Below are 55,029 nucleotides of genomic sequence, written 5' to 3'. Positions count from 1 at the left end.
GGGCGCGCGAGGCGCTGCCGTCGGGGCGGGCCTCCGCCAACGCCGTCTTCCTCGCCGCGACCGCCGGAGCGCTGCGGGCCTCGGGGCTGCTCGGCCGAAGACCGCTGCCGGGTGCGTGGGCGATGGTGCCGGTGGACGTGCGCACCGGCGACGAGGCGGCGCTGCTGGGCAACCACTACGCGACGGTCAGGGTGCCGCTGCCGGGATCCGCGGACCCCGTGCGGCGGCTCGCCGCGGTCGACGGTTTCACCCGGCGGGCTGTGCTCAAGCAGCGGGCCCGGGCCCAGGCGCTCCTGGTGGCCTCACGGCCGAGGCGCTACGGGGCGCTCACCGAGGCGCTCGGCCGGTACGCGGACTCCCCCTACTACTCCTCGGTGTTGTGCAGCAGCGTGGCGACGCATGCCGGCCCGCTGGCCCTGGGCGGCGCGCGGCTCACGGCCCTCACCGCGCTGCCCTCGCTCAGCCCGGGGCACCCGCTGGCGCTGACCATGACCCTGCACGACGCGCACGTCGTGGTGACCGCCGTGACGGACCACGGTCACCGCCATCTGGCCGCGCGGACGGCCGCGCTCATCGGGCGTGAGATCCGCGCCCTCCGGCCGTGAACGGGCCCGCCGTCGCCCGCGCCGTGCCGGACCCGGGGGCAGTAACGTCACGCCACTGCTCTCGTTCCCCTGGTGTAGCCCCCCACGAACGGAGACCGGACGTGCCGACGCGTATCGCACTCTCGGAAGAGGTCATCCCGCTCACCCTCGACGGTTACGCGTACAGCGGCCGGATCATCCACCAGCCCAACGCCAGGCTGGCCCCCATCGTCTTCGTCGGAGGGGCGTTCCAGTACCAGAACGCCTGGGGCCGCCTGGAGCAGGGATGCCGGGAGGCGGCGAGCGTGATCACGGTGGACCTGCCGGGCTGGGGCGGCGCGGACCGCCTGCCCGCCCACTACGGCTTCGACTTCCTCACCGAGGCCCTGGACCAGCTGCTCGCCAAGGTGGCGCCCAGCCCGGTGAACGTCCTCGGCGCCTCCTACGGCAGCGCGGTGGCCTATCAGTGGGCGCGTGACCATCCGGACCGGGCCGAGCGGGTCGCCCTCTTCGGCACCATGTCGCACCTGACCGCCTCCGCCCGCGCCCGTGTGCAGCTCACGCTCGACCTGGCGGAGCAGGAACGGCACGCGGAGTTCGTCGAGTGCGTGCTGGAGGGCATGATGTGCACCTCGCCGCGGGTGACGGTCGCGCGCCGGGCCACCGTCGCCAGGTGCCTCACCCGGGCCCTGCGCGAGATGAGCCCGGACGACCTCGCGAAGTACCGGGACAACTCCCTGCGGCTGCTGGCCAACGCACGGCTGCCGGCCGGTCCGCCCGTGCGCGTCCCGGTGCTGGTGGCCACGGGCGAGCACGACCCGCTCAGCACTCCGGCCCTGAGCCGGGAGGCCGCGGCGCAGTGCGCCGACGCCCGGTTCGTGGCGTTCCGCAACGCGGACCACCTCCTGCACCTGGAGTGCCCGGCCGAGGTGGTGGACCTGCTGACGCGCTTCTTCTCCGGGGACTCCCTCAGCGGTCTCGACTACTGCCACCCGGTCGAGCACATCCGTCACCGGATGCGCAACGCCCTTCCGTCGCCCCGCCCTTCCACCGGGCACTGAGCCGCGGGCGGTCCGGCCCGGGGAGCTCGGCTCCGCGTGACCGGACCGCCGGGGCGTCAGTCCTCGTGCGCTCCGCTGGGCAGGCGGCGCAGCGTGAGCGGGGTCCTGACGTGGTAGGCGTAGTCCAGCATCCTCGCCGCGTCCGGGTAGCGGCCGGCGGGGTCGTTGAGGATCACGCCCACCACCGTCCGGCCCTCGCGCTGTGCCGCGAACACCAGGCACGGGCCGGCGGAAGAGGTCGAACCGGTCTTGACACCGATCACCCCGCGGTACGAGCCGAGGAGCTTGTTGGTGTTGTACCAGCTGTAGAGCCGGTTGACGTTCGCGGCCTTCTGCTGGGTGCTCGTGGACTTCACGACCTTGAGGAGTTCGTTCTTCCGCAGCGCGTGCTTGGCGAGCTCTGCCAGGTCCCGGGGCGTGGTGTAGTTGGCGCCCCGGGCGGAATTGCCGTCGAACGAATCGTAGTGCGTGTTGTTCAGGCCGAGTTCACGGGCCTTGTCGTTCATCTTGTCGATGAAGGACCCGGTGCGTTCCTGCTCCGTCTCCCCGTCGCCGAAGGTGTCGGCGAGCGCGTAGGCCGCGTCGCAGCCGGAGGGGAGCATCAGCGCGTAGAGCAACTGCCGCACGGTGAGCTGGTCGCCCGTGCGCAGGTCGGCGGTGCTCGCCTGCTTGCGCGTGACCCAGTCGCGGTAGGACTGCTTGACGGTGACGCGCGTGTTCAGGTCGTCCGCGTGCTCGTCGAGGACCACGACGGCCGTCATGATCTTGGTGGTGCTGGCCATCGGGCGCTTGGTCTGGGCGTCCTTCTGCCACAGCGTGCGGTCCGCCCCGCCGTCGAGCAGGTAGGCGCCCTTGGCCGTGATGCCCGCCGGACCGGCCGCGGCCTCGGCGGTGGTCGTCGGGAGAGCGGCCGCGACGGCGGCGGCCGAGGCGGTCAGCGCCGCTCCCCAACGGCGGGCCGCCGCCCGGCTGGACCGCGTCTCGACGCTTCCCCCACAGTGCTCCATGAAGTCTCCAGAATTCCTCGCTGATCGGTTGAGGCGAGCGCATGGTCGCACCCGATACGACGCGAGATGAAATCCGTTCACTCATGAGTGAAGACAGTCGGATAATCCCTCGAAATTCGAACTTGTTTATCTCGAACTCGCTGGTGGGGGAAAGGAGAAGTGCCCGCACCCCTGCGGTGCGGGCACTTCGGCCGGGACGGCCGGGTCAGACCGAGCAGACGCCCCGTGCGTGGTCGACCGTGGCGGTCGCCTGCGAGTACTGCCACTCGGGCTCCAGCAGCTTGGCGCGCAGCTGGGCGGCGGCCTCCGGGCTCTCGACGATGTAGCCGAAGTCCTGGAGCCACGAGGGGTAGAGGTTCTTGGAGCCGATGTAGAAGGCGGAGTCGTCGACGGAGACGAGCTTGTGGTGCAGCGGGTAGGCGTGCCCGTCGGCCCAGTTCGCGTTCGCGGAGCTGCGGAAGGAGGCGAGCTGGAGGTTGGAGCACATGGCCGCGCGCGCCTTCTGCTGGTCACCGGTGACCAGGGCGAGACGGCCCCGCAGGGCGTCGCTGATCTCGGACAGCGACTTGATCTGCGAGTAGCCGCCGCTGCCGACCGTGCCGCGGTTGGCGGGGTCGCTGACCACGATGCGGACCTTCACACCGGCGGCGATCTTGGCGGCCAGGAGGTCGTAGAGCCGGACGTCGTAGCGGGCGATCGGCGGACAGGTGGCGTTGAGGTCCTGCTGCGAGATCTCGATGTGCTTGCCGGCGCTGGCGACCAGCGCCCGCAGGGCGCTCTCCTCGGGGTTGACCGTGTCGTAGTCGCGGTCGGCGTTGGTCTTGTCCGGCAGCCCCACCACGCACCGGGTGTCCGGGGCGGTCGGCAGCTGGGGACGGAAGGAGGAGGCGGGGTCGACGTCCTTGATGCCCACGCCCAGGCCGCCGACGGCGATCACGGGGACGTTGCCCGTGGGCCCGGAGGGCTTGGGGTTGGCGTCCTTCTCCATCGTCGGCATGCAGTCACCGCCCGACGAGGCGAACCAGACACTGGCGATGTTGCCCTTGTTCTGGCACGTCCACGTCCAGAGGGTGTCCAGATACCGCCCCGCGGAGTTCGCGGCGGGACCGGTCAGCACGAGGTCGACGTCGGTCACCGGGTGGGCGGTGTCGACGTAGTCGCCCTTCCAGCTGTTGATGCCGCCGGTGATCGCCGACTCGCCGTCCACCACGAGGAGCTTGGAGTGGTTCCACGAGAAGCTGGTCTTGGACGTGGTCATCGAGGCGACGTTGAGCGTGACGTCGTCGGCGGCCTTGCCCAGCCGGGCCTTCAGGTCGTCACGGTACTTCGAGGGCAGCACGTTCATGTGGTACACGGGCGCCGCGCCGACGAGGACCCGCACGCGGAGCTTGTTCCCGGCCTCCGCCGAGGACTTCAGGCCCGCGGCGATCGCGTCCTGGAACGCTCCGTCGGGGAACGGTGCGAGGGTGGATATGTCGACCGTGCGCTTCGCCTTGGAGATGTTCTCCGTCATCTTGGCGAGGAGCCGCTTGGTGCCCGCGCGGTCGGCGCACTTGTCGTCGCCCCAGCAGCCGGGGGTCTGCAGGAGCCAGTCGGACGGGTCCGCGCCGGAGGCGTCGAGCTTGTTGCCGGCGGTGCGCTGCCAGACCTCGCCTTCGAGCCCTGGGGACACCTCGCGCAGCGCCTTCTCCACGGCGTCGAGGTGCGGGGTGTCGGACGGGCTCGCGAGGGCGGGGGTCGCGGGGAACACGGCGAGAACGACTGCCGTGATCGCCGCGCAGCGCGCGAGACGGCGGGGGCGGTAGCGGACCAATGCGCATCCTTCGGGGTGAACGGAAGATCAACGCGCAGAAGCTACCAGCTGACGGACCGTCGGATGGCACGGGTCACCGAGGCTCCGACAAGATCAGGACACCGCCGGCGCCTCCGGCTGCCGCCCTGTGGCCTCGTCCTCGGCGCTCTCCCGCGGTGGCTCCTCCCCGCCCGTGGAGCGGGACCGCCGCGACCGGTCCATGGCCTTCCACTCCGGCCGCAGCCCGGACAAGCTGATCGTCACGGCGTGGGCCGCGCCGCCGGCCACCAGCGCCGGAACCAGTCCGGCCGTCGTCACCGCCGCCCCCGCGAGCAGCCCGCCGAAGGGGATGCCCGCCCAGGCCAGCGCGGAGCCCAGCGCCTTGACGCGGCCGAGCAGGCCGCGGGGCACCCGCTCGTAGAGGACCGCGCCGAGTATGGGGTTGAGGAAGCCGCCACCGAAGCCGCTCACGGCGAACACGGCCGCCACCGCCCACATGGGGGCCCCGCAGGCGAGGATCAGGAACCGCGGTGCGCCGTCCAGCAGGAAGCCGGCGAAGAACACCAGCCGGCGCCGCAGCCGGTGGGCGACCGCGGCGGCTATGAGGCTGCCGCAGACGGCGGCGACGCCGGCCACGCTGCCGGTCAGCCCGATGACGGCCGGACCGCCCCCGGACTCCTTGGCCCACACGGGCAGGAGGACCGAGGAGAAGGCGGTGTTCAGGAGGTTGGTGACGCCGACGGTGACGGTGATGCCGAGCAGCAAGCGGTCACCCCGCAGGAAGGAGAACCCCTCGCCGAGACGCCGCCAGTAGCCGGCCGGCTCCCGCGTCTGCCGCGTGCCGTCGCCGGTCTCGGTCGCGCGCCCCACGTCACGCGGCATGAGCACTCCGACGACCAGCGAACCCAGCGCGAAGCAGGCGGCGTTGACGGCCAGCCCGGCCAGCGGTCCGACGAGCGCCACCAGTGCCCCGGCCACCGCCGGCCCGACCGTGGACGCCAGCCGCTCGGTCACTCCGGCGAGCCCCGTGGCCCGTTCCACCGGCAACCCGCCGCGCTCGGCGGCCTCCGGCACCATGACCGTCTTGGCCAGGTCGCCCGGCCCCCGCACCACCCCGATCACCGCGACCAGGCCGAGCAGCAGCCAGAACGGCAGCAGTCCCAGGACGTGGAGCGCGGGGACGAACGCCGCGGCGACCGCGCTGAGCAGGTCGGCGTTCCAGGAGACACGGCGCGGGCCCGCCTTGTCGACGAGCGGCCCGCTGAGGGCCTGGACCACTACGTAGGGTGCCATCTCGCAGAAGGCGACGAGCCCGGTCCGCGTGGCGCTGCCCGTGCTGACCAGGACGAACCACGGCAGGGCGACCGCCGATACGCGGGTGCCGGTCAGGGAGACCGCCATGCCCGCGAGCACGCCGGCCAGCGGACCAAAGCCCCGGCCGGCGGGTCCGCGCGCGCTCATCGCGGCCGGTTCTCGACGGCGGCGTCGGGATCGGCCGGTTCGGGCAGCATGTGGAGGACGAGCATGACGCGCTCGGCCCCCTCGGGGCCGGGGTCCGCGTCCAGGGGGGCCAGCTGTTCCTGCCGGTAGCGGGAGAGGACCGACCGCAGCTCGTCCCCGAGCTCGCGGGCCTCCTCGGGGGTGAGCCGCAGGACCCAGTCGCTCAGACCGAGCCGGTCGCGCCACGGCCGGGGCATCGAGGGGAACTGGCCCAGCGCCAGCCGGGTGCGCAGGGTGTGGGTGTCGGCGACGGACCGCAGATAGGCGAGCACGGCCTCGGGCTCGCTGTCGGCCAGGTCCTTGTCGGTGAACCACGTCGCCCGGTGCACGGCGCGCCACCAGCGTTCCCGGGCGTTGCCGCGCTCGGTGTCCTCCTCGACGAAGCCGGCCGCCGCGAGCTGGCGGAGGTGATAGCTCGTCACCCCCGAGGCCAGCGACAGCCGTTCGGCCAGCCGGGTGGCCGTGGAGGGGCCGTGCAGGCGCAGCAGTCCGACCAGTTGCACGCGGACGGGATGGGCGAGGGCGCGCAGGCCCTTGGCGTCCAGGACGACATCGGTGGCCGGGTCCGGCCCGGGGGGCCGGGCGGTCCGCTCGGAGGGGTCGGTCATGGCGCCACCGTAGACTGCCAAGAGTTCTTCGCAAAGAGGTTTTCGCAAAGGAACCTTGGCAGTTGGGCGTGCGGGGCGGTCCGCTAGTGAACGGCGTCGTACCGACCCAGCGCGATCCGGGCGAAGTTGTGCAGCGACCGGGTCTCGGGGGCGAAGTAGCCGCTGTGGCCGTGGGCACCGTCCGAGGCGACCGGCCGGGCGCCGAACGACGCGGACGTGGGGTCCGTGCCGTGGCCGAGGCCCAGGAGCCGGACGTGGGGGACCCGCCCGATCCAGTCGGCGCCGTTGCGGCGCACCGCCCAGACGCGGGCCCCGGTGCGCAGGGCGGCGGCGGAGCCGGCACGGACGCCGGGGCTGGCCAGGACGACGAGGTCGGCGGCCTCGGCGGAGCCCAGCTCGGGGGCGGCGAGCCCGCAGACGACCGAGCCGTAGCTGTGGCAGAAGACCGCGGGCGGGGCGGAGGTGCCCGCGGCGGCGAGGCCGGCGAGGAAGCGGTCCAGGCGCGGCGCGCCGGCCTGGGCGAGGCGTCCGGTGGCGGCGTCGAGTCCGACCCCGACCGGGGTGGTGTAACCGGCCCAGGCGATCACGGCGGCGGGGGTGTCCGGGGCCTGCCGGGCCATCTCCTCGCGCAGGGCGCGGGCCATCCCGGCGGGGGTGTCGGGGCGCCCGTCCCGGTCGAAGGAGGCGAGGTCGGTGTCCGAGCCGGGCACGACGACCGCCGTGCGGCGGGCGGTCGCCCAGTCGCCGTACACCTCGGCCAGCTGGCCCCGGCCACGGGGGTCGAAGGCGAGGATCTGCCGTCCGGGGCGGAGGAGCCGCGTGTAGCGCTCGTCGAGCTCGCGGGCCCGCCGGCGCTCGTACGACGGCAGCGAGGAGTTGGTGGAGCGCGCCCGCTCCTTGTCGCGCTCGGCGGTCAGTGCCCACCGGTTGGCCTCGTACCGCAGGGCCACGGGGGCGCCGTCCAGGTTGCCCACGACCAAGGAGTGACGTGCCGTCAGGTCATGTCGTCCGGCCTCCGTGAGCGTGGCGAAGAAGCGGGAGACCTCGGCGGGCCGGGCCGTGGCGGGGTCCGGCAGCGGCCGGGCGAGGGAGCGGTCCGCGCGCCAGGCGGCGGTGCCGGGGGGCGGGCCGGTGACGGCGTTCTGCTCGCCGCCGGCGGCCCACCCCGCCGTGCCCGCCATGACGGTCGTCGCCAGGGCGGCGGCGACCAGGGTGCGCTTGAAGCGGCGCATGATCGGGTCTTCCCCCTCGTTCGGTGCTGTGACGAGGGGAAACGTAGGAAGACGGCCGCTGACGCGGCGTCACACCACGGAGCCAACCAGGAGGGCATACCGGAGTATGAGGGCGTCTACGGTAGGCGGATGATCGCTGACTACTGCGCCCTCACCCCGGACGTCCTCCTGCGTCCCGCGGCGACCGACGACGCGGCGGCCCTCGCTCGCGCCTACCGCCGCAACCGCGACCACCTGCGCCCCTGGGAACCGAACCGGAACGAGACCTTCTTCACCACGGAGGGCCAGGCGGACCGGCTGCGCGACATGGCGGCGCTGCGCCGCGCCGGGCGGATGATGCCCTGGGTGCTGGCCGACGGCCGGGGCGAGATCGTGGGCCTGGTCAATCTCGCCAACATCGTGCACAACGCCTTTCGCAGCACCAACCTCGGCTACTGGGTCGACGCCGGGCACGCGGGCAAGGGCCTGGCCACCGCCGCCGTGCTCGCCGTCTGCCGGGACGCCGACGAGCGGCTCGGCCTGCACCGGATCGAGGCGGGCACCGTGCTGACCAACACCGCCTCCCAGCGGGTGCTGGAGAAGTGCGGCTTCGAACTGATCGGCACGGCCCGCAACTACCTCCACATCGACGGCGCCTGGCGCGACCACCTGCTCTTCCAGAAGATCCTCAACGACCGGCCGGCGTGAAGCGCGGGCTCCGCCGGGCCGCGGGGCGGCGCGTGCGAGCCCGTGACGGCCGAGTCGTCACGCCCAGTTCTGCCGCTGGAGCCAGAGCCCGCGGCCCTCGCCGGACCCTTGGGTGAACACGTAGAGCAGCCCCACCCGGTTCATGATCACCGGGTTGGCGCCGACTTCGCCGATCTCGCCGCCCAACGACTGGAACTCGTCATAGGCGGCACCGTTCCCGGCGGACTGCACGGTGACCCACAGCTTGCCGTCCGTGCCCTTGGCGAGGACGTTGACGCGACCGTCCTGGCCGAGGCAGGCGGTGGGGCGGTCGGCGATCGCGCCGCCCAGGGAGGCGGGACTCCCCCAGCCCTCGTAGTCGTCGCCCTGCCCGGCCCGCCAGGCCGCGCCGTCGGCGCCGCGGTAGAAGATCTGGACGCGCGAGGCGGCGTCGACGATCGCCGAGGGACGGCTGGTGACGCCCTCGGCCCGCCGCTGGAAGGCGTCCCAGGCGTCCGCCGAGTCCGCGGCCTTCTGCTGGACGGCGTGGAGGGTGTCCCCCTCGCCGCGGACGGCCACGACGATCCGCCCGGAGCCGTCGAGAGCCGGCGAGGGCGTCTCGGTCAGCGCGCCGCCGAGCGACGCCGGTCCGCTGTACGTCGCGTAGGCCAGGTTCTGGTTGCGGGTGTACCACAGGGCGCCGTCCGTCCCCCGGAAGAAGACGTGGATCCGTCCGTCGGCGTCGAGCGTGGCCGCCGGATCGCCGCCGACGTTCGTGACGATGCGCTGCGGCGGGCCGAAAACGGTGTTGACGGCGGTCTGGGCGACGACTTCGAGGTGGTGGTCCGGGGTGCGGTAGAAGACGCGGATCCTTCCGTCCCTGCCGCGGATCGCGCTGGGCGCCCCCGCGATGCGGGCCCCCTCGTGCCGCAGCCACGCGGACCAGCCGCGGGCCCGGGTCTCCCAGATCGTCCAGAGCGAACCGTCCTCGCCCCGGACGAACGCCTGGACGCGGTTGTCGGAGTTCAGGGCCGCCGACGGCTCCGCGTGGACGGTGCCCTCCAGCTCGGTCCAGTTGCCCCACTTGGTACCGGGTGCGGTGGAGACAGGCATGCAAACTCCTCGATCGTCGGTGTGCCGAGTTGTCGCGCCGGAGCCCAACCTAGCCACGGCCGGGGAGAAGGCAGAGGCGGTTATGAGCTGGCGCGATATCGGCGTTCGGCACGCTGCGCGGAGGAGCCCGTTCCGTACGTGTGGTGTTCACCACATGACTCACGGTGATGATTTGCGTTCCCTGTGCTCACGTTGTGCGACCGCTTCGGAATTTATGTCGGGTCGACGCACGGCTGTTACACAACAGCAGGGAAACGGCGGGTTGCCGCTCATATGATCGAACTCTTGTATCCATGGGGGGAGCGGTCGCCGTCACCCCTCTTTCTCGTTGACCAGCGCGCTCACTTGGCGCAGAAGACAAGAGGAGACAGCCTGTGCCAGGGCGAATACCACGTCGACGCGTCCTCCAGATAGCCGGCGGCACCGCGGTCGTCGGAGCCGGTGCGGTGGGCACGTGGCAGTGGCTGGCGCCCGAGGACAAGGGCCGGCCGGGGTCCGGGGAGTTTCCCGCACGGCCCGCGAAGGCCGTGACCTCCGAGGCCGTCGTCCACGTCATGGCACACGAGGACGACTCCCTGTTCTTCATGAACCCGGAGCTGGAGCAGTCCATACGCAGCGGCGCCCCGACCCTGACGGTCTGCATGACCGGCGGCGAGTCCGACGGCCGCAACGCGCTCTCCACGGAGCCGGGCTACGACAAACTGCCCATGAAGCGCCCCGAGTTCGTCCGGGCCCGGATGAACGGCCTGCGCGAGGCGACCGCCCAGATGGCCACCGGCGACTGGCTCAGCCCCTGGACCGTGGAGACGCTGAGGCTCCTCCCGGGCCTGGAGGTCGAGCTGCAGACGCTCAAGGCCGCCCCCCAGATCCAGCTCATCTTCATGGAGCTGGTCGAGGCCCGGGCCATCAAGAACCCCAAGAAGGAAAGCCTGCGCGGCCTGTGGCTGGGCGCCGCCCCCGACCTCACGACGCTGGTCCCGGCCGGCGGTCCGGTCAGGAAGGCCTACCGGTACACGCGCCAGCAGGTCATCGACACGCTCACCGCGGTGTTCGAGCGCTACCAGCCGACCGTGGTGCGCACCCTCGACCCGAACCCCACCCACCGGGCGAAGCAGCCGGAGTTCCCGGGCACCCCCCCGGTCCTCCAGGGCATATCCCACTACGACCACCAGGACCACACGGCGTCCGCCTACTTCGCGCAGGCCGCCCTGGCGCAGTTCTGGGGCCGTAAGCACTCCCGCCCGGTGGCCGTCGACACCTACGTCGGCTACGAGGTCGACATGCTGCCGAACAGCCTGGACGACGCCACCACGGCCCACAAGATCAAGATCCTCGACACCTACGGCTGGGTGGGCGACAAGGACTGCGGCGACAAGGCCGGCTGCGGGGACCGCAAGGTCGGCAACCGCGGCAGGGACTACCGCTGGTCGAACAACCTCCGCCACCGGGCCACCGGCACGCAGCGCTGGGTGCAGCCCCTCCCCGACGGCCGGCTCGCCGCCTTCGCCGTCCTCGACGGCCAGGCGCAGTGCTGGACGGAGACCAAGGCCGGCAGCGGCGTCTGGTCGCAGCCGGCCTCCGTGGGCGGCTCGATGCTGGAGGGCCAGGTGCAGGTGCTGCGCCGCTCCGACGGCAGCCTCCAGCTGTTCTCCGTCCGCACCGTGCTCCCCGCCAAGGGCGAGGACCACCGGCGCGAGATCGTCACCGCCCGGCAGGAGGGCAAGACGCCCGACGGCGGCACCCCGGCGTTCGCGGCCTGGGAGTCCCTCGGGTCGCCCGACGCCGACCCGGAGCGGTCGATGGAGACCGGCTACCCCGTGGCGGTCGAGGACAAGGACGGTTCGGTCCACGTCTTCGTGAAGAACTTCGACGGCGGCGTGAGCTTCCGCAGCAGCGCGAGCGGCCAGGGCTGGCGGGACTGGGCCGCGCTGCCCGCCGTCGCCGGCGACGTGCGGATCGAGGACGGCATCGACGTCGCCCTCGACAACCAGGGCCGGATCCACGTCGTGGCCGCCGACACCAAGACCGTCCACCACTGGGTCAGCGAGCCGGGCGACGCGGCGCCGAAGCCGGCCGGGGCCACGCGACTGCCCGCCGCGACCGGCCCGCTGACCCTCACCCCGCTCTCCGGCGGCGGCATCCGCCTGGCCATGCGCCAGCCCGTCACCTCCCGCGTGGTCGTCGCCGACCTGGCGGCGGGCGGCGGTTGGCGGGTGACCTCCGAGTGCGAGGCCTTCGGCGGCTACGGCCGGGTGGCGCTGGCGCAGGTGGAGAACACCACCGTGATCGCGGCCCGCGACGACAAGGGCCGGGTGCGGCTCTCGGTGGGCTCCGGCCGTCCGGGTCCCTGGCAGGACGGCGGTGTCCCGCACCGGGCCACGGCCGCCCTCGCGCAGGACGCCCAGGGCCGCACGGTCGTCGTCGCCCTCGGCACGGACGGACGGCTCAGCAGCACCCGGGGCGCGGGCTCGGGCTCGTCGTCCTTCGGCGACTGGATCGGCCACGACGGCCAGGTCCGCAAGGGCGACACCCAGGACTCCTGAGCCCGGTTCCGGCACAGCGTCGATGACGGAGGACGGCCCCCCGCCCGGTGGATCCGGGCGGGGGGCCGTCCCGTCGCCTACGCCTTGCCCGCCAGCGGCCGGAGCCGGTCCGCCATCTCCTTGATGACCGCGGCCTGGTGCTCCGCCAGGTAGAAGTGGCCGCCCTTGAAGACCTTGAGGTCGAACGAGCCCTCCGTGTGGCCCGCCCAGGCCGCCGCCTCGTCCAGGTTCACCTTCGGGTCGTCGTCCCCCACGAGGCCGAGGACCGGGCACGTCAGCGGCTCGCCCGGCTCGTACGCGTAGGTCTCGGCCGCCCGGTAGTCGGAACGGATGGCCGGCAGGATCATGCGCAGCACCTCCTCGTCGCCCAGGAGCTGGGTGGAGGTGCCGCTCAGCCGGCGCATCTCGGCGATCAGGCCGTTGTCGTCCTGCAGGTGCACCCGCTCGTCGCGGTGCGTGGAGGGAGCCCTGCGGCCCGAAGCGAAGAGGTAGGCCGGGACTATGCCCTTGTCCCGCTCCAGGCGCCGGGCGACCTCGAACGCGAGCGAGGCGCCCATGCTGTGGCCGAACAGCGCCAGCGGACGGTCCGCCCAGGGCAACAGGGCGGCGTACACCTGGTCGGCGAGGTCGGGGATGTTGTCGACAAGCGGTTCGGCACGGCGGTCCTGGCGGCCCGGGTACTGGACGCAGAGCACGTCGGCGAAGTCGGGCATCGCCCGCGACACGGGGAAGTAGAAGCTGGCCGAACCGCCCGCGTGCGGCAGGCACACCAGCCGGACGGCGCTGTCGGGCCGCGGGTGGAACCGGCGGATCCACAGTCCGTTGTCGTCGGCACCGGAGAAGTTGTCGGTCATGGTCGGTACTTCCTTCCGAAAGAACGTCATAACAACGCCGCTCATTGTCGCAACCGCTCGCCGGCCCGGCCGCGCCGCCCGGCGTCAGACGGTGACGTCCTGCGCGATCACGCGCTCGATGTTCCGTTCGGCGAGTGCCGTGATGGTGACGAAGGGGTTGACGCCGATGGAACCCGGGATCAGCGAGCCGTCCACGACGTAGAGGTTCCGGTAGCCGCGGACGCGTCCGTGGAGGTCGGTGGCCCGGCCCAGCACGCAGCCGCCGAGGGGGTGGTAGCAGAAGTCGTCGGCGAAGTTCCGGAGGCCGCCGCCGAAGAGGTCGTACCGGTACATCGTGCCGTTGGCCCGGTTGACCCGGTCGAAGAGCGACTTGGCGGCGCGCACGGCCGGCGCGTTCTGGTCGCGGGTCCAGCGCAGGCCCAGCCGGTCGGTCGCCTTGTCGTAGGTGAACGTGCCGCGTTCGGGGTTCTTGGTGATGGCCAGGTAGAGGCTGGCCCAGGTCTCCAGGCCGGCGGGTATCGGGGCGATCTCCGCGAAGACGGGGGCGGCCGGGTTGTCCCAGTCGTCGATGCCCAGCGCGGGGATGGACGACTGGTGGGGGCCGGTGGGATTCCAGAGGTGATTGGCGCGGGCGGTCATGACGTTGCCGTTGGGGCCCCAGCCGGTGCCGATCTCCGGGGGAAGGTCGGGCAGCGTCCCGGTCTCCCGGGCGCGCAGCAGCAGTTCGGTGGTGCCGAGGCTGCCTGCACCCAGGAAGAGGTGGGTGCAGGAGATCTCCCGGCGGCCGAGCGGGGCGCCGTGGGCGTCCGTCTCCTCGGCGCCCAGCAGGTAGGTGCCGTCGCGCCGGCGCTCGATGGTCGTCACGCGGTGCAGGGGCCGGATGGTGACCTTGCCGGTGCGCAGGGCCGCGGCGAGGTAGGTCTTGTCCAGGCTCATCTTGCCGTGGTTGTTGCCGTAGATGACCTCGGTGGCGAGCGCCGACCTCGGCACCTCGCCCGCCGCCTCGCGCCGCATGTGGCCGAAGTCGTAGACGTTGGGCACGAAGACCGTGCCGAGTCCGGCCCTGGCCGCCTGGGTCCGCGAGACGCGGGCGTACTTGTACCACTCGGTCTGCTCGAACCACGCCTTGTCGATCCGGTTCACCCTCAGCGCGGCGTTGGCGCGCGGGAAGTACCGCTCGTACATCTCGCCCGCGTCGACCTGCGGGAGGACCTCCTCGAAGTACGACCGCCTGGGCGTCACGGCCATGCCGCCGTTGACCAGCGAGCCGCCGCCGACGCCGCGGCCGACGTACACCGACATCCCGTCGAAGCGCACGCGGTCGAGCACCCCGGCGTACGGCCGGATGTTCCTGTTGACCACGTCGAGCCAGAGGAAGGTGCTCAGCGGGGCCTCGGTGCGGCTCTTGAACCAGCTGGAGCGCTCGTCCGGCCGGAGCATGCCGCAGAAGACGCTGCCGTCGGCGCCGGGGCCGTCCCAGCGCCGGCCCATCTCCAGCATCAGCGTCTCGACGCCGGCTTCGGCGAGGCGCAGGGCGCAGACGGCCGCGCCGTATCCGGTGCCGACCACCACGGCCGGTACGAACGCGTCGCCGCCGCCCCGGCCGCCGGCCCGGGCGCGTGGTGCGGTGACGAGGCCGGCCGCCCCGGTGAGGGCGGCGGCGCCGAGGGTCGCCGCGGCGAGGACGCTGCGGCGCGAAGGGGGCTGGTTCTCTCCCACGTCGGATCTCCTTGCCTACCTGCCGTGGGGGCAGGTGGAAGTGGTGTGTGCGTCGAACCGTGGTGGTCTGTTACCAGGCGCTGCGCGAGGGTTGAAGGCCACCGGCCCGACTCGGGGGTGATGAGGCGTCAGGAGACCAAGGAGACACCGGAGCCGGGCTTCTCCACGGCGGATGCTCATGCAGCTACCGTTCTTGACGGATTGAGCCCGAAAATGTTCGTATCCGCCGGACCTGATATGTGACAGACATATGACTCCTGTACGCTGCGGCGTTCTGGCCGTCCTCGAGAGACCGGAGCGACCTGTGCAGCTGAACCTGGACCCCGCCGCCTCACTCCGCCCTGGCAGCACCACCGATGTCCCCTGGCCCGACGCCGTGGACAAGCCGGCCGAAGGAACGCTCGACCTCTGGCTGCTGCACATGCCCGACCCGTGGCTGCTGGGCACCGCGCTCGACCAGTCCCCGCTCGACGAGCGCGAGCGCGCGCAGGCGGCCGGCTTCGTGCACGCCGTCGACCGCGCGAAGTACGTCGCGTCGCACCTCACGCTGCGCCGGATCCTCGGCGCCTATCTGGGGATGCCCGCAGGCGAGGTGCGCTTCTTCCGCGAGGAGTGCCCGTGCTGCGGCAAGCCGCACGGCCGCCCGGCCGTGACCGCGCCGGACGCCCCGCACTTCTCCATGTCGCACGGCGGCAACCTGGTGCTCATCGGCGTGGCCGCGCAGCCGGTCGGCGTGGACACCGAGCAGGTGCCCGCCGCGCACACCGTGGCGGGGGTGGCCGAGGCGCTGCACCCGCTGGAGCACCGCGAGGTGATGGCCGCGCCGGCGGTGCGCCGTCCCGCGGTGTTCACCCGGCTGTGGGTCCGCAAGGAGGCCTACCTCAAGGGGCTGGGCACGGGCCTGGGCCGCTCCCCCGACCTGGACTACCTGGGCAACGGCGGTCCCGGCACGCCCCCGTGGCCCACGGGCTGGACGATCGTGGACGTGCCGGTCGGCGCGGGTCACGCCGCGGCCGCCGTGCGGGGCGAGATCACCAGCCGGTACGACGTCAGGCGGCTGGCCCCCGAGGGCCTGAGCGCCTGACGCCCCTCGCCCGGAGGGCGGTTCAGCCGCGGCGGCCGTCCTCCCAGGGCCAGTGCGCCGTACGCCCGGCCTCCAGCAGGGGGATCATCCGGAACGCGGCGTCGGTCAGGCCGCCGAAGGCGTGCCGGTTGTCCCCGCCCGAGGGCGTGGCGCCGGCGCGGTAGCCGGCCATGTTCCACATGTAGACCGGCACGTCGCGCGGGACCAGGTCGTCGATCATCGTCTCCGGCATGCCGCCGTAGGCGTGGGCGTTGGAGGGCAGCCAGCCCGGCCGGGTCTGCTCGTCGGTGACCACCACGATCCGGTCGTGCCCGGCGAAGTGCCGCCGTACGGCCAGCGGGATGTCCGTCCCGTCGATCTCGCCGAACCGCTCGACGAGCTTGAGCACGCTGCCGCCCCTGGGCACGTCCACCGCGTTGCTGCGCATCCCGAACTCGACGAGGGTGGGCCGCTCGGCCCGCAGCGCCAGGGCCGCCCCGAAGAGGGCGGCCTGTTCGGCGAGGGGGATGTCGGAGGTGTGCGGGGTGGAGAAGACGTAGCCGGGGAACATCGACGGGGAGCGGTCGACGAGGATCAGCGTCCGGCCGGGCAGCGCCGGCACGTTCGCGAGCGAGGCCCCGATGGCCTTCTCCAGCGCGTGCGCCCAGCGCAGCGACGAGGTGTGCTTGTAGGCGGCCCAGAAGCGGAAGGGGAACATCCGCGAGGCGGTGACCTGTTCGGGGTCCGCGATGCGCGCCGCCACCCGCTCGGCGACCTCGTCGCTCACCCCCGCCTCGTCGAAGTTGCGCAGGTTGCGGACGAGCGCCATCGGCCCCATGGAGGGGATGACGGCCTCCCAGGCGGCCGCCTCCATGGGCCCCTGGAGCCAGCCGGCGAGCGCCTCCCAGGTCATGCCGGCCTCACGCAGCACGTCCGCCGCCCCGTCCCGGCGCAGCAGCGCCCGGCGCTCGGCCGGCTCCAGCCGCATCAGCGCGGCACGGCGGCGCAGGGTCGCCAGCTCTTCGGGAATGTCCTCGTCGCGTCCCCTGCGCCGGCCGACGGCGTGCCGGAACAGCGCGGCCTGCCAGGGCTTGGCCGGGTCGGGGGCGGGGTGCGCGAGGCTGAGGACGTCGCCGAAGCGGTAGGCCCTGGAGTCGGTGTCGTACTTGAGCAGGGACCGCTGCGAGTAGAGCCGCCGCACGGCGTCGGCGATGCCGCGCTTGACGGGCTTGGGTACGGCCCGGCCGTGGTGCGCGGTCCAGTAGCCGAGCATCTCGCCCGGCTCGTCCGCCCGCTGGAGCACCGCGTCGACGGCCTGCCGGGAGTGGCCCGGCAGTTCCCGGCGCACGCGCTCGGCCGCGAACTCCGCGGCGCCGACGAGGGCCGCGGTGCGCATGTGGGCGCCGTCGCGCAGCCAGCGGAGGAAAGCGACGGTCCACTCGGGGTCCTCGACGGCCAGCCGCCGGACGAGCCCGGCGTAGCGGTCGTCGCGGTCCTCGGCCTTCTCGTAGAAGGCGCCGGTGCCGACGAGGTTGGCGACGGCGAGCAGGAACAGCTCGCTCTTCGCGTCGCGGACGTGGCCCGCGGCGCCCTCGTGGGTGCGGGTGCGCTCCCCGGTCGAGGCTATCGGCGAGGCCGGAGAAGGCTTGGTGGTACGGGTGTTGAAGCGGGCCATGGATTGTTCCCCCGTGGTGGAGGAAGGCGTCGGCAAGGGCGGTGCCCGAGATCAGGCGACGGTCGTGTACGTACGTGCTCTGCCATTGAGCTACCGCCGCGGGATGCGGCGGACGGGATTCGAACCCGCAACCTCGTCCATCAGAAAGGAAGTAACGACTGTCTGGCGCACCGGGCACCGCCCGTGCCATGCCTCCCGAGGTTTTCCGTGGGGCCGGCGCTTTCACCACAAGAAGGAGCCGGACCCTGCGCACCGGGAGGTGCGTTCGCGTTGTCGCGGCATCACCTTAACGGCGACGCCCATGGCCGTGCCCGTGATTTAACCACGGGCCGGCCGCGCCGTCACTTGGCGACCGCCCACTGGGCGATGTCGCTGGAGAAGCCGGAGTCCGGGGCGAAGGTGACGGCCTTGGGCTTGGACTGCTCGGGGACCGAGACGACGACGTACCCGAGGGCCTTCTCGCCCGGCTTGAGCTTGACGGTGGCCGGCATGTTGGGGCCGGAGGTGGTCTCGCCGATGGAGTGGGTCCAGGGCTCCGTCCCCTCGTCGAGGACCTTCACGCCGTTGGCGGGGCTGTCGTCGTAGACGCTCTGGCCGGTGTTGGAGATCTCGAGCTGGGCGGCGACCCAGCGCTTGCCCGGCTTCGGCGTCATGAACTTGTTGTTGCTCTTGGCCGGGTCGACCCAGTTCTTCAGGGTGACGGCGACCTTGGCGCCGTTCTTGGCCGTGACGGTGATCGTGCCGCCGACGGTGACGTTTCTGTCCCCGCCGGGGGCGGGCTTGTCCTTCCCCTGGCCCTGGGAGGCGGGGCTCTGCGCCGCCGTGGCGGCGGGGTCGGGACTGTTGTTGTCGGTGCCGTCGCCGTCGTTGCAGGCGGTGGCGGTGACCGCGAGCGTGAGGACGACGGCGGCGGTGGCGAGCTGACGGCGCAAGATGGTTCCCCCGTGAGGCGTTGCTTTTGACGTGTTCATTTTTACGCCATGCCAGGGGATGGATTCAGCCAACGCGGGGTCTGTGGGGCTCCTGTGACAGACGAGTGATCAAACCGGCACAGCGATTCCCGGGCGGTCCGGGGTGAAACACCCCTATCGGATGGGGACGCCGGCCAGGGTCCGCGCTATGACGAGCCGTTGGATCTCGCTCGTACCCTCGAATATGGTGTAGATCGCCGCATCCCGGTGCATGCGCTCCACCGGGTACTCGCGGGTGTAGCCGTTGCCGCCGAGGATCTGCATGGCCTGGGCGGTGACCTTCTTCGCCGTCTCGCCCGCGAAGAGCTTGGACATCGAGCCCTCGGCCGCGGTGAAGGGCTTGCCCGCGGTAGCCATCCAGGAGGCGCGCCAGACCAGGAGGCGGGCGGCGTCGATGCTCGTCCGCATGTCGGCGAGCTGGAAGGCGATCCCTTGGTTGTCGATGATGGGCCGGCCGAACTGCACACGGGTCTTGGCGTAGTCGAGGGCCACCTCGTAGGCGGCGCGGGCGATGCCGACCGCCTGGGCGCCGACGGCCGGGCGGGACGCCTCGAAGGTCGCCATGGCCGCGTTGCCGCCCCGGCCGCCCTTGCCTGCCGCCTGCTCGCGGGCGCGCGCCAGGCGCTCGTCGAGCCGGTCCTTGCCGCCGAGGAGGCAGTGACCGGGGACGCGGACGCCGTCGAGGACGACCTCGGCGGTGTGGGAGGCGCGGATGCCGTGCTTCTTGAACTTCTGCCCCTGCGACAGCCCGGGCGTGCCCGGCGGGACGATGAAGGACGCATGGCCCCGGGCACCGAGGGCGGCGTCCACGACCGCGACGACGACGTGGACGTTCGCGATGCCGCCGTTGGTCGCCCAGGTCTTGGTGCCGTTCAGCACCCACTCGTCCTTGGCCTCGTCGTAGACGGCCCGGGTGCGCATCGCGGAGACGTCGGAGCCGGCGTCGGGCTCCGACGAACAGAAGGCGGCGACCTTCACGTCGCCGGCGTCGCCGTACATCTGCGGCACCCAGGTGCCGATCTGTTCGTCGGTGCCGTTGGTGAGGACGCCGATGGCGGCGAGGCCGGTGCCCGCGATCGCCAGGCCCAGGCCGGCGTCGCCCCAGAAGAGCTCCTCCAGCGTCATGGGGACGCCGAGCCCCGTGGGGTCGAAGAACTGCTGGGCGTAGAAGTCGAGCGAGTACAGGCCGATTCTGGCGGCCTCCTGCACCACCGGCCAGGGGAACTCCTCGCGTTCGTCCCATTCCGCCGCCGCCGGGCGCATCACGTCGGCGGCGAAGCCGTGGATCCAGTCACGGACGGCCCTCTGGTCGTCGTTCAGCTCCAGCGCGAACTCCCCCATGCCCCCTCCAGCGTTTGTTACTTGCGGTAACAGGAGTGTATGTTACTGGCTGGTAAAAATGTCAACTCTCCCGCCCGCTGAATTCGGTCCGTGGTGCGAGTGTTACGTTGCGCATGCGTTTTGATTCACAGGGGCGGGGAGGCACGTCTTATGGAGACCAGTCAGCGGGACGAGCAGCAGCGGGCGGCGGAGCAGCGGCGCAGGGAACTGCTCGAGGCGGCGGACCGGGTGGTGCTGAGGGAGGGACCGGGGGCGTCGATGAACGCGATAGCCGCCGAGGCCGGCATCACCAAGCCGATCCTCTACCGGCACTTCGGGGACAAGGGCGGCCTCTACCGCGCCCTGGCCGCACGGCACACCGACGCCCTGCTCGCGGGGCTGCGCGCGGCGCTGGACTCCCCCGTCGCCCGGCGCGAGCGGGTCGAGGCGACGCTGGACAACTACCTGACGGCCATAGAGGCACGGCCCCAGGTCTACCGGTTCCTGATGCACCCCGCCGACGAGGGCCAGCCCTCGGAACAGGGCTTCGACGTCGGGCGGCACTCCGCGCCCCTGATGCGCAGGATGGGCGAGGAGCTGGCGGTGGTCATCACCGAGCGCGTCGACCTCGGCCCCGACGGCGAGGACCTGGCACGGGCGTGGGGCCACGGCATCGTCGGCATGATGCACGCGGCGGGCGACTGGTGGCTGAGGGAGCGGCCGTTCTCGCGCGAGCAGCTCGTCCGGCATCTGACCGATCTGCTGTGGGGCAGGCTGGCCGTGTCCGGCGACCGCCTGGACGGCCCGGGGTTCTGACGGGGCCGGGGCGGCAGCCGCTCAACTCCCCCGGCAGCGCCGCCGTGTGGCCGGTGGGCGCGGGGTCCTACCCCGCCACCGCCCACGGCGCCCGTCGCACGGCCCGCAGCGCCCGGCGCCTGCGCAGACCCGTCAGACGGTCGAGGTAGAGGCCGCCGTCGAGGTGGTCGCACTCGTGCTGCAGGCACCGCGCGAAGAACCCCGTCCCCCGCACCCGGACCTCTGTGCCGTCCATTGTGAAGCCCTCCACCACCGCCTCGTCGAAGCGCGGGGTGCCCGCCTCGACGCCCGGCACCGACAGGCACCCCTCGGGCCCCCGCACCACGATCCCCTCCACGCTCACCAGGCGGGGATTGACGAGGTGGCCCAGATGCCGCACGTCCTCGTCGTCTGGACAGTCGTACACGAAGACCCGCAGCGGGACGCCTATCTGGTTCGCGGCGAGGCCCACGCCACCCGCGGCGTACATCGTGGCGAACATGTCCTCCACCAGCCGCGCGAGGTCGGCGCCGAAGTCGGCGACCTCCTCGCAGGGTGCGCCGAGACCCCCGTCCCCGAGCAGCCGCATGGGCCGTACACGTCCTGAACTGCCGGGAATGGTGCCTCTTCGCATGGCGTCAAGGGTACGGTCCCCAGGCAGCCGGTTCGGGCCCACGGCCGGATCTCGATAGGCTGATCCCCGACCGAAGCCTCCTGGCTGGCGATTTGGGCACGGAGGGGGCGTTCCACCGGCTGACCAGGAACAGGCGCGGCGCCCGAACAAGGAGGATCTAGGACGATGGCAGGCAACTCGGGGCCACTGTCGCCGCGGGCCAAGCTGGCCGTGACGGCGGGCAAGGCCGCTGCGGCGGTCTCGCGCGCCGCTGGCCGCGGCAGCGGGTCGGTGATCGGCGGCAAGGTCGCGCTCAAGCTCGACCCCGACCTGCTGGCCCGGCTGGCCACCCACCTGGACGTGGTCCTGGTGTCGGCCACCAACGGCAAGACGACCACGACCCGGCTCATCGCCGAGGCACTGCGTGCCAGCGGGCCCGTGGTGTCCAACGCGCTGGGCGCGAACATGCCCGCGGGCATCACCTCCGCCCTCGCGGGCGGCTCGGACGCGCGCTACGGCGTGATCGAGGTGGACGAGAAGTACCTGGCCGGGGTCGCACGTGACGTGGCGCCCAAGGCCATAGCGCTGCTGAACCTCTCCCGCGACCAGCTCGACCGGGCGGCGGAGACCCGCATGCTCGCCGAGAAGTGGCGCGAGGGCCTGGCCGGCACCAAGGCCGTGGTGATCGCGAACGCGGACGACCCGCTGATCGTCTGGGCCGCCTCCTCCTCGCCGAACGTGGTGTGGGTCGCGGCCGGCCAGGAGTGGAAGGACGACGCCTGGTCCTGTCCGTCGTGCGGCGGCGTGATGCAGCGCCCCGGCGACGACTGGTTCTGCGGCGAGTGCGGCTTCCGCCGGCCGAACCCCAGCTGGGCGCTGTCGGGCGACTACGTCCTCGACCCGCACGGCAGCGCGTGGCCGATCCACCTCCAGCTGCCGGGCCGGGCCAACAAGGCCAACGCCACCACCTCCGCCGCCGTGGCCGCCACCTTCGGGGTGCCGCCGCAGGTGGCCCTGGAGCGGATGTACCAGGTGCAGGCGGTGGCCGGCCGGTACGACGTGGTGACCTTCCTCGACCGTGAGGTCCGGCTGCTGCTGGCGAAGAACCCGGCCGGCTGGCTGGAGACGTTCTCGCTGATCGACGGGCCGCCCGCGCCGGTGATCCTCGCGGTGAACGCCCGCGGCGCCGACGGCACCGACACCTCGTGGCTGTGGGACGTGGACTACACCCGCCTCGCCGGCCACCCGATCATGGTCATCGGCGACCGCAAGCTCGACCTGGCGGTGCGCCTGGAGGTCGCGGGCGTGGACTTCCGGGTCTGCGAGACGGTCGACGAGGCGGTGCAGGGCTGCCCGCCCGGCAAGATCGAGGTGATCGCCAACTACACGGCGTTCCAGGACATCCGCCGCCGGGTCGGCAACTGACCCCCCGCGCAAGCACCAGAGGAGGAGTGTGAGATGAGCCAGAACAGTCTGCGCGTGGTGTGGGTCTACCCCGACCTGCTCAGCACCTACGGCGACCAGGGCAACGTCCTGGTCCTGGAGCGGCGCGCCCACCAGCGCCGCCTGGACGTCCAGCGGGTGGACGTGCGGTCCGACCAGCAGATCCCCACCTCCGGGGACATCTACCTGATCGGCGGCGGCGAGGACCGCCCGCAGCGGCTGGCGGCCGAGCGGCTGCGCCGCGACGGCGGCCTGAACCGCGCCGTGGCCAACGGCGCGATCGTCTTCTCGGTCTGCGCCGGCTACCAGATCCTGGGCCACGAGTTCATCAACGACCTGGGCCAGCGCGAGCAGGGCCTGGGCCTGCTGGACGTGATCAGCACCCGGGGCGAGGGCGAGCGCTGCGTCGGCGACGTCCTGGCCGACATCGACCAGCCGCTCGGCCTGCCGCCGCTGACCGGCTTCGAGAACCACCAGGGCGTCACCCACCTGGGCCCGACGGCCCGCCCCCTCGCCCGGGTCCGCTTCGGCAAGGGCAACGGCACCGGCGACGGAACCGAGGGCGCGTACAACGAGACGGTCTTCGGTACGTACATGCACGGCCCGGTGATGGCCCGCAACCCGCACATCGCGGACATGCTGATCAAGCTGGCGCTGGACGTCAACGCCCTGCCGCCGGTCGACGACCGCTGGTACGAGGCGCTGCGCTCGGAACGGATCGCCGCGGCGACACAGCCCGCATAGCGGACGGTCGCCGTCCCCGCCGCCCTCGAACGTTAGGGTGGCGGGGATTCCACCGGACGACGGGGTCCGGTTCCCAGGCCCTGTTGTGAAGGTTTCCCAGTCATGCGCATCGGTGTCCTCACCTCCGGCGGCGACTGCCCCGGTCTCAACGCCGTCATCCGCTCCGTCGTGCACCGCGCCGTCGTCGACCACGGTGACGACGTCATCGGCTTCCTCGACGGCTGGCGGGGCCTGCTGGAGGGCGACCACCGCAAGCTCGACCTGGACGCGGTGGGCGGCATCCTGGCCACCGGGGGCACCATCCTCGGCTCCTCCCGGGTGCGCCCCGACGCCCTGCGGGACGGGGTCGAGCGGGCCAAGGAGCACGTGGCCGGCCTCGGCCTGGACGCCGTCGTCCCGATCGGCGGCGAGGGCACGCTCAAGGCCGCCCGGCTGCTGTCGGACGCCGGGCTGCCCGTCGTGGGCGTCCCCAAGACCATCGACAACGACATCGCCTCGACGGACGTCACCTTCGGCTTCGACACGGCCGTGGGCGTGGCCACCGAAGCCCTGGACCGGCTGAAGACCACCGCCGAGTCCCACCAGCGGGTGCTGATCGTCGAGGTCATGGGGCGCCACACCGGCTGGATCGCCCTGCACTCGGGCATGGCCGCGGGCGCCCACGCGATCGTCGTGCCGGAGCGCCCCTTCGACATCGACGAGCTCACCGAGGTCGTAGGCCGGCGCTTCGCGGCGGGCAAGCGGTTCGCGATCGTGGTGGCCGCGGAGGGCGCGAAGCCCCGCGAGGGCTCCATGGCCTTCGAGACCGGCGCCACCGACGTCTACGGGCACGAGCGCTTCGCCGGCGTGGCCCGCCAGCTGGCCGGCGAGCTGGAGCACCGGCTGGGCAAGGAGGCGCGCCCGGTCATCCTCGGCCACGTGCAGCGCGGCGGCACGCCGACCGCCTACGACCGGGTGCTGGCGACGCGGTTCGGCTGGCACGCCGTGGAGGCGGTGCACCAGGGTGCGTTCGGGATGATGACGGCGCTGCGCGGCACGGAGATCACGCTGGTGCCGCTGGCGGAGGCGGTCGAGCGCCTCAAGACGGTGCCCGAGGAGCGCTACGCCGAGGCCGAGTGCGTGCTGTGAGCCCGTCCGCGCCGCCGCGCGCCAGGCGGCCCCGGCCGTGGGGCCGCCCGGCGGCGCCTCTACTCTGGTCCCGGCGCATTGGTGCGAAATGGGAGAGAGCGGATGGATCACAGCGGGCACGGCATGATGCACATGGACATGCCGCCGTTCACGCTGGGACGGGCTCTGCAGTTCAGTAGCGAACCGTTCTTCATGATCGGCTGCCTGCTGGGCCTGGGGCTCTACGGCTGGGGGGTGGTCCGGTTGCGGCGGCGCGGCGACGCCTGGCCGGCCGGCCGTACGGTGGCCTTCGCCCTGGGCGTGCTGACCGTGGCGCTGATGATGTGCACCAAGCTCAACGACTACGGCATGGTCATGTTCAGCGTGCACATGGTGCAGCACATGGTCATCAGCATGCTCTCCCCGATCCTGCTCCTGCTGGGTGCCCCGGTGACGCTGGCCCTGCGGGCGCTGCCGGCGGCGGGGCGCGGCCGCAAGGGGCCGCGCGAGTGGCTGGTCGCCCTGCTGCACAGCCGCTACATGCGGGTGATCACGCACCCGGCGTTCACGATCCCGCTGTTCATCGCGAGCCTGTACGCGCTGTACTTCACTCCGCTCTTCGACTTCCTCATGGGGTCCAGGACCGGGCACATCGCGATGATGGTGCACTTCCTCGCCGTGGGCCTGGTCTTCTTCTGGCCCATCATGGGCGTGGACCCCGGCCCGCACCGGCCGGGCTACGTGATGCGGATGCTGGAGCTGTTCGCGGGCATGCCCTTCCACGCCTTCTTCGGCATCGCGCTGATGATGGCCACGGAGCCGATGATCGGCACGTACATGCACCCGCCGGCCTCCCTGGGCATCGACCCGCTGGACGACCAGAAGGCCGGCGGCGGCATCGCCTGGGCCTTCAGCGAGATCCCCTCGGTGATCGTGCTGCTGGCGCTGGTGTTCCAGTGGTACCGCTCGGAGCAGCGCCAGGCACGGCGCATCGACCGCAACGCCGACCGCGACGGCGACAAGGAGCTGGCGGCCTACAACGCGTACCTGGCCTCGCTCCAGACGAAGGGGCGGTGACGCGGACGGGTCCGCGGTATGGCGGCGGGGACCGCGGCGGGGAGACGATGGTCTCCTGGCCGCGGTCTTTCGCGTTCTCGCGCCGGGACCGCCGTTGAGGAGGTGCGGGGATGCCCGGATCGGCGAAGACGATGGCGGGGCTGACGGTCGGCGGCCTCGTGCTGGTGACCGCCTACACGGTGGCCATCGGCAACAACGGCTGGCTGTGGTTCGCCTGGGTGGTGCTGGGGCTGTCGGCCATAGGCACCGGGGTGGCCCGCGGCACCTGAGCGCCGGCCGGACGGCGGCGGGTCAGAACCGGAAGACGGGGCCCGTGGCCGCCTCCAGGGCGCAGGTGTTGGGGAAGGTGCGCCGCCAGGCGACGGGAGCCCCGTGCCAGTCCCCGTCGGCGGTGGCGGTGACGGGGTCGCGGCTCGGGGCGCACGTGCGGCTCGCCTCGGGCAGTTCCTCCAGCCGGCCGTGCGCCAGGGCGAGGGCCTTGCAGGCGTCGGCGGCGTGCGGGTGGTGGCCGTCCGCGGCGGGGCAGATCAGCCGGATGCCGCGGATCCAGGTGTTCTGGGAGCCGGAGACGGTGAGGAAGAGCCGCCCGTCGTTCTGGTCGTCGGCGGCCGCCGGGGCCGGGGGCAGGGCGAGGAGGGCGGTGGCGGCCGCCACCGCGGCCGCTTGCGTGCGTACGGACATCGGTGTGGGTCTCCCGGTGCGCGGGCATGGCCGGGACAGGCCACCGCGCCCCGCCGCGGACGGCAAGGGGCCGCACCGGGCGGGTCGCCCGGGTGGGGGTGCCGGGCCACCCGGCCGGCCGCGGACGACGCCGCGCCCCCGGTCCTTGGCGGACCGGGGGCGCGGTGGTCGTGCGGACGGGCCGGGGCCCGCCAAAACGGTCTTACTTGGTGCCGGCCTTCGGCGCCTCGGGGGTGGCGTGCGGGGCGCACGTCACGTCCGAGCCGCCCTGGAGCTTGCCGGTCAGGAGGTAGGCGTCGACGCGCTGGTTGACGCAGGGGTTGACCAGGCCCGTGACGCCGTGCGAGCCGGCGTCCTTCTCGGTGATCAGCTGGGAGCCGCGGAAGCGCTCGTGCAGCTCCACCGCGCCCGCGTACGGGGTGGCGGCGTCACGCTCGGACTGCACGATGAGGGTCTGCGGCAGGCCCTTGTGCGTGGTCACCTCGACGGGGTTGTACTGCGGGCCCTTCCACGTGGCGCAGGGCAGGTTCATCCAGGCGTTGGCCCAGGTCATGAACGGCGCCTGGCGGTGGACGCGGGTGTTGTCCCGGTCCCACTGGCGCCAGCTGGTGGGCCACTTGGCGTCGGCGCACTCGACGGCGGTGTAGACGGCGTTGCCGTTCTCGGAGGAGATGTTGCCCGCGCGGTCGGTCAGGTCGGGACCGGCCGCCTGGACGAGGGCCTTCTCGTCACCGGCGCGGTACTTCTTCCAGGTCTCGGCGACCGGGACCCACGAGCGGTCGTAGTACGCGGCGCCCTGGAAGTAGTTGATCAGCTCGGCCGGGCCGACGAGGCCGCCGACGGGCTGCTTCTTGGCGGTGGCGCGGAGCTTCTCCCACTCGGCGTGGACCTTGGCGCGGGTGTCGCCGATGTGGAAGGAGGCGTCGTTCTTGGCGACCCACTCCTCCCAGTCCTTGAAGCGGCCCTCGAAGGCGACGTCCTGCTCGAGGTTGGCCTGGTACCAGATGTTCTCCCGGTCCGGGTTGACGACGCTGTCGACGATCATGCGCCGGACGTGCGTCGGGAAGAGCGTGCCGTAGACGGCGCCGAGGTAGGTGCCGTAGGAGACGCCGAGGTAGTTGAGCTTCTTGTCGCCCAGGGCGGCGCGGACGACGTCCACGTCACGGGCGGTGTTCGGCGTCGTCATGTACGGCAGCATGTCGCCGCTGCGCTCCGCGCAGCCGTCCGCGTACTCCTTGGCGAGCTTGCGCTGGGCGCGCTTGTCGGCCTCGCTCGACGGCACCGGGTCGGCCTTGGGGGCCTTGACGAACTCCTGGGGGTCGACGCAGGAGATCGGGGCGGAGTGGCCCACGCCGCGCGGGTCGAAGCCGACGAAGTCGTACGCCTTCGCGATGTTGGCGTACAGCGGGTTGTTGGTCGTGACCCGCTTGGGGAAGGACAGGCCGGAGCCGCCGGGACCGCCGGGGTTGTAGACGAGGGAGCCCTGGCGCTCACTCGCGGTGCCGGTGGAACGGGCCCGGTCGACGGCGATCTTGATGGTGCGGCCGTTGGGCTTGGCGTAGTCGACGGGGACGGTGACCCAGCCGCACTGGATCGGCTTGTCCAGGCCCCAGTCGGCAGGGCAGTCCTGCCAGTTGACGCCCGCCTTGGCGGCCCGCTCGGCGGCGATCTTCACGCCCTTGGCCTCGGCCGCGCCACCGGGCACCGCCTGCGCGGCACCGGCCGACGGGGCGGCGAGGAAGCCGGCGACGAGGGCGCCGGTCACCACGGTGCCGGCTGCTCCGGCTATCGCTTTTGCTCTCACGTAGGGGTCCCCCAGATGGATACGCCGCGTCGCAGCGGCGGTGATCACATGGTCTGCAGGGATCCTTTCGTCTCTCCTGCCACAAAGGACAGGGCGTACGGGTGTTCTTTACTAATCCGTAAGAGTGAGGAAAGAGGCATCGCCACGTGTGGTGCCCTTGACCCCGGCCGGCATTCAAACGCTCATAGCACAGCATCCATCTCACGCAGCACGGAATCCAGGACCCTCCGCAGGCTCAGCGCGTCCGGCGCCACCGCGCCCACCAGGACGGCCGGTCCGGCCAGCGGGGTGAGGGACGCCGTCGCGCCCAGGGCGCGCGCCGCGACCGGCCGGTCCGCGAAGCCCGCGTCGACCACGAGGAGTTGCCCGACGGCCCGGTGGCCGCCCAGCACCGCCGCGCCGTCCCACCCGGGCGTCCCCGGCCCGGACCTCAGCTCCTGGTCGAGGAGCGGGCGGCCGGCGCGGCGTACGGTCAGCCGGGTGACGAGACGTCCGGGGGGTTCCCCCGCGCGGCCGAGCACCTGCTCCTCGCGCAGCACCAGGCGCGCGCCCGGGGCCAGATCGGCCCGGGTGGTCTGCCGCAGGTCGCTGCCGCGCACCGAGATGAGGGGTTCGGGCAGCCAGCGCAGCTCGGCGCCGTCACCGACGGTCAGACGCGTGTCGTAGAAGGCGGGTTCGCCCGTGCGGCCGGGCAGGGCGAGGGTCGCGGCGGCGGACTGCAGACGCAGGGCGGCGCCGTCGCGGACGTCCGCCGAGAGGCCCAGCACGTCGCCGCCCAGCGGTGCGCTCATCGCCCCCACCAGGCAGACGCGCGCCTGCCGCCCGCACGGGCGCAGCCGGCGCAGCGCCAGGGGGCCGTCTCCCGCGAGGACGGGCAGGGCGGTGCCGCCGCGCCCGTCGGGGGCGGCGACGATCCGCGCCTTCGCGCGCAGCCCGATGGGGGGAGCCGCCGTGGGCGGCGGCACCTGAGTGATAGTCATGCCGCTGTGCCGGCGGTCCAGTCGGCCAGCCGGGCGAGCACCCAGTCCCGTACGGGCGCCACGCCGTCGGTGGCGACCAGCGAGGTGAAGGCGACGGGCAGCTCCCCGCGCTGGGCCCGGGCGTCGCGGGCCATGCCCTCCAGGTCGGCGCCGACGTGCGGGGCGAGGTCGGTCTTGTTGACGACGAGCAGGTCGGCGGTGGTGACGCCGGGGCCGCCCTTGCGGGGGATGTCGTCGCCCCCGGCGACGTCGATGACGAACACCTGCGCGTCGACGAGGCCCTTGGAGAAGGTCGCCGTCAGGTTGTCGCCGCCGGATTCGACCAGGATGAGATCGAGGGGGCCGACGGCGCCCTCCAGGTCCTCCACCGCCTCCAGGTTGGCGGAGATGTCGTCGCGAATGGCGGTGTGCGGGCACGCGCCGGTCTCCACGGCGGTGATGCGTTCGGGCGGCAGCACCGCGTGCCGCAGCAGGAACTCGGCGTCCTCACGGGTGTAGATGTCGTTGGTGACGACGGCGAGGGAGAGCTCCTCGCGCAGGGACCGGCACAGCGCGGCGACGGTCGCGGTCTTCCCGGACCCGACGGGCCCGCCGAGCCCTATCCGCAGGGCGCGGCGCGACCCGTCGGGGCGCAGGGGCGCGGCGGCGCTGTAGGTGTGGCGGTGGGGGAAGGCGCCGGGGTGGTCGAGGTGCATGGTTCCTCCGGAGGGTCGATGTGCGTGGTCCCCGGCCCCGCCCTTTCGCCAAGGACCGGGCGGGCTGGATTCCGGCTCCCCTCCGGCGCCCCAGGACCGGGGTTCCGGGGGCGGGGCACCGGCTGCGGGCAGGTGCGGGGCTGGGGAACACCTCTACGTGGCGAACAGCCGCACCGGCCAGGCGGCGTGCTGCTCCGCCGTGATGTCGAGCAACGGGGCGGAGGCCGCGGGGAGGACGTGCGGGCCCTCGTCCAGCGCCCGCCGCGCCGCCTCGGCCGCCGTCCGCGCGACCTCGTCGAGATCGGGCGCCAGCCGCGCCAGCACCGCACTCGCCTCGAACGGATCGAGGCTCAGCAACCGCACCACCGCCGTCGCCGGCCCGCTCACCGACTCGTACGCGGCGGCGTACGCGGCGGCGAGCGGGCTGAGCCCCGCGGCCCGGGCGACCAGCCCGAGGACGACGGGCTGGTGGGCGCCGCGCGGCCGGGCGGCGGCCAGGGCGTCGAGTGCGGCTGACGGCCAGGTCGCCCGGGCGGCGCGCGTCAGCTGGCGGCCGAGCCGTCGGGACGCGGTGCGCAGGGCGGACGACGGGGTGCGGGCGTCGGCGGCCGCGTCGAGGCCGAGCGGGTCGAGTCCCGCAGCGGCCGCGGCGGCCAGGGCGGCCGCCGTCAGCCCGGTGGTGTGCAGCCGTCCCCCGCAGAAGGCCGCCAGGGACGCGCCGTCCGTGATCCGGCCCGCCTTGACGGCCGCCTCGGCCCCGCCGGAGTGGGCGTGGCCGCCGGCCGGGAAGCGCCCGTCGGCGAGGACGAGGAGGGCCGCCAGGGCGTGACCGTCGCCCGCCACGGGGGCCTCGGCCGCCGGACCGGGGGCCGGGGCGGAGCCTTCGGGGAGCGGTGGGGCCGCGGCGAGGCCGGTCGTCGTCACCATCAGAACAGGAAGTACCGCTGGGCCATCGGCAGTTCCACCGCCGGCCGCGGTTCGACGGGGTCGCCGTCGATCGTGACGGTGAACGTGTCGGGGTCCACCTCCACGCGCGGCCGGGCGTCGTTGTTGCGCATGTCCGCCTTGGTGACGCCGCGCGTGTCGCGGATGGGGACGAACCGCTTGCCCAGCCCCAGGCGTTCGGGCAGGCCGTCGTCCAGCGCCCACTGGGTGACGAAGTTGAGCGAGGTGGCCGCCGGCGCGCGGCCCAACGCGCCGAACATCGGGCGCGGCAGGACGGGCTGCGGGGTGGGGATGGAGGCGTTGGCGTCGCCCATCTGCGCGTAGGCGATCTGGCCGCCCTTGACGACGAGGTGGGGCCGGACGCCGAAGAACGCCGGCTCCCAGAGCACCAGGTCGGCGAGCTTGCCGGTCTCGACGGAGCCGATCTCGTGGTCGAGGCCCTGGGCGACGGCCGGATTGACGGTGTACTTGGCGACGTAGCGGCGGGCCCGCAGGTTGTCGGCCCGGCCGTCGCCGGGCAGCGGTCCGCGCCGCTTCTTCATGACGTGCGCGGTCTGCCAGGTGCGCAGGACGACCTCCCCGATGCGGCCCATGGCCTGGGAGTCGGAGGAGATGATGGAGATCGCGCCGAGGTCGTGCAGGACGTCCTCGGCGGCGATCGTGCCGGGCCGGATGCGGGACTCGGCGAAGGCCAGGTCCTCGGGGACGGCCGGGTTGAGGTGGTGGCAGACCATCAGCATGTCGAGGTGCTCCTCGACGGTGTTGACGGTGTGCGGCCGGGTGGGGTTGGTGGAGCTGGGCAGGACGTTGGGCTCCGAGACGACCGTGATGATGTCCGGCGCGTGCCCGCCGCCCGCGCCCTCGGTGTGGTAGGCGTGGAGGGTGCGCCCGGCGACGGCGGCGAGCGTGTCGCCGACGAAGCCCGCCTCGTTGAGGGTGTCGGTGTGGATGGCGAGCTGGGCGCCGCTCTCCTCGCACACGGTCAGGCAGGCGTCGATCACGGCGGGCGTCGCGCCCCAGTCCTCGTGGATCTTGAAGCCGACGGCTCCGGCCCGCAGCTGGGCGCGCATCGAGTCGTACGAGACGGTGTTGCCCTTGCCGAGCAGGCCGATGTTGAGGGGGTGCCCTTCGAGGGCCTCGAACATCCGGGCGAGGTGCCAGGCGCCCGGGGTGATGGTCGTGGCCTTGCTGCCCTCGGCGGGGCCGGTGCCCCCGCCGACGAGGGTGGTGACGCCGGAGGCCAGCGCCTCGTCGGCGGCCTGGGGGCAGATGAAGTGGACGTGGGCGTCGACGGCGCCCGCAGTGAGGATGCGGCCGTTGCCGGCGATGACCTCGGTCTCGGGGCCGATGACGAGGTCGGGGTGGACGCCGTCCATGGTGTCGGGGTTGCCAGCCTTGCCCACGCCGGTGATCCGGCCGTCGCGGATGCCGACGTCGGCCTTGACGATCCCCCAGTGGTCGAGGACGACGGCTCCGGTGATCACCGTGTCCGGGGCACCCTCGGCGCGGGTGGCGCGGGACTGGCCCATGGACTCGCGGATGACCTTGCCGCCACCGAAGACCGCCTCGTCCCCGGCGTGGCCGGGGCCGCCGCAGCGGTCCTCCTCGACCTCGATCAGCAGGTCGGTGTCGGCGAGCCGGATCCGGTCGCCGGCGGTGGGCCCGTACAGGTCGGCGTAGGCCACGCGGCTCAGCTCAGACATCGAGCGGCCCCGCACAGGCGCCCCGCAGGCCCTCGACCACGCGCTTGCCGCCGATGGGCACCAGGTCCACCTCGACCGGGATGCCCGGCTCGAAGCGCACGGCCGTGCCGGCGGCGACGTCCAGGCGCTTGCCGTGGGCGGCCGGCCGGTCGAAGTCCAGGCCGGGGTTGGCCTCGGCGAAGTGGTAGTGGGAGCCGACCTGCACGGGGCGGTCGGCCCGGTTGAGGACGGTCAGCCGGGTGCGGTGCAGGCCCTCGTTGAGCCGGACCGGCTCCGGCGCGCACAGGATCTCTCCGGGGATCATCGCGGGCGCCCCCGTCAGGCTATGGGGTCGTGGATGGTGACGAGCTTGGTCCCGTCCGGGAAGGTGGCCTCGACCTGGACGTCGTGGATCATCTCGGGGATGCCCGTCATGACCTCGTCGCGGGTGAGGACCTTGCGCCCGGACGACATCAGCTCGGCCACGGTGCGGCCGTCGCGGGCGCCTTCGAGGATGTGCGCGCTGATCAACGCCACCGCCTCGGGGTGGTTGAGGCGCAGCCCCCGGGCGCGGCGCCGGTCGGCGACATCGGCGGCCACATGGATGAGCAGCCGCTCCTGCTCGTGCGGGGATAGTTGCATGCGTCCCACCTCAACACAGGGTTGACCTGGGGTTCTTCTCCCCGTGGCCACTGATGGGCAGATTAGGGCGCAAGCTTTTCCAACGCGTTAACCAGACCGGCCCGTTCTTTACGCGGGCATGACGAGTCGTCAGTGACGTCCCGGATCCCGGTGCTCGGCGGCGATGCCGAAGCGGCCGCGTTCGCCCGCAGCGGACGCCCCCGGCGGGCGGACGGCGGCGACGGTGCTGATCACCTGCTCCTCGGCGGCTCCCGCGGACGCCGCGCTCTCCTCGAGTCTTTCCAGGTCGGCGGCGGAAACGAGGGCGACGAGCGGCTTGCCGTGGCGGGTGACGACCACCCGCTCGCCGCCGTAGACGACGCGGTTGATCAGATCCGCCAGCTCGGCTCGGGCTTGCGTCACCGGAATTTCGTAGGCCATGCTCCCCATTCTAACGAGGTGTACGTCCTGTACATTTTTTACAGACGACGAGAGGCGCAGCCATGCACCGGTCCACAGCCCGCCACGTCCTGCCGGAGTTCACCGAGCGCACCGACGGCGGGATTCGAACCCTCGATCCGTACGCGAAGCTCTTCTCCGAGCGCATCGTCCTCCTCGGGACGGCCGTCGACGACGCGGCCGCGAACGACGTGACGGCACAGCTCATGTACCTGGAACACGCGGCGCCCGACCGGGACGTCTCGCTCTACGTCAATTCCCCCGGCGGCTCCTTCTCCGCCATGTGCGCCATCTACGACTCGATGCGCTACATCCGCTGCGACGTGGAGGTGGTGTGCCTGGGCCAGGCCGCCTCGGCCGCCGCCGTGCTGCTGGCGGCCGGCACCCCGGGCAAGCGGATGGTCCTGCCGCACGCCCGCGTCCTCATCCACCAGCCCGCGCTCGCCGAACCGGTGCGGGGCACGCCCTCCGACCTGACGGTCCAGGCGGACGAGCTGCTGCGCGCCCACGAGAAGCTGGTGGGGATGCTGGCCCTGCACACCGGCCGCGACCCGGAGCGGATCCGGGCCGATCTGGAGCGCGACACCTTTCTCGACGCCCCGGCAGCGGTGGCCTACGGGCTCGCCGACCGGGTGGTCGTGAGCCGGGACGCGTCCCTCGCGCCGCACGGGACGAGGTGAGGGCGATGAGGTGGCCGCCGGAACTGCCGCCCCTGCCCGCCCTGACCCGGGCGGAGGGGGAGCTCGTCGATCGCTATCTCGAGGTACTGGATCTCCTCGGCCGGATCAATCCGGCCCGCGCGCACGACACGTACGGCGGGCTACGAGCCGCGCAGAGGCTCGTGGTCGCGGCGGCGGAGCTGCGCGACGCCCTCACGGTCATGTTCGAGCGGGGCGAACGCGAGGTGTACGCGGGGACGCTGGCGCGGGCGATGCGCGTCCTGGACGGCGAACGCCGGGCGGGCCGCGTGGCGTTGCCGCCGGAGCCCGCGAAGTGACGGCGAACTGAGGAGCGGAAACATTATTCTCCCGATCTCCTTCAGACGTCGGAGGCGATCGTAGACGTCGCGCAGCGATCACCTCGTGCCGGGCGCTCATCCGCCGCTCGGGGAGATCGCTCCGCCGCAGGTGACGAGGTCAGCAGTCCGAGATCGAGACCGTCAAACCGCCCCGTGTCCAGCCGAATTGCCCAGAGGTGACGAGGTTCACATAACGCTGGTTCCCCTCGGATTCGCCGGCGCGGCTGCGCCAAGATCCCTCCGACGACAAGACCCCGCCACCACGGCGGGGCGGTCCGGGCGGACGCCGAACCCTGCCGCCGCCCGGGCGACTGGTCGACAGAAGGGCATCGGCAGGGATGGAGGACCCGAGCACGGCGGGGCGGGACGGCGGCCGGCACAACCGGTCTGCCGCAGCAGCCCCTTGGGGTGAAGCCGCTCACGCGGCCGGGCATTCTTCGCCTGCCCGAACCCGACAGGTCATCCTTCACAGGCGGCTGACGAAGGGTTTGGCATGGGCGCTCACAAACGTCCCTCACGGCTGTCCAGGGCCAGGGCCGTCTCCGCATCGGTGTCCGCTCTGACTCTCGCGGCCGTCGGTGCCACGGTGGTGGCACCCGGCGGCGCGGACGACGCCGAGGCGGCCACGGTCTCCACCGCGGCCCTCCAGATCGCGGCCTCCAAAGCGGGCGCTCCCTATCAGTGGGGAGCGACGGGCCCGTACCGCTTCGACTGCTCCGGGCTGACGCAGTACTCCTTCAAGCGGGCCGGCAAGGAGCTGCCCCGCACCGCGCAGCAGCAGTACAACCGCACCCGGCAGATCCCCGGGTTCTCCAGGGAACAGGGCGACCTGGTGTTCTTCCACGGCCGGGGCGGCGTCTACCACGTCGGCATCTACGCCGGCGGCAACAAGATCTGGCACGCCCCCAAGACCGGCTCGGTCGTCCGCCTCGAGCGCATCTGGACCAGAAGCGTCTCGTACGGCCGCGTGAACGGCTGACCGGACGGCCCCCCGCGACCGGGCGGGCACACGGCAGCCACGTGACGAACGGCAGGCGAAAGGCCGTGTGACCGGCTGACCACGCGCCGGACACCCGGAGCACCTTCGAACCCACCGGTTCCAGACGCGCACGCTCCACAAGAGCGCAGGGCCGGGCGGACCGCCGCCCGGCCCGCCGCGCTGCCGGCTCAGCGGACGGACACGCTCCACGGCAGCGAGACCCACACCGTCTTCCCGCCCTCCGCGGTCGGGACGACCGAGAGCCTGCCCCCGTGCTCGGCGGTCAGACAGCGGATGATCACCAGGCCGCGCCCGTGGTCCTGCTGGACGGTGGCGGGCAGCCGCCGGGGGTGGCGGGGATGGCGGTCCGTGACCCCGATCCGCAGCCGCTCCTCCCGGTCCAGCCGCAGGTCCACCCGGAAGGTGGGCGACTGGCCCCGGGTGTGCTGCACGGCGTTGGTGGCCAGCTCGGAGACGATCAGCCGGAGCGCGTCGGCGGCCTCGCCGCCGTCCGGCAGGCCCCATCCGGCGAGCACGTCCATGACGTGACAGCGTGCGGCGCGGACCGAGGCGGGGGCGCTCGGCAGAGTGACGGATGCTTCCTGGTGGTCTGCCATGACGCTGTCCCTTTCCCATCGAGGCCGGCCCCCGGCGCCCTCGTGCGGGCGGGTCGAAGAGGCACGTCGAGGGACGTCGGGAGCGGCTTCGGGCGGCTCAGGGCGACAGCGTGCCACTGATAACGACCGCGATGGGGGTGATCCACCGGATTGTGGATATATCTGTCGCTCGAAGCGGTGAACCTTGCCCGGAGGCACCACCGCGGGCGGTCGCACTGGTCTATTGACTCAGAACGTGTCGCCTGGAGAGCGGCGGGGAGGGAGGGCCGATGCGGTACGGACCCGCGGTGCGCCGGCGCAAACTGGGCGCGGAGCTGCGCCGCCAGCGCGAGTTGTCGGGGATGACCAGCCGGGAGGCCGCCTGTGCGGTCGGCTGGCACCAGTCGAAGGTGAGCCGGATCGAGACCGGCATCAGCGGGGTCAAGCCCGCCGACGTGGCCCGGCTGCTGGACGTCTACAGCGTCTTCGACCCGGATCTGCGCGCGCTGCTGGGCGCCCTGTGCGGGGCGGACCCGGCGGGCTCGGGGAGCGGGGGCGGCTCGCGCCGCGGCTGGTGGTACGCCTATCGCGACCTGCTGCCGTCGGCGTATCTGGACTTCATCAGTCTGGAGTCCGAGGCGTCCCACGCGCGCACGCTGGAGACCACGGTGGTGCCGGGCCTTTTGCAGACGCCGGAGTACGCCCGCGCGGTGACCCGGGCCGCGCTGGGCGACCCGCCGGCCGAACAGGTGGAGGCGCTGGTCCGGGTACGGATGGCGCGGCAGTCGGTGCTCGCCAAGGAGCGGCCGCTGGAGCTGTGCGCGATGCTCGACGAGGCGGCGCTGCGGCACGAGGTGGGCGGCCCGGAGGTGATGGCGGGGCAGCTGGAGCACCTGCTGGAGCGGGCCGCGCTGCCGCATGTGCGGCTGCACGTGCTGCCGTTCAGCAGCGGCGACCACATCGGTATCACCGGACCTTTCGTTATTTTTTCGTTTCCGCGCATTGCCGATCTGGATGTGGTTGTTCTCGACCATTTGACGAGTAGCCTCTATCTGGAGCGACAAGAGGACCTCCGGGCGTACGGCTCGGCGTTCACCACGCTCCGGGCACACGCCCTCTCCCACGAGAACTCACTCGATTTCATCGCCGGGATCAAGGACGGCTCGTAAGGGGGCAACATGGCCGCGAAGCCTCGGTACGTACCCTCTGGATCGGCGCCTCCGGCTCTGCGCGGTGCGAGGTGGCACCGCAGCAGCCACAGCACCGGAATGAACAACTGCGTGGAAGCGGCGCGGGTGGGCCGGACCCTCGCCGTGCGCGACTCGAAGCGCTCCGCCGGCCCCGTTCTGCTCTTCTCCCCCGCCGCGTGGTCCGCCTTCCTCGCGGGTCTGCGCGGACCCCACGGCTGCGCACGGTGCTGAGCCGGCGGCTCAGACGCCGGGCGCCGTCGCCACGATCGTGGCGGCCGCGCCGGCCAGCTGCTCGTCCGACAGGTCCGCCCGGGCGGTCAGTCGCAGCCGCGAGACGCCGTCGGGCACGGACGGCGGCCGGAAGCACCCGACCGCGAGCCCCCGCTCACGGCAGTCGGCCGCCCAGCGCACCGCGGCCTCGGGCGAGGGGGCCCGTACGGACACCACCGCCGCGTCGGGCCGCACGGCCGTCAGCCCGGCCGCCGTCAGCCGCTCGTACAGGCCGGTGGCCACCGCGCGGACCCGCTCGGCGCGCCCGGGTTCGCGGCGCAGCACCGCGAGGCTCGCCAGGGCCGCGCCCGCCGCCGCGGGGGCCAGACCGGTGTCGAAGATGAAGGTGCGGGCGGTGCTGACGAGGTGGCTGATGACCCGGGCCGGGCCGAGGAGCGCACCGCCCTGGCTGCCGAGCGACTTGGACAGGGTGACGGTCGCGACCACGTCGCGGGCGCCCGCCAGACCGGCGGCGTGCAGGGCGCCACGGCCGCCGCGGCCCAGCACACCGAGGCCGTGGGCGTCGTCGACCAGCAGCGCCGCGCCGTGTTCCCGGCACACCCCGGCGAGGGCGGCCAACGGGGCGGCGTCACCGTCGACGGAGAAGACGGAGTCGGTGACGGCGAGCGCCCGGCCGCCGTGCGCGGCCAGGGTCTTGCGCACGGCCTCGGGGTCGGCGTGCGGGACGACGGCCTTGTCGGCGCGCGCGAGGCGGCAGCCGTCGATGAGGGAGGCGTGGTTGCCCTCGTCGGAGACCAGCAGGGTGCCGCTGCCGACGGGACCGGACAGCGCGGTGACGGCGGCGAGGTTCGCGGCGTAGCCGGAGGAGAAGACCAGCGCCGCCTCGAAGCCGCAGAAGTCCGCCAGCTCGCGTTCCAGCGTGGCGTGCAGGGCGGTGCTGCCGGTGACCAGGCGGGAGCCGGTGGCGCCCGCCCCCCAGCGGCGGGCGGCCTCGGCGGCGCCCTCGACGACCTCGGCGTGGCGGGTCAGGCCCAGGTAGTCGTTGCCGGCCAGATCGACGAGGTCCGCCCCGGCGGAGCGGGGACGGAGGGTGCGGACCAGGCCGGCGGCCCGGAGCCGCTCGTGCTGGGCGTCGATCCAGTCGAAGGGGTCCTGGGGCATCGGCCGTCCCTGTCGTTTGGTGGGTTTGCATAAAACGTAGCCGTCGAGCGGCCCGGACAGTATGTGGCGATACACACACGTCAAACGGCCCCTGTTGTGCGATCTCTCCTTGGCCGGAAGCGGTGGCGTAAGCAAGGATCGGCGCCATGGACCTGCTGAACACGCTGGTGGACAAGGGGTTGCGGCGGGAGCTGCCGACCCGCGAAGAGGCGCTCGCCGTGCTGGCGACCTCCGATGACGAACTGCTCGACGTGGTGGCCGCGGCCGGCAGGGTGCGCCGCGAGTGGTTCGGACGACGGGTGAAACTGAACTATCTCGTCAACCTCAAGTCCGGGCTGTGCCCCGAGGACTGCTCCTACTGCTCGCAGCGGCTCGGCTCGAAGGCGGAGATCCTCAAGTACACCTGGCTGAAGCCGGAGGAGGCGTCCGAGGCGGCGGCCGCCGGCGTGGCCGGCGGGGCGAAGCGGGTCTGCCTGGTCGCCAGCGGGCGCGGGCCGACGGACCGGGACGTGGACCGCGTCTCGAAGACCATCGCGGCGATCAAGGAGCAGAACGAGGACGTCGAGGTGTGCGCCTGCCTCGGCCTGCTCTCCGAGGGACAGGCGGAGCGCCTGCGCGCCGCGGGTGCCGACGCCTACAACCACAACCTCAACACGTCCGAAGCCACCTACGGCGACATCACCACCACCCATACGTACGCCGACCGGGTCGACACCGTGCAGCAGGCGCAGGCGGCGGGCATGTCCGCCTGCTCGGGCCTGATCGCGGGCATGGGCGAGAGCGACGAGGACCTGGTCGACGTGGTCTTCTCGCTGCGCGAGCTGGACCCGGACTCGGTGCCGGTCAACTTCCTCATCCCCTTCGAGGGGACGCCGCTGGCGAAGGAGTGGCACCTCACCCCGCAGCGTTGCCTGCGGATCCTGGCGATGGTGCGGTTCGTCTGCCCGGACGTGGAGGTCCGGCTGGCCGGCGGGCGCGAGGTGCACCTGCGCTCGATGCAGCCGCTCGCCCTGCACCTGGCCAACTCGATCTTCCTGGGCGACTACCTGACCAGTGAGGGCCAGGAGGGCAAGGCCGACCTGGCGATGATCGCGGACGCCGGTTTCGAGGTCGAGGGCGCCGGCACCACGACGCTGCCGACGCACCGGGCGGACGCCCTGGCGGCCGCCGGCTGCGGCTCGCACGGCGCCGGTCCGGGCGCGGGCGGCTGCGGCTCGCACGGTGCGGCCGAGAGCGCGGGTGGCTGCGGAACGGGCGGCGGCTGCGGCCCGTGCGGCGACGGCGGCGCGGTGGCGGACGCGGTGGCCGAGCCGGCGCCGGCGGGCGAGGCCCGCACGGACCTGGTCGCCGTGCGGCGCCGTGGCGCGGGAACGGACCTGCCGCCCAATGCCTGAGTCGTTCGCCCCCGCCGAGCTGCTGGACCTGGACCGCCGGCACGTCTGGCACCCCTACGGTCCGATGCCCGGCCGGCAGGAGCCGCTGATCGTCGAGTCCGCGTCCGGCGTCCGGCTGCGGCTGGCCGAGGAGGCCCACGGCTCGCACGAGCTGGTGGACGGGATGTCGTCGTGGTGGTCGGCCGTGCACGGCTACAACCACCCGGTGCTCAACGCCGCCGCCCAGGAGCAGCTGGGGCGGATGAGCCATGTGATGTTCGGCGGGCTCACCCACGAGCCCGCCGTGCGGCTGGCGTCCCGGCTGGTGGAGATCACCCCCGAGGGGCTGGAGCACGTCTTCCTCGCCGACTCCGGCTCGGTGTCGGTCGAGGTGGCCCTGAAGATGTGCCTGCAGTACTGGCGCTCGCTGGGCCGGCCGGAGAAGCGCCGCATGATGACGTGGCGCGGCGGCTACCACGGTGACACCTGGCAGCCGATGGCCGTGTGCGACCCCGACGGCGGCATGCACCAGCTGTGGTCGGGCGTGCTGGCGCAGCAGGTCTTCGCCGACGCTCCCCCGCACGACTACGACACGGACGCCGTCCCGGCGTACTCCGCGCACCTGCGGGAGACGATCGCGCGCCACGCCCACGAGCTGGCCGCCGTCATCGTGGAGCCGGTGGTGCAGGGCGCGGGCGGCATGCGCTTTCACGACCCGGTCTACCTGCGGGTGCTGCGGGAGGCCTGCGACGAGCACGACGTGCTGCTGGTGTTCGACGAGATCGCGACGGGCTTCGGCCGCACCGGCGAGCTCTTCGCGGCGGACCACGCGCGGGTCACCCCGGACGTGATGTGCCTCGGCAAGGCGCTGACCGGCGGTTACGTGACGCTGGCGGCGACGCTGTGCACCCCTCGGGTGGCGGAGGGCATCAGCTCGGGCGAGGTGCCGGTGCTGGCCCACGGCCCGACGTTCATGGGCAACCCGCTGGCCTGCGCGATCGCCAACGCCTCCATCGACCTGCTGCTGTCGCAGGACTGGCGGACCGAGGTCAAGCGGATCGAGGCCGGGCTGCGCGACGCCCTCGCGGACGCCGCCCCGCTGCGCGGTGTGCGGGACGTGCGCACGCTCGGCGCCATCGGCGTGGTGGAACTCGACCACGAGGTCGACGTGGCGGCGGCGACGCGCGCGGCGGTGCGCGCGGGGGTGTGGCTGCGGCCGTTCCGCAACCTCGTGTACGTCATGCCGCCCTACGTCACCGGCGACGAGGACGTGGCACGGATCGGTGCGGCGGTGTGCGCCGCTGCCCGCGAAGGCTGAGCGGGGTCCCCCTCCGGCGGGCCCTCGGGGGCCCGCCGGGCGACGCGTCCGCCGTACGGCGGCGCGAGGAATGCGGTGCAGGCCGCGCACGGAGCGGCAGGCGCCTCGACGAAACGGAGCGCGAGCGATGTCGGTGATGGTCGTCACGGGTACGGGCACGGAGGTCGGCAAGACCGTGGTGACGGCCGCCGTCGCGGCGGCGGCACTGGCCGCCGGCCGCACGGTGGCCGTGCTCAAGCCCGCCCAGACCGGGGTCGCCCCGGGCGAGCCGGGCGACGTCGCGGAGGTGCGGCGGCTGGCGGGCCCGGTGACGGGTGCCGAACTGGCCCGCTTCCCCGAGCCCTTGGCGCCGGCGACGGCGGCCCGCCGGGCGGGGCTCGCGCCGGTGGGCCCCGAGGAGATCCGGCGGGCGGCGGCGGAGCTGGCGGCCTCCCACGACCTGGTGCTGGTGGAGGGCGCGGGCGGGCTGCTCGTGCGGCTCGACGAGGCCGGCTCGACGCTGGCGGACGTCGCCGGGCTGCTGGACGCGCCGGTGCTCGTCGTCGTCCAGGCGGGTCTGGGCACGCTCAACACCACCGCGCTGACCGCGGAGGCGCTGCGGGCGCGCGGACTGCGCTGCGCGGGCGTGGTGATCGGCAGTTGGCCGGCCGAGCCGGACCTCGCCATGCGCTGCAACCTGACCGATCTGCCCCGGGAGGCGGGGGCGCCGCTGCTGGGCGCGGTGCCGGAGGGCGCGGCGACGCTTCCGCCGGAGGACTTCCGCGCGGTGGCGGCGGGCTGGCTGGCTCCGGAGCTGGACGGCACGTGGGCCGGTGCCGTGCCGCCGGGGAGCGCCCCCGCCTGACCGGACCGCGCGGCGCGGTCGCGGCGGGGCGGGGCGGGCGGGCAAAGACCCGCCGGGCGGTGCGTACGGGCTGTGCCGTGGGAAGAATCGCGGTAGCCGTCGTATCCCCGGCCCCCGGGAAGAGGTTGTGTGCCATGCCGCTCCGCCGCACCAGAACGCCGCACGACGCCGTGCACCATCCGGTTTTCGCCCGGCTCTACGCCCGTTGGAGCCCGGTCGTCGACGAGCGCGCCGGGGTCCGCGCGCACCGGCAGGAGCTGCTGGCCGGGCTGTCGGGACGGGTGATCGAGATCGGGGCCGGGAACGGCCTGAACTTCGCCCACTACCCGGGGACCGTCTCGGAGGTGGTGGCGATCGAGCCGGAACGGACGCTGCGGCGGCTGGCGGTGGACGCCGCGGTGCGGGCCGGGGTCCCGGTGGACGTGGTGCCGGGCGCGGCGGAGGCGCTGCCCGTCAAGAGCGAGGCGTTCGACGCGGCGGTGGTGTCCTTGGTGCTGTGTTCCGTCCGGGACGTGGGGCGCGCCCTCGCGGAGCTGCGGCGGGTCCTGCGACCGGGCGGCGAGCTGCGCTTCTTCGAGCACGGTCTCGCCCGGGGCCGGGCCCTGGCGACCGTGCAGCGGTCCCTGGACCGCACGGTGTGGCCGGTGGTCTTCGGCGGCTGCCACACCGCCCGGGACCCGCTGCGGGCGATCACGGCGGCGGGCTTCGAACTGGGCCCCTACCGGCGGCTCCGCGTGCCGGACACCGCCGTCCCGTCGCCGGCCTCGCCCTGTGTGCTGGGCACCGCTCGGCGTCCGGCCGAACCGGAGGCCCGGCCTCCTACGTGAATTGACTCACGAACGCCCCGGACGCCCAGTAACCGGAGACATCCTCCGATACGTTGTGATCATCAGACGACCAAGGGGGTTCCGCATGTCCCGTCCGTTCCGGTTCGCCGTCAACATGCTCACCGGCTGCACGGCCGCCGAGTGGCGCGCGAAGTGCCGCCAGGCCGAATCCATGGGCTACGACGTGATCCTCGTGCCCGACCACCTCGGCATGCCGGCCCCGTTCCCCTCGCTGGTCGCCGCCGCCGAGGCCACCGAACGGCCGAGGGTGGGCACGCTGGTCCTCAACGCCGGGTTCTGGAACCCCGCGCTGCTGGCCCGCGAGGTGGCCACCACCGACCAGCTGACGGGCGGCCGGCTGGAGCTGGGCCTGGGCACCGGCTACGTGAAGGCCGAACACGACAGCGCCGGCCTGCCGTTCGGCTCGCCGCGCGAGCGGGTCGACCACCTGGAGCACACCGTCACGGAGCTGAACCGGCTGCTGGGCGACCCCGGGCACCTGCCGGCGACGACCCAGGCGCCCCGGCCCCCGCTGCTGCTCGGCGGCAACGGCGACCGCGTGCTGCGACTGGCCGCGCGGCACGCCGACATCATGGCGTTCGCCGGCGGCGGCTCGAACCCCGACGGTTCGCTGCGGCTCGTCAGCCCCTCCGAGCTGGCCGGGCGGGTCGCGGCCTACCAGGGCTTCGCGGCGGACCGCCCCGAGCCGGCCGAGCTCAACTACCTGGTGCAGGTCGTGGCGGTCGGCGGCGACCCGCTGACCAAGGTCCGCGAGCTGATGGGCTACCGCACCGACCTCACCGACGAGGAGTACCTGGCACACCCCGCCCTGCTGACCGGGTCGGTCAAGGAGATCGCCGAGCGGATCCGGGGCCACCGCGAGCGCTACGGCTTCACGTACTTCACGATCCTGGAGCCCTACATGGAGGCCTTCGCACCGGTGATCGAGGAGCTGCGGGACTGACCCCCTTTGCTCGTCCTTTACCCTTGATGGTCACCCTTGCTTCCGAGGGTGACCATCCCGCTCTCGCGAGCCGACCGAGTGAAAGGTGTGAGCGTCCGCCCATGGGCGAGCCTCCCAGTAGTCCCCGCAGCCGACACCGCGCGGTCCACCCGCCCCTGCCCGATCATGGGACGGAGGTGAACCGATGACCGAAGTGCTCCTCCTCGTGCTCGCGCTGCTGCTGACGCTCGCCTGCGCCGTGTTCGTGGCGGCCGAGTTCTCGCTCACCACGGTGGAGCGCAGCGAGCTCGAGCGCGCGGCCGAGAGCGGCGAGCTCGGCGCCGAGAGCGCGCTGAAGGCCGTGCGGAGCCTCACCTTCCAGCTCTCCGGCGCACAGCTGGGCATCACGGTCACCGGCCTGATCATCGGCATGCTCTCCGAGCCGTCGATCGCCGCGCTGCTGACCGGACCGGTCCGGGCGCTGGGCCTGCCCTCCTCGGCGGCCTCCCAGGTCGCCCTGGTGCTGGGCACGGTGCTCTCGACGGTCGTCCTGATGGTCGTCGGCGAGCTGGTGCCCAAGAACTGGGCGATCTCCCGGCCGCTGCCGGTGGCACGGCGCGTCGCCGGGCCGCAGCGCGCCTTCAGCGCCGCCTTCCGCCCGCTGATCCGGCACCTGAACAACAGCGCCAACCGGGTCGTGCACCGCCTCGGCCTGGAGCCGGCCGAGGAGCTGGCCACCGCGCGCGGCCCCCAGGAGCTGATCGCGCTGGCCCGCCACTCCGCCAAGGAGGGCGCGCTGGAGGCGGACACCGCCGAGCTGTTCGTGCGGACCCTCAACCTGGCGGACCTGACCGCGGAGAACGTGATGACCCCGCGCGTCCAGGTCATCGCGCTCGACGCCCGGGCCACCGCCGAGGACGTCGCGAACGCCACCCGGGCCACCGGCCTGTCCCGCTTCCCCGTCTACCGGGACACCCTGGACACGGTCGTGGGCACCGCCCACATCAAGGACGTGCTGGCCATACCCGCCGAGGAGCGAGCGCGCCGCCCGGTCGCCGCCCTGGTGCGCGAGCCGCTGTTCGTGCCCGCCTCCCTGACCGTGGACCGGTTGCTGGACCGGCTGTCTGGCAGGCGCAGCATGGCGATCGTCATCGACGAGTACGGCGGCACGGCCGGCGTCGTCACCCTGGAGGACATCATCGAGGAGGTCGTCGGCGAGGTCCGCGACGAGCACGACCCGCACGAGCTGCCCGACCTCGCCCCGGCCGGCGAGGACGCCCTGGGCCGCTCGCTGTACGAGGCGGACGGCGCCACCCGCACCGACCAGCTGGAGCACATCGGGCTGCGCGCGCCGGACGGGCCGTACGAGACCCTCGCCGGCCTCGTCGCCGCCTCCCTCGGCCGCATCCCCGTCGAGGGGGACACGGTGGAGGTCACCGGCTGGCGGGTCGAGGTGACCGACGCGTCCGGCAGGCGCGCGGCGCGGGTGCGCCTGACGTCCCCGCCGCCCGGCACCGCCGCGGTCCCGGGCGACGACCCGGCCGGGGGGGCGGACCGATGACCGTCGTCCAGTTGCTCATCGGCCTCGCGACCCTGGTCGCCAACGCCTTCTTCGTGGGCGCCGAGTTCGGCATGATCTCCGTGCGCCGCAGCCAGATCGACCCCTACGCCGAGCGCGGCGACCGGCGCGCCCGCAGCGTGCTGTGGGGACTGCGGCACATCTCCGCCCTGATGGCCGCGGCCCAGCTCGGCATCACCCTGTGCACCCTGGTGCTGGGTGTGGTCGCCGAGCCCGCCATCGCGCACCTCCTGCAACCGGTGTTCCACGCGGTGGGCCTGCCGGAGGGCCTGATCCACGCGGTCTCGTTCGTGATCGCGCTGGCCGTGGCGACGTATCTGCACATGCTCTTCGGCGAGATGGTGCCGAAGAACATCGCGCTGGCCGAGCCGGTGCGCACGGCCCTGCTGCTGGGCCCCCCGCTGGTGACGCTGGCGCGCGCCCTGCGCCCGTTCGTCTTCGCCATCAACGGCCTGGCGAACACCCTCCTGAAGCTGCTGCGGGTCGAGCCGAAGGACGAGGTCGGCGCGGTCTTCTCCGACGACCAGCTGGCCCGGATGGTCGCCGACTCCAGCGAGGCGGGCCTGCTGGACGAGCGGGCCACCGAGCGGCTGCGCGACGCCCTGGGGCTGGGCAAGCGGCCGGTGGTGGACGTGGTGCTCCCGCTGGAGCGCGTGGTCTCCGCCCGCTTCGGGGTCACCCCCGAGGAGCTGGAGCGGCTCGCCGCCACGTCGGGCTACTCCCGCTTCCCCGTCGTCGACGGCGCCGGCCGGATCCTGGGCTACCTCCACGTGAAGGACGCCCTGGACGCCCGCCCCCGCGACATGTCGTTCCCGCTGCGGAAGCTGCGGCCGATCGCGCGGGTGCGGGCGGACACGCCGCTGGACGACGTGATCAAGGCGATGAGCGGCACGGGCGCCCACCTGGCGGCCGCCATCGGCGAGGACAACAGGCTGGCCGGACTGGTCACCCTGGAGGACGTCCTGCGCCAGCTGGTCGGCGCGCGGTCGTGAGGGCGGGCCTGCCGCCGGGGCCCCCGGGCCCCGGCGGTAGGATCGCGAGGCCATGTCGACGAACGCCACCCCGATGGGTGCCTCATACACGCACCCGTACACCAGCTTTGTCGCCATAGGCGACTCCTTCACCGAGGGCATGTCCGACGGCCTGCCCGACGGCTCCTACCGCGGCTGGGCCGACCTCCTGGCCGCCCGCCTGGCGGAGCGCACCGCCGGCTTCCGCTACGCGAACCTCGCGGTGCGCGGCAAGCTCATCGGCCAGATCGCCGACGAGCAGGCCGCGCCGGCCGCCGCCATGGGCGCGGACCTGGTGACGCTCGTGGGCGGGCTCAACGACGTGCTGCGGCCGCAGTGCGACGTGGACCTGGTGTGCGCACGGCTCGCGGAGGCGGCGGACCTGCTGGCCCCGAGCTGCCGGCAGCTGGTGCTGATGCGCAGCCCGGGCCGGCGCGGACCGGTGCTGGAGCGCTTCCGGCCCCGCATGGAGCAGCTCTTCGGCTTCGTCGACGAACTGGCCGAGCGGCACGGCGCCCTGGTCGTCGACCTCTTCTCCGCCGAGGCCCTGGGCGACTCCCGGCTGTGGGCCGACGACCGGCTGCACCTGAACGCCGAGGGCCACCGGCGGGTGGCCGAGGCGGTGTGGCAGGCGCTCGGCCACGCGCCGGAGTCCGACTGGCGCGAGCCGCTGCCCCCGCTCGTACGCCCCGGCTGGGCCGTCCGCCGCACCGCGGACCTGCGCTTCGCCCGGGAGCACCTGGTCCCCTGGATCGGCCGCCGCCTGACGGGCCGCTCCTCGGGGGACGGGCGTCCGCCCAAGCGGGCCGAGTTGCTGCCCTACGAGCCGCTCCCCCTGCCCCAGAACGGCTCGCCGCTTCCGTAGCGCCCCTTTCGTAGCAAGCCACAAACCGGGGTGCTGTCCGGATCTGCGCGAACCGCCAGTAGACTTTCGCCACGTGACTGCTGCTGTGTCTCCCAAGCCCCGCATCCCCAACGTCCTGGCCGGCCGCTACGCCTCCACCGAGCTGGCCGTGCTGTGGTCCCCCGAGTACAAGGTGAAGCTGGAGCGGAAGCTGTGGCTCGCCGTGCTCCGCGCCCAGAAGGACCTGGGAATCGAGGTGCCGGAGGCCGCGCTGGCCGACTACGAGCGGGTCCTGGACCAGGTCGACCTGGCCTCGATCGCCGAGCGCGAGAAGGTCACGCGGCACGACGTGAAGGCGCGCATCGAGGAGTTCAACGCCCTCGCCGGCCATGAGCACGTGCACAAGGGCATGACCTCCCGCGACCTCACCGAGAACGTGGAGCAGTTGCAGGTCCGGCTCTCCCTGGAGCTGGTGCGCGACCGCGTCGTGGCCGTCCTGGCCCGGCTCGGCAAGCTGGCGGCCGACCACGCCGAGCTGGTCGTGGCGGGCCGCTCGCACAACGTCGCCGCGCAGGCCACCACGCTCGGCAAGCGCTTCGCGACCACCGCGGACGAGCTGCTGGTCGCCTTCGGGCGGACCGAGGAGCTGCTGGCCCGCTACCCGCTGCGCGGCATCAAGGGCCCCGTCGGCACCGCCCAGGACATGCTCGACCTGCTCGGCGGCGACGCCGCGAAGCTGGCCGAGCTGGAGCGGCGGATCGCGGCGCACCTGGGCTTCGGCCACGCCTTCACCTCCGTCGGCCAGGTCTACCCGCGCTCCCTCGACTACGACGTCGTCACCGCGCTGGTCCAGCTGGCCGCCGCGCCGTCCTCGCTGGCCAAGACGATCCGCCTGATGGCCGGTCACGAGCTGGTGACCGAGGGCTTCAAGCCGGGTCAGGTCGGCTCGTCCGCGATGCCGCACAAGATGAACACCCGCTCCTGCGAGCGCGTCAACGGCCTCATGGTCATCCTGCGCGGCTACGCCTCGATGACCGGCGAGCTGGCGGGCGACCAGTGGAACGAGGGCGACGTCTCCTGCTCGGTGGTGCGCCGCGTCGCGCTGCCGGACGCGTTCTTCGCGCTGGACGGCCTCCTGGAGACGTTCCTGACCGTCCTCGACGAGTTCGGCGCCTTCCCGGCGGTCGTGGCCCGTGAGCTGGACCGCTACCTGCCCTTCCTCGCCACCACCAAGGTGCTGATGGGCGCCGTGCGCGCCGGCGTCGGCCGCGAGGTCGCGCACGAGGTCATCAAGGAGCACGCGGTGGCGTCCGCGCTGGCCATGCGCGAGCAGGGCGCCGAGCGCAACGAGCTGCTCGACAAGCTCGCCGCGGACGAGCGGATCCCGCTGGACCGCGCCGCCCTGGACGCGCTGATGGCCGACAAGCTGTCGTTCACCGGTGCCGCGGGCGACCAGGTGGCCTCCGTGGTCGCCCGGATCGAGGAGATCGCGGAGCGCCACCCGGAGGCCGCGGCCTACGCTCCCGGGGCGATCCTCTGACCCGCTCCTTCACACCCGAGGAACTGGAGGCCGCCCGCGACCGTCTCGTACCGGACGTGGTCGCGGACGGTCTCCGGGTGCTCTTCTGCGGCATCAACCCCGGCTTGATGTCGGCGGCCACCGGCCACCACTTCGCCCGGCCGGGCAACCGCTTCTGGCCCGCACTGCACGCCTCGGGGTTCACGCCCCGCCAGCTGCTGCCCGCGCAGGAGCGCGAACTCCTCACGTACGGGCTGGGCATCACCAACGTCGTGGCGCGGGCCTCCGCGCGCGCCGACGAGCTGAGCGACGTGGAGTTCCGGGAAGGCGGGCGCATCCTCGTCGAGAAGGTCGAACTGCTGCGGCCCCGCTGGCTGGCGGTCGTGGGGATCACCGCCTACCGCGTCGCGTTCGGTGAGAAGCACGCCAAGATCGGCCCTCAGGTCCGGACCATAGGCACGACCCGTGTCTGGGCCCTGCCCAACCCCAGCGGCCTCAACGCCCACTGGCCGCTGCCGAAGATGGCGGAGGAGTTCGCGCGCCTGCGCGTGGCCGCCGACGACGACTGAAGGACGCCGCGCGACCGCCCGGTGAACCCGCAGCCGTCGGGCCGGGCCGTCGCTCACCCACGGGCGGGCGGTGCTCCCCCGGGCGGGGGAGGCCACCCGCCGGGCGGCGCTGCCAGGATGGCGGCATGATCAGTCCGCTTCGCCCCCTGGCCCGCACGGTCACGTACACGCGCTGGCTGCACCTCCTCCTGGCGGTGGTCCTCGCCGCCGTCGTCGCCCTCGTCCACCCCGGGCTCGGCGGCGTCGGCACGGCGCGGGGCGCCTGGCTGCTGCTGACGCCCCTGCCGCTGCTGGCGGCGGCCGGCATGGTCCCGAGGACGCGGCTCGCGGAGGGCATGCAGGCCCAGTTGCTGCTCTTCCCCGCGCGGGGTGCCGGCCGGGAGCCGGCGTTCACGGCCGCGCCGTCGGCGTCCCGGGGCGACCGGTGGCGCACGGTGCTGTGGCTGGTGCTGCGGTACGAGACGGGCCTGGCGACGGCGTTCCTGACGCTCCACGCGCCCGCGCTGGCGGTGGGCCTGGTCCGCTCCTCCTCGTCACCGGTGCCCGTGCGCACTCCGCTGCCGTGGACGGTGGAGGGCGGCCACTGGTGGTACGCACCACTGGCCCCGCTGGTCGTCGCGCTGCTGCTGGCGTTCGTCGCGGTGACCGGTGAGCTGACGGCGCGCGCGGCGCGGACGCTGCTCGGCCCGTCGGCGGCCGAGCGACTGGCCGCCCTGGAGGAGCGTACGGAACGGCTGCTCGAACACAACCGGATCGCGCGGGAGTTGCACGACTCGGTCGGCCACGCCCTGACGGTGGCGGTGGTACAGGCGGGGGCGGCACGGGCGGCGGGCTCACCGGAGTTCACCGAACGCGCCCTGGCGGCCGTCGAGGAGACGGCCCGGCACGCCCTGGAGGACCTGGAGCGGGTGCTCAAGGTGCTGCGCGAGGACGCGCCGGGGCCGGCCGCCCGCCCCTCCCTCATGGACGCCGGCCGGCTGCTGACGGCGGCCCGCGGCGCCGGCGCCGAGGTCACCGCGGAGGTCACCGGGCCCCTGGAGGCGGTGCCGGGCCCGCTGTCGCGGGAGGGGTACCGCATTGTCCAGGAGGCGCTCACCAACGTGGTGCGGCACGCCGGTGCGGTGCCGGTCTCGGTGCGGATGGCGGTGCGCCCGGACGCGCTGGAGCTGGACGTCCGCAACCCCCTGACCGCCGGGGCGGGCACGCTCGCCGGAAGCGGGAGCGGGCTGCGCGGCATCCGCGAGCGGGCCGCGCTGCTGGGCGGGCATGCCGAGACGGGCGAGCACGAGGGCTGCTGGCGGGTGCGCGCGGTGCTCCCGCTGAACGATCTAGGGTGAGCCCGTGCCGATATCCGTTCTGCTCGTCGACGACGAACCCCTGGTGCGCGCGGGTCTGCGCGCGATCCTCGAAGCCCAGCCGGACATCGAGGTCGTGGCCGAGGCCGCCGACGGCGCGGCCGTGGTGCCGCTGGTGCGCCGGCTGCGGCCCGACGTCGTCGCCATGGACGTGCGGATGCCGCTGCTGGACGGCATCGAGGCGACCAGGGCGGTGCTGCGCGCCGTGGCGCCGCCGCCGAAGATCCTGGTCGTCACGACCTTCGAGAACGACGAGTACGTCTACGACGCGCTGCGCGTGGGCGCCGACGGCTTCCTGCTCAAGCGCGCGGCGCCCGCGGAGATCGTGCAGGCGGTGCGGATGGTGGCGGCCGGCGACTCGCTGCTCTTCCCGGCCTCCCTGCGGAGCCTGGCCGCCTCGCGCGGCAACGAGCCGGCGCGGGCGGCGATGGAGAAGGCGGCGCTGACCGCGCGCGAGGCAGAGGTGCTGCGGCTGATGGCGCGCGGCCTGTCCAACCCGGAGATCGCCGCGGGCCTGCTGGTGGGCACGGAGACGGTGAAGACGCACGTCAGCGCCGTCCTCGCCAAGCTCGGGGCGCGGGACCGCACCCAGGCGGTGATCGCCGCGTACGAGTCGGGGTTCGTCACGCCCGGGTGACGCACCGCGTCTCGCCGCGCTCCCCGGCACCGGATACGATCCGTCCGGCAAAGGGCACGCAAAGCGAGGAGGCGGCACGTGGGGCGGCTCACCGGTGGCGATCCGTCTCTCCTGCGGCGGATCAATTCGGCCGTCGTGCTGCACGCGTTGCGTGCCGCCGAGGCTCCCACCTTCACCGACCTGGTGAAGATGACGGGGCTGTCCCGGCCGACGGTCGAGGGCGTGGTCGAGGGGCTGATCGGCTCCGGTCTGGTGGTGGAGGCGGCCGCCGACGAGGGCGCGGCGCGGCGCCAGGGGCGGCCGGCGCGGCGGTTCCGCTTCCGCGTGGAGGCGGGGCATCTGCTGGGCGTCGAGATCGGGCCGCATCGGATCGCCGCGCTGCTGGCGGACCTCGGCGGGCGGGTCACCGGCTCGGCGCACGTGGAGGTCCCGCACACCGCCCCGGCGGACGAGCGGCTGGAGCAGGTGCGCGTCGCCGTCGCCGACCTGCTGGCGCGTTCCGGTGTCCCGCGCGGTTCGCTGCGCGCGGTGGGCGTGGCCACGCCCGGCATCGTGGAGGCGGACGGCACGGTGCGGCTGGGGACGGCGCTGCCGGGCTGGACCGGGCTGCGGCTCGGTGAACGGCTGCGGCGCTCGTTCCGGTGCCCGGTGCTGGTGGAGAACGACGCCAACGCCGCAGCCGTGGCCGAGCACTGGAAGGGCGCGGCCACGGGGTCGGACGACGTGGTGTTCGTGCTGGCGGGATTGAGCCCGGGGGCCGGTTCGCTGATCGGCGGGCGGCTGCACCGGGGCTTCGGCGGCGCGGCCGGGGAGATCGGGGCGCTGCACCTGCTGGGCCGTGAGGCCACCCCGGAGGAGGTACTGTCCACCACCGGGGAGCCGCTGCACCCGCTGGACGAGGCACAGGTGGCGAACGTGTTCGCCCGGGCCGGGCAGGGTGACGCGCGGGCGCGGGCCGCAGTGGAGCGGTATCTGCGCCGGCTGGTGCACGACGTGGCGGCGCTCGTGCTCGCCCTCGACCCGGAGCTGGTCGTGGTGGGCGGCTGGGCGGCCGGTCCGGCCGGGGTGCTGGAGCCGCTGCGCACCGAGCTGGCCCGCTACTGCCTGCGGCCGCCCCAGGTGGCGCAGTCGCTGCTGGGTGAGGCGGCGGTGGCCACCGGAGCCCTGCGGCTGGCCCTCGACCACGTGGAGGAGCAGCTCTTCGCGGTCGAGAGCACGGTGACCAAACGCCGGTGACGCTCCGTCAGCCGGCGAGCAGTCGCACGCCGGCGCCGTCGGACTCGCCGAAGGTGAGCCGGCAGGTGTCGGCCCGGTAGGTGGCGACGGCCACGGCGGCCGTCCGGCCGTCCGCGAAGTAGCGGGTGGTGACGAGCAGGACGGGCGCTCCGGGCAGCCGGTCGAGCTGCTTGGCGTCGTCGGCGCGGGCGGAGCCCAGCTCCACGGCCCGCTCCTGCCCCTCCAGCCGCAGCTGCTGGAGTTCGCGCAGCACGGCACGGGCCCGGGACGGCCCGGCGGGCGCGTCGAGGGGGGCGAGGCCGGGAACGCTGTCGGCGGGGACGTAGAGCAGCTCGGCGGCGACGGGCTGGCCGCGCGTCTTGCGGGCCCGGCGCACCACGTGCACCACCTGGCCGGGCTCGGTGCCCAGCAGCCGGGCGAGGGCGGCGGGCGGGGCCTCCTCCGTGCTGTCGACGGGCTGCCAGGCGTCGGCGGCGGTGCCGGGCCAGGCGTGCTCGGCGTCGGCCACGGCGACGCCCATGCGGGGCGGGGCGACCGTGGTGCCGACTCCGCGGCGGCGCTGGAGGCGGCCCTCCAGCTCCAGTTGTTCGAGCGCCTGACGGAGCGTGGCCCTGGCGACGCCGAAGCGGGCCGCGAGCTCACGTTCGTTGGGCAGGATCTCGCCCACGGCGAACTCGGAGTCGAGTGCGTCGCTCAGGACGGTCTTCAGGTGCCAGTACTTCGGTTCCGGCACCGATTCCAGCTGCGTGGTCCCCACCCTGATCCTCCGCAAAGGCTTTTCGCGCTCTTCTTTATTAAAGGTTGTTGCAGTATGCCTGCGACCATAGGACGGTGTGCGTACTTGGTCAAGACCAATGGAGGTGCGGGTGCGGGCGCGCGAACGGACTTCCGAGGTGCGGAGGGTGGACGGCGATCCCTCACCGTGCCGCCGCGGGCAGGGTGATGGGGCCCGCGGCCGGTGAGAAGCGGCGCGGACGGGGCGTCCGTCCGGTCAATGAGGCGCGGACACTGATGCGTTGAACAGCCCGGTACGACCGGTTACGACACGAGGCCCAGCATTTTGTCCGGGTTTCGCAGGAGGTAGACCTCCGCGACGCGCCCCTCGGAGACGTGGAGGCTGAGGAGGGTGTCCGGCCGGCCGGCCACGAGGAGCAGCAGCGCCGGGCCGCCGTTGACCTCGGTGACGAGCGCCTGGGCGTCGGGGAAGGCGCCCGAGACGGCGAGGAGGAAACGGCCGACCTTGTCGGCGCTCTCGATGACGCGCAGCGGCGCCTTCGCCTTGCCGCCGCCGTCGCTGACCAGGCGGACGTCGGGGGCCAGCAGGGCCAGCAGGTCCTCGATGCTGCCCCCGGCCGCGGCCGCCAGGAAGCGCTCGGTGAGGTCGCGCCGGCTCACCGGGTCGACGTCGAAGCGCGGTCTGCGCTCCTCCACGTGGCGGCGGGCCCGCCCGGCGAGCTGCCGCACGGCCGCCTCCGAACGGTCGAGCGTCGCGGCGATCTCCTGGTAGGGGAAGCCGAAGGCCTCGCGCAGCACGAAGACCGCCCGCTCCAGCGGGGAGAGCGACTCGAGGACCACGAGGACCGCGAGGGAGACCGAGTCGGCGAGCACGGCCCGCTCCGCGGTGTCCGGCACCGCCTCGCCCAGGTCCGTGAAAACGGGCTCGGGAAGCCAGGGCCCCACATAGGCCTCGCGCCGCGCGGTGACCTGGCGCAGCCGGTCGACGGCGAGCCGCGTGGTGACGCGCACCAGATAGCCGCGCGGGTCGCGGACGTCCTCCCGGCCGGCCTGCGACCAGCGCAGCCACGCCTCCTGGACCACGTCCTCCGCGTCGGCGAAGCGCCCCAGCATGCGGTAGGCCACCCCGGTCAGCGTGGAACGGTGTTCTTCGAAGGCGTCGAGCACGGCGTCGCTTGCGGTCACGGCCCCATCCCACCCGAGACCGGCGGGCGTTGTCCACGTGAACCCGCTCTCATCGCGCGCCACCGGAGGCCGGTCCCGCCCCGCCGGCATCTACCCTCCGGTAACCGTTGCTGACATCCTGTCTCAGTACGTCGCCCCACGGATGACGAGGAGCCACGCATGACCGAGAAGATCTCCTTTGCCGTCGACACGCCCTCTGGTCAGCGCACGACCGAGGTGCACTACGAACGGCTCGGGGACGGCGAACCCCTGGTCCTGCTGCACGGCATCGGCCACCACCTCCAGGCCTGGGACCCCGTCGTGGGCGTCCTCGCCGCCGAACGGGACGTCATCGCCGTCGACCTGCCGGGCTTCGGGGCGTCCCCCGCGCTCCCCGACGGCGTCGCCTACGACCTCCGGGGAGTGACCCCGGTGCTCCGCGCGTTCTTCGAGGCGCTCGGCCTGGACCGGCCGCACGTCGCGGGCAACTCCCTCGGCGGCATCCTCGCCCTGGCCCTCGGCCACGAGAAGCTCGTACGGTCCGTCA

The 55,029-nt window shown here is 73.2% G+C and carries 55 protein-coding genes (2 of these 55 running past the window's edge); 30 read left to right on the top strand and 25 right to left on the bottom strand.

Annotation, left to right across the window (positions count from 1 at the left end; translation table 11 throughout):
- Positions 1–605, top strand: the end of a protein-coding gene (locus tag CYQ11_RS27940) for a wax ester/triacylglycerol synthase domain-containing protein (RefSeq protein ID WP_099198666.1). It extends 694 nt beyond the left edge of the window; 605 of the gene's 1,299 nt are visible here — the last part of the coding sequence; its start codon lies beyond the left edge, outside the window; its stop codon occupies positions 603–605.
- A 101-nt stretch (positions 606–706) separates the two neighbouring features.
- The gene (locus tag CYQ11_RS27935; protein ID WP_240003308.1) at positions 707–1,645 is read left to right on the top strand and encodes an alpha/beta fold hydrolase; all 939 of its coding nucleotides are present in this window, start codon (positions 707–709) and stop codon (positions 1,643–1,645) included.
- Between the two features lie 56 nt (positions 1,646–1,701).
- Here CYQ11_RS27935 and CYQ11_RS27930 read toward each other — a convergent pair whose 3' ends face one another.
- The 5 genes from CYQ11_RS27930 to CYQ11_RS27910 form a co-directional block, all read right to left on the bottom strand.
- Entirely contained in the window at positions 1,702–2,652 is a 951-nt protein-coding gene (locus CYQ11_RS27930; RefSeq protein WP_099198665.1) for a D-alanyl-D-alanine carboxypeptidase family protein, read from the bottom strand.
- A gap of 205 nt (positions 2,653–2,857) precedes the next feature.
- Entirely contained in the window at positions 2,858–4,465 is a 1,608-nt protein-coding gene (locus CYQ11_RS27925; RefSeq protein ID WP_099198664.1) for a phospholipase D-like domain-containing protein, read from the bottom strand.
- A gap of 93 nt (positions 4,466–4,558) precedes the next feature.
- Positions 4,559–5,905: an MFS transporter gene (locus CYQ11_RS27920; protein ID WP_181143810.1), complete on the bottom strand. Its 1,347-nt coding sequence runs from the start codon at positions 5,903–5,905 to the stop codon at positions 4,559–4,561.
- A complete protein-coding gene (locus tag CYQ11_RS27915) occupies positions 5,902–6,552 on the bottom strand; it encodes an ArsR/SmtB family transcription factor (RefSeq protein ID WP_099198663.1) in 651 nt (216 codons plus the stop codon). The genes CYQ11_RS27920 and CYQ11_RS27915 overlap by 4 nt, the downstream gene beginning before the upstream one ends.
- Before the next feature lie 83 nt (positions 6,553–6,635).
- Positions 6,636–7,784: an alpha/beta hydrolase gene (locus tag CYQ11_RS27910; protein ID WP_099198662.1), complete on the bottom strand. Its 1,149-nt coding sequence runs from the start codon at positions 7,782–7,784 to the stop codon at positions 6,636–6,638.
- 129 nt (positions 7,785–7,913) lie between these two features.
- Here CYQ11_RS27910 and CYQ11_RS27905 point away from each other — a divergent pair, with 129 nt between their 5' ends.
- Positions 7,914–8,471 (top strand): GNAT family N-acetyltransferase, encoded by a 558-nt coding sequence (locus tag CYQ11_RS27905; protein WP_099198661.1) that lies wholly within the window; start codon positions 7,914–7,916, stop codon positions 8,469–8,471.
- Positions 8,472–8,528: 57 nt separating this feature from the next.
- Here CYQ11_RS27905 and CYQ11_RS27900 read toward each other — a convergent pair whose 3' ends face one another.
- Positions 8,529–9,563, bottom strand: a complete 1,035-nt coding sequence (locus tag CYQ11_RS27900) for a PLL family lectin (protein ID WP_099198660.1) — start codon at positions 9,561–9,563, stop codon at positions 8,529–8,531.
- 374 nt (positions 9,564–9,937) lie between these two features.
- On the opposite strand from CYQ11_RS27900, the gene CYQ11_RS27895 reads away from it, so the two are divergent.
- Complete coding sequence (locus CYQ11_RS27895; RefSeq protein ID WP_099198659.1) at positions 9,938–12,106, top strand: PIG-L family deacetylase; 2,169 nt, start codon at positions 9,938–9,940, stop codon at positions 12,104–12,106.
- Positions 12,107–12,183: 77 nt separating this feature from the next.
- On the opposite strand, the gene CYQ11_RS27890 is transcribed toward CYQ11_RS27895, so the two are convergent.
- Complete coding sequence (locus tag CYQ11_RS27890; protein WP_099198658.1) at positions 12,184–12,960, bottom strand: thioesterase II family protein; 777 nt, start codon at positions 12,958–12,960, stop codon at positions 12,184–12,186.
- Between the two features lie 84 nt (positions 12,961–13,044).
- Entirely contained in the window at positions 13,045–14,679 is a 1,635-nt protein-coding gene (locus CYQ11_RS27885) for a GMC oxidoreductase (RefSeq protein ID WP_099198657.1), read from the bottom strand.
- A 304-nt stretch (positions 14,680–14,983) separates the two neighbouring features.
- Here CYQ11_RS27885 and CYQ11_RS27880 point away from each other — a divergent pair, with 304 nt between their 5' ends.
- The gene (locus CYQ11_RS27880; protein WP_099198656.1) at positions 14,984–15,763 is read left to right on the top strand and encodes a 4'-phosphopantetheinyl transferase family protein; all 780 of its coding nucleotides are present in this window, start codon (positions 14,984–14,986) and stop codon (positions 15,761–15,763) included.
- Positions 15,764–15,785: 22 nt separating this feature from the next.
- Here the strand turns inward: CYQ11_RS27880 and CYQ11_RS27875 are convergent, their stop codons facing one another.
- The 3 genes from CYQ11_RS27875 to CYQ11_RS27865 form a co-directional block, all read right to left on the bottom strand.
- Complete coding sequence (locus CYQ11_RS27875; protein ID WP_099198655.1) at positions 15,786–17,417, bottom strand: TROVE domain-containing protein; 1,632 nt, start codon at positions 17,415–17,417, stop codon at positions 15,786–15,788.
- Between the two features lie 341 nt (positions 17,418–17,758).
- Positions 17,759–18,349: a DUF4352 domain-containing protein gene (locus CYQ11_RS27870; protein WP_146104753.1), complete on the bottom strand. Its 591-nt coding sequence runs from the start codon at positions 18,347–18,349 to the stop codon at positions 17,759–17,761.
- 153 nt (positions 18,350–18,502) lie between these two features.
- Positions 18,503–19,729, bottom strand: coding sequence for an acyl-CoA dehydrogenase family protein (locus tag CYQ11_RS27865; RefSeq protein ID WP_099198653.1), 1,227 nt, complete (start codon positions 19,727–19,729; stop codon positions 18,503–18,505).
- Between the two features lie 150 nt (positions 19,730–19,879).
- On the opposite strand from CYQ11_RS27865, the gene CYQ11_RS27860 reads away from it, so the two are divergent.
- Positions 19,880–20,524 (top strand): TetR/AcrR family transcriptional regulator, encoded by a 645-nt coding sequence (locus CYQ11_RS27860; RefSeq protein WP_099198652.1) that lies wholly within the window; start codon positions 19,880–19,882, stop codon positions 20,522–20,524.
- Positions 20,525–20,591: 67 nt separating this feature from the next.
- On the opposite strand, the gene def is transcribed toward CYQ11_RS27860, so the two are convergent.
- A complete protein-coding gene (def, locus tag CYQ11_RS27855) occupies positions 20,592–21,137 on the bottom strand; it encodes a peptide deformylase (protein WP_099198734.1) in 546 nt (181 codons plus the stop codon).
- Between the two features lie 165 nt (positions 21,138–21,302).
- On the opposite strand from def, the gene CYQ11_RS27850 reads away from it, so the two are divergent.
- From CYQ11_RS27850 to CYQ11_RS29895, 5 genes are all read left to right on the top strand, one after another.
- On the top strand, positions 21,303–22,541 hold the full coding sequence (locus tag CYQ11_RS27850) for a Mur ligase family protein (RefSeq protein ID WP_099198651.1): 1,239 nt from the start codon (positions 21,303–21,305) through the stop codon (positions 22,539–22,541).
- A gap of 33 nt (positions 22,542–22,574) precedes the next feature.
- Complete coding sequence (locus CYQ11_RS27845; RefSeq protein ID WP_099198650.1) at positions 22,575–23,303, top strand: type 1 glutamine amidotransferase; 729 nt, start codon at positions 22,575–22,577, stop codon at positions 23,301–23,303.
- A 102-nt stretch (positions 23,304–23,405) separates the two neighbouring features.
- Positions 23,406–24,431 carry a 6-phosphofructokinase gene (locus tag CYQ11_RS27840; protein ID WP_099198649.1) on the top strand — a complete coding sequence of 342 codons (1,026 nt, stop codon included), beginning with the start codon at positions 23,406–23,408 and terminating at the stop codon, positions 24,429–24,431.
- A 102-nt stretch (positions 24,432–24,533) separates the two neighbouring features.
- Entirely contained in the window at positions 24,534–25,487 is a 954-nt protein-coding gene (locus CYQ11_RS27835; protein ID WP_099198648.1) for a cytochrome c oxidase assembly protein, read from the top strand.
- A gap of 110 nt (positions 25,488–25,597) precedes the next feature.
- Positions 25,598–25,756 (top strand): hypothetical protein, encoded by a 159-nt coding sequence (locus CYQ11_RS29895; protein ID WP_181143809.1) that lies wholly within the window; start codon positions 25,598–25,600, stop codon positions 25,754–25,756.
- Positions 25,757–25,778: 22 nt separating this feature from the next.
- Here the strand turns inward: CYQ11_RS29895 and CYQ11_RS27830 are convergent, their stop codons facing one another.
- The 9 genes from CYQ11_RS27830 to CYQ11_RS27790 all read right to left on the bottom strand — a co-directional run bounded on the left by CYQ11_RS27830 (position 25,779) and on the right by CYQ11_RS27790 (position 33,336).
- Complete coding sequence (locus tag CYQ11_RS27830; protein WP_099198647.1) at positions 25,779–26,168, bottom strand: SSI family serine proteinase inhibitor; 390 nt, start codon at positions 26,166–26,168, stop codon at positions 25,779–25,781.
- Positions 26,169–26,370: 202 nt separating this feature from the next.
- Entirely contained in the window at positions 26,371–27,972 is a 1,602-nt protein-coding gene (locus tag CYQ11_RS27825; protein ID WP_240003307.1) for an alpha/beta hydrolase, read from the bottom strand.
- Between the two features lie 182 nt (positions 27,973–28,154).
- Entirely contained in the window at positions 28,155–28,952 is a 798-nt protein-coding gene (locus CYQ11_RS27820) for an urease accessory protein UreD (protein WP_099198646.1), read from the bottom strand.
- Complete coding sequence (gene ureG / locus CYQ11_RS27815) at positions 28,949–29,647, bottom strand: urease accessory protein UreG (protein WP_099198645.1); 699 nt, start codon at positions 29,645–29,647, stop codon at positions 28,949–28,951. The genes CYQ11_RS27820 and ureG overlap by 4 nt, the downstream gene beginning before the upstream one ends.
- A gap of 153 nt (positions 29,648–29,800) precedes the next feature.
- A complete protein-coding gene (locus CYQ11_RS27810; RefSeq protein WP_099198644.1) occupies positions 29,801–30,574 on the bottom strand; it encodes an urease accessory protein UreF in 774 nt (257 codons plus the stop codon).
- Positions 30,574–32,295 (bottom strand): urease subunit alpha, encoded by a 1,722-nt coding sequence (locus CYQ11_RS27805; RefSeq protein ID WP_099198732.1) that lies wholly within the window; start codon positions 32,293–32,295, stop codon positions 30,574–30,576. The genes CYQ11_RS27810 and CYQ11_RS27805 overlap by 1 nt, the downstream gene beginning before the upstream one ends.
- On the bottom strand, positions 32,288–32,599 hold the full coding sequence (locus CYQ11_RS27800; RefSeq protein ID WP_099198643.1) for an urease subunit beta: 312 nt from the start codon (positions 32,597–32,599) through the stop codon (positions 32,288–32,290). The genes CYQ11_RS27805 and CYQ11_RS27800 overlap by 8 nt, the downstream gene beginning before the upstream one ends.
- Positions 32,600–32,613: 14 nt before the next feature.
- Positions 32,614–32,916, bottom strand: coding sequence for an urease subunit gamma (locus tag CYQ11_RS27795; protein ID WP_099198642.1), 303 nt, complete (start codon positions 32,914–32,916; stop codon positions 32,614–32,616).
- Between the two features lie 129 nt (positions 32,917–33,045).
- On the bottom strand, positions 33,046–33,336 hold the full coding sequence (locus tag CYQ11_RS27790) for a type II toxin-antitoxin system Phd/YefM family antitoxin (protein WP_099198641.1): 291 nt from the start codon (positions 33,334–33,336) through the stop codon (positions 33,046–33,048).
- A 62-nt stretch (positions 33,337–33,398) separates the two neighbouring features.
- On the opposite strand from CYQ11_RS27790, the gene CYQ11_RS27785 reads away from it, so the two are divergent.
- The 3 genes from CYQ11_RS27785 to CYQ11_RS27775 all read left to right on the top strand — a co-directional run bounded on the left by CYQ11_RS27785 (position 33,399) and on the right by CYQ11_RS27775 (position 35,351).
- Positions 33,399–34,034, top strand: a complete 636-nt coding sequence (locus tag CYQ11_RS27785) for an ATP-dependent Clp protease proteolytic subunit (RefSeq protein ID WP_099198640.1) — start codon at positions 33,399–33,401, stop codon at positions 34,032–34,034.
- A 5-nt stretch (positions 34,035–34,039) separates the two neighbouring features.
- Complete coding sequence (locus tag CYQ11_RS27780; RefSeq protein ID WP_099198639.1) at positions 34,040–34,351, top strand: hypothetical protein; 312 nt, start codon at positions 34,040–34,042, stop codon at positions 34,349–34,351.
- 514 nt (positions 34,352–34,865) lie between these two features.
- Positions 34,866–35,351, top strand: a complete 486-nt coding sequence (locus CYQ11_RS27775) for a C40 family peptidase (RefSeq protein WP_099198638.1) — start codon at positions 34,866–34,868, stop codon at positions 35,349–35,351.
- A gap of 188 nt (positions 35,352–35,539) precedes the next feature.
- On the opposite strand, the gene CYQ11_RS27770 is transcribed toward CYQ11_RS27775, so the two are convergent.
- Positions 35,540–35,968 carry an ATP-binding protein gene (locus CYQ11_RS27770; RefSeq protein WP_099198637.1) on the bottom strand — a complete coding sequence of 143 codons (429 nt, stop codon included), beginning with the start codon at positions 35,966–35,968 and terminating at the stop codon, positions 35,540–35,542.
- Between the two features lie 269 nt (positions 35,969–36,237).
- On the opposite strand from CYQ11_RS27770, the gene CYQ11_RS27765 reads away from it, so the two are divergent.
- Together CYQ11_RS27765 and CYQ11_RS27760 are read left to right on the top strand one after the other, a co-directional pair.
- A complete protein-coding gene (locus CYQ11_RS27765; protein WP_099198636.1) occupies positions 36,238–37,116 on the top strand; it encodes a helix-turn-helix domain-containing protein in 879 nt (292 codons plus the stop codon).
- Between the two features lie 9 nt (positions 37,117–37,125).
- Entirely contained in the window at positions 37,126–37,368 is a 243-nt protein-coding gene (locus CYQ11_RS27760) for a DUF397 domain-containing protein (RefSeq protein ID WP_099198635.1), read from the top strand.
- A gap of 9 nt (positions 37,369–37,377) precedes the next feature.
- Here the strand turns inward: CYQ11_RS27760 and CYQ11_RS27755 are convergent, their stop codons facing one another.
- On the bottom strand, positions 37,378–38,529 hold the full coding sequence (locus tag CYQ11_RS27755) for an 8-amino-7-oxononanoate synthase (protein ID WP_099198634.1): 1,152 nt from the start codon (positions 38,527–38,529) through the stop codon (positions 37,378–37,380).
- Positions 38,530–38,675: 146 nt separating this feature from the next.
- On the opposite strand from CYQ11_RS27755, the gene bioB reads away from it, so the two are divergent.
- The 13 genes from bioB to CYQ11_RS27690 all read left to right on the top strand — a co-directional run bounded on the left by bioB (position 38,676) and on the right by CYQ11_RS27690 (position 52,583).
- Positions 38,676–39,923, top strand: a complete 1,248-nt coding sequence (gene bioB / locus CYQ11_RS27750; protein WP_099198633.1) for a biotin synthase BioB — start codon at positions 38,676–38,678, stop codon at positions 39,921–39,923.
- Complete coding sequence (locus CYQ11_RS27745; protein ID WP_099198632.1) at positions 39,916–41,220, top strand: adenosylmethionine--8-amino-7-oxononanoate transaminase; 1,305 nt, start codon at positions 39,916–39,918, stop codon at positions 41,218–41,220. The genes bioB and CYQ11_RS27745 overlap by 8 nt, the downstream gene beginning before the upstream one ends.
- A gap of 127 nt (positions 41,221–41,347) precedes the next feature.
- On the top strand, positions 41,348–42,064 hold the full coding sequence (gene bioD, locus CYQ11_RS27740; protein WP_099198631.1) for a dethiobiotin synthase: 717 nt from the start codon (positions 41,348–41,350) through the stop codon (positions 42,062–42,064).
- A 134-nt stretch (positions 42,065–42,198) separates the two neighbouring features.
- Entirely contained in the window at positions 42,199–42,891 is a 693-nt protein-coding gene (locus CYQ11_RS27735) for a class I SAM-dependent methyltransferase (protein WP_099198630.1), read from the top strand.
- An 85-nt stretch (positions 42,892–42,976) separates the two neighbouring features.
- Positions 42,977–43,855, top strand: a complete 879-nt coding sequence (locus tag CYQ11_RS27730; protein WP_099198629.1) for an LLM class F420-dependent oxidoreductase — start codon at positions 42,977–42,979, stop codon at positions 43,853–43,855.
- A 184-nt stretch (positions 43,856–44,039) separates the two neighbouring features.
- Complete coding sequence (locus CYQ11_RS27725) at positions 44,040–45,395, top strand: hemolysin family protein (RefSeq protein ID WP_099198628.1); 1,356 nt, start codon at positions 44,040–44,042, stop codon at positions 45,393–45,395.
- Positions 45,392–46,405 carry a hemolysin family protein gene (locus CYQ11_RS27720; protein WP_099198627.1) on the top strand — a complete coding sequence of 338 codons (1,014 nt, stop codon included), beginning with the start codon at positions 45,392–45,394 and terminating at the stop codon, positions 46,403–46,405. Before CYQ11_RS27725 ends, CYQ11_RS27720 begins: the two co-directional genes overlap by 4 nt.
- A 52-nt stretch (positions 46,406–46,457) precedes the next feature.
- Positions 46,458–47,288, top strand: coding sequence for an SGNH/GDSL hydrolase family protein (locus tag CYQ11_RS27715; RefSeq protein ID WP_240003306.1), 831 nt, complete (start codon positions 46,458–46,460; stop codon positions 47,286–47,288).
- An 85-nt stretch (positions 47,289–47,373) separates the two neighbouring features.
- The gene (purB, locus tag CYQ11_RS27710; protein WP_099198626.1) at positions 47,374–48,807 is read left to right on the top strand and encodes an adenylosuccinate lyase; all 1,434 of its coding nucleotides are present in this window, start codon (positions 47,374–47,376) and stop codon (positions 48,805–48,807) included.
- The gene (mug, locus tag CYQ11_RS27705) at positions 48,804–49,355 is read left to right on the top strand and encodes a G/U mismatch-specific DNA glycosylase (protein WP_099198625.1); all 552 of its coding nucleotides are present in this window, start codon (positions 48,804–48,806) and stop codon (positions 49,353–49,355) included. Before purB ends, mug begins: the two co-directional genes overlap by 4 nt.
- Before the next feature lie 125 nt (positions 49,356–49,480).
- On the top strand, positions 49,481–50,692 hold the full coding sequence (locus CYQ11_RS27700) for a sensor histidine kinase (RefSeq protein ID WP_104651108.1): 1,212 nt from the start codon (positions 49,481–49,483) through the stop codon (positions 50,690–50,692).
- 4 nt (positions 50,693–50,696) lie between these two features.
- Positions 50,697–51,347 carry a response regulator transcription factor gene (locus CYQ11_RS27695; RefSeq protein WP_099198387.1) on the top strand — a complete coding sequence of 217 codons (651 nt, stop codon included), beginning with the start codon at positions 50,697–50,699 and terminating at the stop codon, positions 51,345–51,347.
- Positions 51,348–51,425: 78 nt separating this feature from the next.
- Complete coding sequence (locus CYQ11_RS27690) at positions 51,426–52,583, top strand: ROK family transcriptional regulator (protein WP_099198386.1); 1,158 nt, start codon at positions 51,426–51,428, stop codon at positions 52,581–52,583.
- Between the two features lie 7 nt (positions 52,584–52,590).
- On the opposite strand, the gene CYQ11_RS27685 is transcribed toward CYQ11_RS27690, so the two are convergent.
- Both CYQ11_RS27685 and sigJ read right to left on the bottom strand, forming a co-directional pair.
- Positions 52,591–53,340: a GntR family transcriptional regulator gene (locus CYQ11_RS27685; protein WP_099198385.1), complete on the bottom strand. Its 750-nt coding sequence runs from the start codon at positions 53,338–53,340 to the stop codon at positions 52,591–52,593.
- 281 nt (positions 53,341–53,621) lie between these two features.
- Positions 53,622–54,503 (bottom strand): RNA polymerase sigma factor SigJ, encoded by an 882-nt coding sequence (sigJ, locus tag CYQ11_RS27680; protein ID WP_240003251.1) that lies wholly within the window; start codon positions 54,501–54,503, stop codon positions 53,622–53,624.
- A gap of 159 nt (positions 54,504–54,662) precedes the next feature.
- Here sigJ and CYQ11_RS27675 point away from each other — a divergent pair, with 159 nt between their 5' ends.
- Positions 54,663–55,029: the 5' end (the start) of an alpha/beta fold hydrolase gene (locus CYQ11_RS27675; protein ID WP_099198383.1), read on the top strand. Its footprint extends 464 nt past the window's final position; the window shows 367 of its 831 coding nt (coding positions 1–367); the start codon lies at positions 54,663–54,665; its stop codon lies off the right edge, out of view.

The sequence above is a fragment of the Streptomyces cinnamoneus genome (genome assembly GCF_002939475.1).
In the GTDB taxonomy this organism is placed as follows: Bacteria; Actinomycetota; Actinomycetes; order Streptomycetales; family Streptomycetaceae; genus Streptomyces; species Streptomyces cinnamoneus_A.
The sequence above is the reverse complement of the archived record's forward strand: the minus strand, read 5'-3'. Positions and strand labels throughout refer to the sequence as shown.

What these genes read in the sequence shown, in the direction of transcription:
- CYQ11_RS27930 (WP_099198665.1), bottom strand. Translation starts at nt 2,652, where the DNA reads ATGGAGCACTGTGGGGGAAGCGTCGAGACGCGGTCCAGCCGGGCGGCG.
- CYQ11_RS27920 (WP_181143810.1), bottom strand. Translation starts at nt 5,905, where the DNA reads ATGAGCGCGCGCGGACCCGCCGGCCGGGGCTTTGGTCCGCTGGCCGGC.
- CYQ11_RS27915 (WP_099198663.1), bottom strand. Translation starts at nt 6,552, where the DNA reads ATGACCGACCCCTCCGAGCGGACCGCCCGGCCCCCCGGGCCGGACCCG.
- CYQ11_RS27910 (WP_099198662.1), bottom strand. Translation starts at nt 7,784, where the DNA reads ATGCGCCGCTTCAAGCGCACCCTGGTCGCCGCCGCCCTGGCGACGACC.
- CYQ11_RS27905 (WP_099198661.1), top strand. Translation starts at nt 7,914, where the DNA reads ATGATCGCTGACTACTGCGCCCTCACCCCGGACGTCCTCCTGCGTCCC.
- CYQ11_RS27900 (WP_099198660.1), bottom strand. Translation starts at nt 9,563, where the DNA reads ATGCCTGTCTCCACCGCACCCGGTACCAAGTGGGGCAACTGGACCGAG.
- CYQ11_RS27890 (WP_099198658.1), bottom strand. Translation starts at nt 12,960, where the DNA reads ATGACCGACAACTTCTCCGGTGCCGACGACAACGGACTGTGGATCCGC.
- CYQ11_RS27875 (WP_099198655.1), bottom strand. Translation starts at nt 17,417, where the DNA reads ATGGCCCGCTTCAACACCCGTACCACCAAGCCTTCTCCGGCCTCGCCG.
- CYQ11_RS27865 (WP_099198653.1), bottom strand. Translation starts at nt 19,729, where the DNA reads ATGGGGGAGTTCGCGCTGGAGCTGAACGACGACCAGAGGGCCGTCCGT.
- CYQ11_RS27860 (WP_099198652.1), top strand. Translation starts at nt 19,880, where the DNA reads ATGGAGACCAGTCAGCGGGACGAGCAGCAGCGGGCGGCGGAGCAGCGG.
- def (WP_099198734.1), bottom strand. Translation starts at nt 21,137, where the DNA reads ATGCGAAGAGGCACCATTCCCGGCAGTTCAGGACGTGTACGGCCCATG.
- CYQ11_RS27850 (WP_099198651.1), top strand. Translation starts at nt 21,303, where the DNA reads ATGGCAGGCAACTCGGGGCCACTGTCGCCGCGGGCCAAGCTGGCCGTG.
- CYQ11_RS27845 (WP_099198650.1), top strand. Translation starts at nt 22,575, where the DNA reads ATGAGCCAGAACAGTCTGCGCGTGGTGTGGGTCTACCCCGACCTGCTC.
- CYQ11_RS27840 (WP_099198649.1), top strand. Translation starts at nt 23,406, where the DNA reads ATGCGCATCGGTGTCCTCACCTCCGGCGGCGACTGCCCCGGTCTCAAC.
- CYQ11_RS27835 (WP_099198648.1), top strand. Translation starts at nt 24,534, where the DNA reads ATGGATCACAGCGGGCACGGCATGATGCACATGGACATGCCGCCGTTC.
- CYQ11_RS29895 (WP_181143809.1), top strand. Translation starts at nt 25,598, where the DNA reads ATGCCCGGATCGGCGAAGACGATGGCGGGGCTGACGGTCGGCGGCCTC.
- CYQ11_RS27830 (WP_099198647.1), bottom strand. Translation starts at nt 26,168, where the DNA reads ATGTCCGTACGCACGCAAGCGGCCGCGGTGGCGGCCGCCACCGCCCTC.
- CYQ11_RS27820 (WP_099198646.1), bottom strand. Translation starts at nt 28,952, where the DNA reads ATGACTATCACTCAGGTGCCGCCGCCCACGGCGGCTCCCCCCATCGGG.
- ureG (WP_099198645.1), bottom strand. Translation starts at nt 29,647, where the DNA reads ATGCACCTCGACCACCCCGGCGCCTTCCCCCACCGCCACACCTACAGC.
- CYQ11_RS27810 (WP_099198644.1), bottom strand. Translation starts at nt 30,574, where the DNA reads ATGGTGACGACGACCGGCCTCGCCGCGGCCCCACCGCTCCCCGAAGGC.
- CYQ11_RS27805 (WP_099198732.1), bottom strand. Translation starts at nt 32,295, where the DNA reads ATGTCTGAGCTGAGCCGCGTGGCCTACGCCGACCTGTACGGGCCCACC.
- CYQ11_RS27800 (WP_099198643.1), bottom strand. Translation starts at nt 32,599, where the DNA reads ATGATCCCCGGAGAGATCCTGTGCGCGCCGGAGCCGGTCCGGCTCAAC.
- CYQ11_RS27795 (WP_099198642.1), bottom strand. Translation starts at nt 32,916, where the DNA reads ATGCAACTATCCCCGCACGAGCAGGAGCGGCTGCTCATCCATGTGGCC.
- CYQ11_RS27790 (WP_099198641.1), bottom strand. Translation starts at nt 33,336, where the DNA reads ATGGCCTACGAAATTCCGGTGACGCAAGCCCGAGCCGAGCTGGCGGAT.
- CYQ11_RS27785 (WP_099198640.1), top strand. Translation starts at nt 33,399, where the DNA reads ATGCACCGGTCCACAGCCCGCCACGTCCTGCCGGAGTTCACCGAGCGC.
- CYQ11_RS27780 (WP_099198639.1), top strand. Translation starts at nt 34,040, where the DNA reads ATGAGGTGGCCGCCGGAACTGCCGCCCCTGCCCGCCCTGACCCGGGCG.
- CYQ11_RS27775 (WP_099198638.1), top strand. Translation starts at nt 34,866, where the DNA reads ATGGGCGCTCACAAACGTCCCTCACGGCTGTCCAGGGCCAGGGCCGTC.
- CYQ11_RS27770 (WP_099198637.1), bottom strand. Translation starts at nt 35,968, where the DNA reads ATGGCAGACCACCAGGAAGCATCCGTCACTCTGCCGAGCGCCCCCGCC.
- CYQ11_RS27765 (WP_099198636.1), top strand. Translation starts at nt 36,238, where the DNA reads ATGCGGTACGGACCCGCGGTGCGCCGGCGCAAACTGGGCGCGGAGCTG.
- CYQ11_RS27760 (WP_099198635.1), top strand. Translation starts at nt 37,126, where the DNA reads ATGGCCGCGAAGCCTCGGTACGTACCCTCTGGATCGGCGCCTCCGGCT.
- CYQ11_RS27755 (WP_099198634.1), bottom strand. Translation starts at nt 38,529, where the DNA reads ATGCCCCAGGACCCCTTCGACTGGATCGACGCCCAGCACGAGCGGCTC.
- bioB (WP_099198633.1), top strand. Translation starts at nt 38,676, where the DNA reads ATGGACCTGCTGAACACGCTGGTGGACAAGGGGTTGCGGCGGGAGCTG.
- CYQ11_RS27745 (WP_099198632.1), top strand. Translation starts at nt 39,916, where the DNA reads ATGCCTGAGTCGTTCGCCCCCGCCGAGCTGCTGGACCTGGACCGCCGG.
- bioD (WP_099198631.1), top strand. Translation starts at nt 41,348, where the DNA reads ATGTCGGTGATGGTCGTCACGGGTACGGGCACGGAGGTCGGCAAGACC.
- CYQ11_RS27735 (WP_099198630.1), top strand. Translation starts at nt 42,199, where the DNA reads ATGCCGCTCCGCCGCACCAGAACGCCGCACGACGCCGTGCACCATCCG.
- CYQ11_RS27730 (WP_099198629.1), top strand. Translation starts at nt 42,977, where the DNA reads ATGTCCCGTCCGTTCCGGTTCGCCGTCAACATGCTCACCGGCTGCACG.
- CYQ11_RS27725 (WP_099198628.1), top strand. Translation starts at nt 44,040, where the DNA reads ATGACCGAAGTGCTCCTCCTCGTGCTCGCGCTGCTGCTGACGCTCGCC.
- CYQ11_RS27720 (WP_099198627.1), top strand. Translation starts at nt 45,392, where the DNA reads ATGACCGTCGTCCAGTTGCTCATCGGCCTCGCGACCCTGGTCGCCAAC.
- CYQ11_RS27715 (WP_240003306.1), top strand. Translation starts at nt 46,458, where the DNA reads ATGTCGACGAACGCCACCCCGATGGGTGCCTCATACACGCACCCGTAC.
- CYQ11_RS27700 (WP_104651108.1), top strand. Translation starts at nt 49,481, where the DNA reads ATGATCAGTCCGCTTCGCCCCCTGGCCCGCACGGTCACGTACACGCGC.